At 52.5% G+C, this 57,671-nt stretch carries 44 protein-coding genes and 4 pseudogenes (1 of these 48 running past the window's edge); 12 read left to right on the top strand and 36 right to left on the bottom strand.

The window, feature by feature from the left end; genetic code table 11:
* Together GE107_RS14285 and GE107_RS14280 are read right to left on the bottom strand one after the other, a co-directional pair.
* Positions 1-273 carry the 5' end (the start) of a cache domain-containing sensor histidine kinase gene (locus GE107_RS14285; RefSeq protein WP_219640655.1) on the bottom strand. The gene continues 1,530 nt to the left of window position 1, outside the view, so 273 of the gene's 1,803 nt are visible here — the first part of the coding sequence; it begins with the start codon at positions 271-273; the stop codon falls past the left edge of the window.
* Positions 270-1,877, bottom strand: a complete 1,608-nt coding sequence (locus GE107_RS14280; RefSeq protein ID WP_219640654.1) for a response regulator — start codon at positions 1,875-1,877, stop codon at positions 270-272. The genes GE107_RS14285 and GE107_RS14280 overlap by 4 nt, the downstream gene beginning before the upstream one ends.
* A gap of 212 nt (positions 1,878-2,089) precedes the next feature.
* Here GE107_RS14280 and GE107_RS14275 point away from each other — a divergent pair, with 212 nt between their 5' ends.
* The 4 genes from GE107_RS14275 to GE107_RS14260 all read left to right on the top strand — a co-directional run bounded on the left by GE107_RS14275 (position 2,090) and on the right by GE107_RS14260 (position 7,781).
* Positions 2,090-3,004, top strand: coding sequence for an ABC transporter permease (locus tag GE107_RS14275; RefSeq protein ID WP_219640653.1), 915 nt, complete (start codon positions 2,090-2,092; stop codon positions 3,002-3,004).
* A gap of 12 nt (positions 3,005-3,016) precedes the next feature.
* Positions 3,017-3,898, top strand: coding sequence for a carbohydrate ABC transporter permease (locus tag GE107_RS14270; protein WP_219640652.1), 882 nt, complete (start codon positions 3,017-3,019; stop codon positions 3,896-3,898).
* 50 nt (positions 3,899-3,948) lie between these two features.
* A complete protein-coding gene (locus GE107_RS14265; protein WP_219640651.1) occupies positions 3,949-5,568 on the top strand; it encodes an ABC transporter substrate-binding protein in 1,620 nt (539 codons plus the stop codon).
* A gap of 140 nt (positions 5,569-5,708) precedes the next feature.
* Entirely contained in the window at positions 5,709-7,781 is a 2,073-nt protein-coding gene (locus GE107_RS14260) for a beta-galactosidase (RefSeq protein ID WP_219640650.1), read from the top strand.
* 44 nt (positions 7,782-7,825) lie between these two features.
* Here the strand turns inward: GE107_RS14260 and GE107_RS14255 are convergent, their stop codons facing one another.
* The 5 genes from GE107_RS14255 to GE107_RS14240 form a co-directional block, all read right to left on the bottom strand.
* Entirely contained in the window at positions 7,826-8,155 is a 330-nt protein-coding gene (locus tag GE107_RS14255; RefSeq protein ID WP_219640649.1) for a DUF4870 domain-containing protein, read from the bottom strand.
* A gap of 79 nt (positions 8,156-8,234) precedes the next feature.
* Positions 8,235-8,393, bottom strand: coding sequence for a hypothetical protein (locus tag GE107_RS14250; protein WP_219640648.1), 159 nt, complete (start codon positions 8,391-8,393; stop codon positions 8,235-8,237).
* On the bottom strand, positions 8,380-9,246 hold the full coding sequence (locus tag GE107_RS14245; protein ID WP_219640647.1) for a VOC family protein: 867 nt from the start codon (positions 9,244-9,246) through the stop codon (positions 8,380-8,382). The genes GE107_RS14250 and GE107_RS14245 overlap by 14 nt, the downstream gene beginning before the upstream one ends.
* Positions 9,247-9,294: 48 nt before the next feature.
* A complete protein-coding gene (locus tag GE107_RS26600) occupies positions 9,295-9,426 on the bottom strand; it encodes a hypothetical protein (RefSeq protein ID WP_255570486.1) in 132 nt (43 codons plus the stop codon).
* A gap of 328 nt (positions 9,427-9,754) precedes the next feature.
* Positions 9,755-10,291, bottom strand: a complete 537-nt coding sequence (locus GE107_RS14240; protein ID WP_219640646.1) for a helix-turn-helix domain-containing protein — start codon at positions 10,289-10,291, stop codon at positions 9,755-9,757.
* Between the two features lie 65 nt (positions 10,292-10,356).
* Here GE107_RS14240 and lspA point away from each other — a divergent pair, with 65 nt between their 5' ends.
* A complete protein-coding gene (lspA, locus tag GE107_RS14235) occupies positions 10,357-10,854 on the top strand; it encodes a signal peptidase II (RefSeq protein WP_219640645.1) in 498 nt (165 codons plus the stop codon).
* 996 nt (positions 10,855-11,850) lie between these two features.
* Here the strand turns inward: lspA and GE107_RS14230 are convergent.
* From GE107_RS14230 to GE107_RS14220, 3 genes are all read right to left on the bottom strand, one after another.
* Complete coding sequence (locus GE107_RS14230; protein WP_219640644.1) at positions 11,851-12,663, bottom strand: discoidin domain-containing protein; 813 nt, start codon at positions 12,661-12,663, stop codon at positions 11,851-11,853.
* A gap of 696 nt (positions 12,664-13,359) precedes the next feature.
* Positions 13,360-13,689: a tyrosine-type recombinase/integrase gene (locus GE107_RS14225; protein ID WP_255570485.1), complete on the bottom strand. Its 330-nt coding sequence runs from the start codon at positions 13,687-13,689 to the stop codon at positions 13,360-13,362.
* 884 nt (positions 13,690-14,573) lie between these two features.
* Positions 14,574-15,125, bottom strand: a complete 552-nt coding sequence (locus GE107_RS14220; protein ID WP_219640643.1) for a glycoside hydrolase N-terminal domain-containing protein — start codon at positions 15,123-15,125, stop codon at positions 14,574-14,576.
* Positions 15,126-15,228: 103 nt separating this feature from the next.
* Between GE107_RS14220 and GE107_RS14215 the strand changes: the two genes are divergently transcribed.
* Positions 15,229-16,347, top strand: coding sequence for a glycoside hydrolase family 88 protein (locus GE107_RS14215; RefSeq protein ID WP_219640642.1), 1,119 nt, complete (start codon positions 15,229-15,231; stop codon positions 16,345-16,347).
* A gap of 15 nt (positions 16,348-16,362) precedes the next feature.
* Positions 16,363-16,560 (top strand): hypothetical protein, encoded by a 198-nt coding sequence (locus GE107_RS14210; protein ID WP_219640641.1) that lies wholly within the window; start codon positions 16,363-16,365, stop codon positions 16,558-16,560.
* Positions 16,561-16,688: 128 nt separating this feature from the next.
* Here the strand turns inward: GE107_RS14210 and GE107_RS14205 are convergent, their stop codons facing one another.
* From GE107_RS14205 to GE107_RS14195, 3 genes are all read right to left on the bottom strand, one after another.
* On the bottom strand, positions 16,689-19,646 hold the full coding sequence (locus tag GE107_RS14205; RefSeq protein WP_370636422.1) for a glycoside hydrolase family 9 protein: 2,958 nt from the start codon (positions 19,644-19,646) through the stop codon (positions 16,689-16,691).
* Positions 19,647-19,866: 220 nt separating this feature from the next.
* Complete coding sequence (locus tag GE107_RS14200) at positions 19,867-20,718, bottom strand: AraC family transcriptional regulator (protein WP_219640640.1); 852 nt, start codon at positions 20,716-20,718, stop codon at positions 19,867-19,869.
* A 1,132-nt stretch (positions 20,719-21,850) separates the two neighbouring features.
* Positions 21,851-22,093, bottom strand: a complete 243-nt coding sequence (locus GE107_RS14195) for a 3-dehydroquinate dehydratase (protein WP_219640639.1) — start codon at positions 22,091-22,093, stop codon at positions 21,851-21,853.
* 709 nt (positions 22,094-22,802) lie between these two features.
* Between GE107_RS14195 and GE107_RS14190 the strand changes: the two genes are divergently transcribed.
* Positions 22,803-23,483 carry a haloacid dehalogenase type II gene (locus GE107_RS14190; RefSeq protein ID WP_219640638.1) on the top strand — a complete coding sequence of 227 codons (681 nt, stop codon included), beginning with the start codon at positions 22,803-22,805 and terminating at the stop codon, positions 23,481-23,483.
* 1,003 nt (positions 23,484-24,486) lie between these two features.
* On the opposite strand, the gene GE107_RS14185 is transcribed toward GE107_RS14190, so the two are convergent.
* Entirely contained in the window at positions 24,487-25,395 is a 909-nt protein-coding gene (locus GE107_RS14185; RefSeq protein ID WP_219640637.1) for an ArsR/SmtB family transcription factor, read from the bottom strand.
* A 159-nt stretch (positions 25,396-25,554) separates the two neighbouring features.
* Here GE107_RS14185 and arfA point away from each other — a divergent pair, with 159 nt between their 5' ends.
* Positions 25,555-27,048 (top strand): arabinosylfuranosidase ArfA, encoded by a 1,494-nt coding sequence (arfA, locus tag GE107_RS14180; RefSeq protein WP_219640866.1) that lies wholly within the window; start codon positions 25,555-25,557, stop codon positions 27,046-27,048.
* 239 nt (positions 27,049-27,287) lie between these two features.
* On the opposite strand, the gene GE107_RS14175 is transcribed toward arfA, so the two are convergent.
* From GE107_RS14175 to GE107_RS27420, 8 genes and pseudogenes are all read right to left on the bottom strand, one after another.
* On the bottom strand, positions 27,288-28,343 hold the full coding sequence (locus tag GE107_RS14175) for an aminoglycoside phosphotransferase family protein (protein WP_219640636.1): 1,056 nt from the start codon (positions 28,341-28,343) through the stop codon (positions 27,288-27,290).
* Positions 28,243-29,076 (bottom strand): glycosyltransferase family 2 protein, encoded by an 834-nt coding sequence (locus tag GE107_RS14170; RefSeq protein ID WP_219640635.1) that lies wholly within the window; start codon positions 29,074-29,076, stop codon positions 28,243-28,245. The genes GE107_RS14175 and GE107_RS14170 overlap by 101 nt, the downstream gene beginning before the upstream one ends.
* Before the next feature lie 43 nt (positions 29,077-29,119).
* Positions 29,120-29,716, bottom strand: coding sequence for a hypothetical protein (locus GE107_RS14165; RefSeq protein ID WP_219640634.1), 597 nt, complete (start codon positions 29,714-29,716; stop codon positions 29,120-29,122).
* 243 nt (positions 29,717-29,959) lie between these two features.
* Entirely contained in the window at positions 29,960-30,412 is a 453-nt protein-coding gene (locus GE107_RS14160) for a VOC family protein (protein WP_219640633.1), read from the bottom strand.
* Between the two features lie 496 nt (positions 30,413-30,908).
* Complete coding sequence (locus tag GE107_RS14155) at positions 30,909-31,766, bottom strand: TrmH family RNA methyltransferase (RefSeq protein WP_219640632.1); 858 nt, start codon at positions 31,764-31,766, stop codon at positions 30,909-30,911.
* Positions 31,753-32,418, bottom strand: coding sequence for a potassium channel family protein (locus GE107_RS14150; RefSeq protein WP_219640631.1), 666 nt, complete (start codon positions 32,416-32,418; stop codon positions 31,753-31,755). The genes GE107_RS14155 and GE107_RS14150 overlap by 14 nt, the downstream gene beginning before the upstream one ends.
* A 35-nt stretch (positions 32,419-32,453) precedes the next feature.
* Complete coding sequence (locus tag GE107_RS14145; protein ID WP_219640630.1) at positions 32,454-34,040, bottom strand: peptide chain release factor 3; 1,587 nt, start codon at positions 34,038-34,040, stop codon at positions 32,454-32,456.
* A 262-nt stretch (positions 34,041-34,302) separates the two neighbouring features.
* Positions 34,303-34,983 (bottom strand): annotated as a pseudogene (locus tag GE107_RS27420) (Fic family protein); the annotation flags it as partial.
* An 82-nt stretch (positions 34,984-35,065) separates the two neighbouring features.
* On the opposite strand from GE107_RS27420, the pseudogene GE107_RS14135 reads away from it, so the two are divergent.
* Positions 35,066-35,158: pseudogene (locus GE107_RS14135) on the top strand (IS1595 family transposase); the annotation flags it as partial.
* 214 nt (positions 35,159-35,372) lie between these two features.
* On the opposite strand, the gene GE107_RS14130 reads toward GE107_RS14135, so the two are convergent.
* On the bottom strand, positions 35,373-37,919 hold the full coding sequence (locus GE107_RS14130) for a cellulase family glycosylhydrolase (RefSeq protein ID WP_219640628.1): 2,547 nt from the start codon (positions 37,917-37,919) through the stop codon (positions 35,373-35,375).
* Positions 37,920-38,264: 345 nt separating this feature from the next.
* Between GE107_RS14130 and GE107_RS14125 the strand changes: the two are divergent.
* Positions 38,265-38,762 (top strand): annotated as a pseudogene (locus GE107_RS14125) (IS1595 family transposase); the annotation flags it as partial.
* A gap of 254 nt (positions 38,763-39,016) precedes the next feature.
* Here GE107_RS14125 and GE107_RS14120 read toward each other — a convergent pair.
* The 6 genes from GE107_RS14120 to GE107_RS14095 form a co-directional block, all read right to left on the bottom strand.
* Entirely contained in the window at positions 39,017-41,041 is a 2,025-nt protein-coding gene (locus GE107_RS14120; RefSeq protein ID WP_219640627.1) for a glycoside hydrolase family 3 protein, read from the bottom strand.
* A complete protein-coding gene (locus GE107_RS14115) occupies positions 41,028-41,474 on the bottom strand; it encodes a family 43 glycosylhydrolase (RefSeq protein ID WP_219640626.1) in 447 nt (148 codons plus the stop codon). The genes GE107_RS14120 and GE107_RS14115 overlap by 14 nt, the downstream gene beginning before the upstream one ends.
* Before the next feature lie 110 nt (positions 41,475-41,584).
* Positions 41,585-43,576, bottom strand: coding sequence for a beta-galactosidase (locus tag GE107_RS14110; protein ID WP_219640865.1), 1,992 nt, complete (start codon positions 43,574-43,576; stop codon positions 41,585-41,587).
* A gap of 170 nt (positions 43,577-43,746) precedes the next feature.
* Positions 43,747-45,450 carry an ABC transporter substrate-binding protein gene (locus GE107_RS14105; protein ID WP_219640625.1) on the bottom strand — a complete coding sequence of 568 codons (1,704 nt, stop codon included), beginning with the start codon at positions 45,448-45,450 and terminating at the stop codon, positions 43,747-43,749.
* Between the two features lie 64 nt (positions 45,451-45,514).
* Positions 45,515-46,411 carry a carbohydrate ABC transporter permease gene (locus tag GE107_RS14100; protein ID WP_219640624.1) on the bottom strand — a complete coding sequence of 299 codons (897 nt, stop codon included), beginning with the start codon at positions 46,409-46,411 and terminating at the stop codon, positions 45,515-45,517.
* 11 nt (positions 46,412-46,422) lie between these two features.
* Positions 46,423-47,385 carry an ABC transporter permease gene (locus GE107_RS14095; protein WP_219640623.1) on the bottom strand — a complete coding sequence of 321 codons (963 nt, stop codon included), beginning with the start codon at positions 47,383-47,385 and terminating at the stop codon, positions 46,423-46,425.
* Between the two features lie 253 nt (positions 47,386-47,638).
* Here GE107_RS14095 and GE107_RS27155 point away from each other — a divergent pair, with 253 nt between their 5' ends.
* On the top strand, positions 47,639-47,935 hold the full coding sequence (locus tag GE107_RS27155) for a helix-turn-helix domain-containing protein (protein WP_370636421.1): 297 nt from the start codon (positions 47,639-47,641) through the stop codon (positions 47,933-47,935).
* A gap of 90 nt (positions 47,936-48,025) precedes the next feature.
* Here the strand turns inward: GE107_RS27155 and GE107_RS14085 are convergent, their stop codons facing one another.
* From GE107_RS14085 to GE107_RS14050, 7 genes and pseudogenes are all read right to left on the bottom strand, one after another.
* Complete coding sequence (locus tag GE107_RS14085; RefSeq protein WP_219640621.1) at positions 48,026-49,621, bottom strand: response regulator; 1,596 nt, start codon at positions 49,619-49,621, stop codon at positions 48,026-48,028.
* Positions 49,622-49,623: 2 nt separating this feature from the next.
* Positions 49,624-51,408: a cache domain-containing sensor histidine kinase gene (locus tag GE107_RS14080; RefSeq protein ID WP_219640620.1), complete on the bottom strand. Its 1,785-nt coding sequence runs from the start codon at positions 51,406-51,408 to the stop codon at positions 49,624-49,626.
* A 109-nt stretch (positions 51,409-51,517) separates the two neighbouring features.
* Positions 51,518-53,203 carry a type 2 periplasmic-binding domain-containing protein gene (locus GE107_RS14075; RefSeq protein ID WP_219640619.1) on the bottom strand — a complete coding sequence of 562 codons (1,686 nt, stop codon included), beginning with the start codon at positions 53,201-53,203 and terminating at the stop codon, positions 51,518-51,520.
* A 342-nt stretch (positions 53,204-53,545) separates the two neighbouring features.
* A pseudogene (locus tag GE107_RS14070) lies at positions 53,546-54,229 on the bottom strand (ExeA family protein).
* A gap of 113 nt (positions 54,230-54,342) precedes the next feature.
* Entirely contained in the window at positions 54,343-54,720 is a 378-nt protein-coding gene (locus GE107_RS14060; RefSeq protein ID WP_219640616.1) for a Mu transposase C-terminal domain-containing protein, read from the bottom strand.
* 70 nt (positions 54,721-54,790) lie between these two features.
* Positions 54,791-55,975, bottom strand: a complete 1,185-nt coding sequence (locus GE107_RS14055) for an MGDG synthase family glycosyltransferase (protein ID WP_219640615.1) — start codon at positions 55,973-55,975, stop codon at positions 54,791-54,793.
* Positions 55,976-56,084: 109 nt separating this feature from the next.
* On the bottom strand, positions 56,085-56,771 hold the full coding sequence (locus GE107_RS14050; protein ID WP_219640614.1) for a DedA family protein: 687 nt from the start codon (positions 56,769-56,771) through the stop codon (positions 56,085-56,087).
* Positions 56,772-57,671 lie beyond the last annotated feature (900 nt).

The raw sequence follows: 57,671 nt of genomic DNA, 5'->3' as shown, positions 1-57,671 counted from the left end.
GGATTCCGGCCGGGACAGGTAGTCGTTCAGATTGCCGTCGAGCGCGATCGCGTCGGAAACGTCGATGATTTTGCTCAGCTTGTAGCTGAGGAAATTGTCGGTCTGGGCGAACACCTGCTTGGTCGAATACAGAATCTCGGAATTGAGCGTCTTGGCGCTTTCCCGGTAAGAGATGTAAGCCAGCGTTCCCAGCGTGACCAAGATGAGCAGGGAATTGAAAATGAGCAGCTTGTGCTTCAGCTTCAGATTCCGGTAAGCGCCGGTAAAAGTCATGAAAACTTCTCCTTATATTCCGAAGGGGTCATGCCGGTCACTTTTTTGAACGTCTTGGCGAAATAATTGGCGTCCTGGAACCCGACGAGCGAAGCGACTTCGTACAGCTTGTACCTTCGGTCCTTCAGCAGCTCCTGGGCGCGTTCGATGCGGGATTCGGTCAAGAACTGGTTGATCGTCAGCCCCGTTTCCTTCTTGAACTGAAGACTCAAATAGTTGGGGGTCAAGTAAAGGGCGTCGGCGATCGTCTTGATCGAAAGCTCGGAATCCTGTAAATGTTTAAGGACGATTTTCCGGATATGATAAGCGATGGAGCCTTCGTTCTCCTTGAGCTTCAGCTGCTCGGAGAAAAGGGCGAGCTTGTCCAGCGCGTACGTCTCGAGCTCGTCCAGGATATGGAATCGAAAAATGACGTTCCATAAAAAATCGTCGTCTCTTCGTTCCTCGTTCAGCGGAACGTTCTGCTGATCGGCGGCGCGGAACAGGGCGAGCAGAAGCTGGAAAAAGAAGTTTTTGGCGTTGCCCACGAGAACGTCCTGGCTTCCTCGAAGCCGTTCGACCAACCGGCGGACGAAATGGGCGGCATCGTCCATCCGCCCTTCGGCCAGAAGGGAAGCGAAGGCTGCGATGGTCGATTCGTCCATGGTCAGAGGCCGAAAGTCCGATTCTCCGAGTTCGCGGTAAACGAGTATCCGGTTGTAACCGGCGAAAAACTGCCTCTGCACCGCCACGACGGCCGCCCGGTAGGAATCGAGGATCCGTTCCGCGCCTTGCACCCGGACACCGATGCCGGTAAAGGCGCGTACCGGCCTGCCCAGCATGGAGCCGAGCCGATCCCGGACAAGCCCCGCCGGTCCAACGAGCTTGTCCGGATCGGGGTGCTTGCCGGCCGGGGAATAAGCATGTACGATCAAATGCTGCGTGTCTTTAAACCCGCATACGCAAGCAAGTCCGAAGCTGCCGAACGTCGTTTCGATTGTGGCGAGCGCTTCGTTCTTGCGGGCCTGCAGGCTTTGCAGGTCGGCGTCCGGCTCGCACAGCTTCATGACGGCGGTCACGAATCTCGCCCCGGAAGGAATGTCGATCCCTGCGCGCTCCATGTCCCTGCGGGCTTCCGCGGCGTCTTCCGGACCCCCGATCCATTGCAGCGCGATTTTTTCCTTCCAGAGCGTCCGGCTTTCGCTGACTACCTGTTCGAGCCGGTTTTCCCGGCTCCTCCGGTCGCGGCGCTCCAGGCAGACGGCGACCGCCCGGCGAAGATGGGCTTTCAGTTCCTCGAGATCGACCGGCTTCTCGATATAATCCAACGCATGCAGCTGGATGGCGGATTTCAAGTATGTTTTGTCCGCGTAGCTGCTCAGGAACAGGATGACGCAATCCGGCAGCGAATCCCGGAGCTTTCCGGCGAATTCGATCCCGTCCATCACCGGCATTTTCACGTCGGTCAGCACGATATCGGGCTTGTACGTATCGCAGGTCCGAATGGCCTGCAAGCCGTCCTCGGCGGAACGGACCATATCGATGCCGAGTTCCCTCCAAGGAATATGGTGAAGAAGACCTTCCCGGGTCATTTTTTCGTCATCGACAACGAGCAGCTTGATCATGCCGTGGTTCCTCCCGGATGCCGCATGAGGGTTCTTGCCTATCGGCAACTTCAATTATTGGCGTTACGGTGGGATTTATCAATAAGCAATGCTTGTAAGCGGCAACAAGAATGTTTCTTCCTCGTTTTTATAGTTTTGTGCGGTATATTGTCGGGACCGTTCTCTTATATCATGGGGGTAGACAAAGAGCAACAGGAGAAGGAGACTCGCTTATGACCTCATTTTTGAAGGAGCTGAAACGGAACCGAATCAAGTTCCTGATGATTTCGCCGGCCGTCCTGTTTTACCTCGTGCTGGCCTACCTGCCGATGGGCGGAATTGTCATCGCTTTCAAGCAGTTCAACTACAATGACGGCATTTTCGGAAGCCCGTGGGTCGGCTTCGAGAACTTCCGCTATTTCTGGGAGTCCGGCCAGCTGTTTCAAGTCACGATCAACACGATTTTGTACAACGCCGCGTTCATGATCATCAATAACGGTCTGGAGATCGTCATCGCGATCATCCTGGCGGAAATGGCGGGGAAATACCTCCGCAGGTTTCTTCAATCCGCGATCTTTTTGCCTTACTTCATCTCCTGGGTTGTCGTCGGAGCTTTCGTCTACAACCTGTTCAACTTCGAGTTCGGTTCGGTCAATACGCTGTTGAAATCGCTCGGGGCTGACCCCATTGACGTCTATTCCAACTCGTCCGCCTGGATCTGGATCATCTTATTCTTCAGCGCCTGGAAATCGGTCGGGTACGGCACCGTCTTCTATTTGGCGGCGATCATGAACATCGACAACGAAACGTACGAGGCGGCGGAAATCGACGGGGCGAACGTGTTCCAGCGAATCCGGCACATTACGCTTCCCGCTCTCGTACCGACGATCATCATTCTGATTCTGTTGTCCGTCGGAAATATCGTCCGCGGCGACTTCCAGATGTTCTACCAGATCGTCGGCGACAACGGGCTCGTCTTCGACAAGACCGACGTCATCGACACGTTCGTCGTCCGCTCGCTGCTGACGATCCAGGAATTCGGAATGTCCGCCGCAGCCGGCGTTTACCAGTCCGTTCTCTCCTTCGTCATCATCATTACCGTCAACTACTTCGTGCGCCGGGTCGAAAAAGACTACGCGCTGTTCTAGGGGGAGATTCGCATGCGACTGCGTTATGACCGCTTCCTGTTCAACCTGCTCGGCTATTCGTTCGTCGGCCTGTTCGCCGTCCTTTGCCTGATTCCTTTCTACATGGTCATCATCGGATCGCTGACCTCGCAGGAATCGATCGTCTCCGACGGCTACCGGCTGTGGCCGGGCCAATTCTCGGGAGCCGCCTATCAATTGCTGGGCGAGTCGGCCGGCGCTCTATTGCGGGCATACGGCGTCACCATTATCGTCACGGTCGTCGGGACGGCCGCGGGTCTGTTCATCACGGCGATGACCGCCTACGTACTGAACGCCAAGGACTTCAAATACCGCAACTACTTCGCGTTCTATTTCTACTTTACGACGCTGTTCAGCGGAGGACTCGTTCCTTGGTACATCATGATCGTGAAGTATCTGCACCTGAAGAACAACCTACTGGCGCTGATTGTCCCGCTGCTCCTGAACGTATTCTACATCCTTATCATGCGCAGCTTCATGAGCGCCATACCGGAAGCGATCAAGGAATCGGCTCGCATCGACGGCGCGGGAGACTTCACCATCTTCGTCCGGCTCATGCTGCCGCTTCTCAAGTCGGCGCTCGCCACCATCGGGCTCTTCATCGCGCTGAATTACTGGAACGATTGGTTCAACACGATGCTGTTCATTGATAGAGAGAACTTATACAATCTCCAATACTATCTGTTCCAGATCTTGAGCAAACTGGAGTTCGTGAACGCCGCGATGATGCAAGCGGGAATCGCGATGCCGACGATGCCGTCGGACGCCTACAAGATGGCGATGACGCTCGTCGCGACGGGACCGATCGTGTTCCTGTACCCGTTCGTCCAGCGATATTTCGTCCAGGGCGTCACGATCGGCGCGGTCAAAGGGTAAGCCCGGGAAATCCGGTTTATCATAAACGCACATACGAGAGGGGTACCCGAATGAAAAAGCGTTTGAAATGGCAAGGCCTGTTTGCAATCGTCATGCTTCTTACGTTCGTACTGGCCGGTTGCGGCAACAGCAAGAACGAGGCATCGTCCAGCCCGTCTACCTCGGCGTCTCCTTCCGCTTCGGCATCGGCCGAACCGTCCGCATCCGGATCGGCCAACCCGGCCGGCGCGGACACCTCCAAAGAAGTGAAGCTCAAGATGTATTTGCTCGGCGATAAGCCGAAAGACTTCGACCTCGTCTATGCCGAAGTCAACAAGCTGCTGAAGCAGGACATCAACGCAACGGTGGAAGTCAGCTTCCTGTCCTGGGGCGATTGGCAGCAGAAGTATCCGCTGCTGTTCGCTTCCGGCGAAGATTTCGATCTCATCTACACGGCCAACTGGGCTCAGTACAATACCCAGGCGACCAAAGGCGGCTTCCTCGAGATCACGAAGGACATGCTGGAGAAATACGCGCCGAAAACGGCCGCGAGCATGTATCCGGAAGCTTGGGAATCGGCCAAAATCGACGGCAAAGTCTACATGCTCCCGATGAACTACAAAGAAATCCAAGGCTCCATTTCCTTGCTGCGCGGCGATCTGGTGGAGAAATACGGCCTGGATCCGAAAGAGCTGGCCGCCAAGCCGGAAAATCTCGCCAAATATTACGATGCCATCGTGAAAAACGAAAAAGGCCTGATCCCGGTTAACGCCGCCGGGCTCGGATGGGACGGCGTCCCGCTGTTCGTTCCGTGGGACAAGATGAAAGGCTGGTTCGATCTCCAAGGCACCGGCAACCTGAAGATGTACTATGATTCCAACGACCCGAAAGCCAAAGTGATTCCGTTCTACCAAACCGACCTGTTCGTCGAAGGCGTGAAGAAAGCGAAAGAATGGGCGGACGCCGGCTACTGGTCGAAAAGCGCCATGGTCAGCAAAACGGCGGACAACGAAGCGTTCAAAACCGGCAAAGCCGCCATCTTCGGACAAAACCTGTCCACGATCAACTCGCTGTACACGACCGTCAATACGGAGCATCCGGAATGGAAGGCCATGGCGATCGACACGAACTTCGGCCGTCCGGTCGATCTGAAGCCGTATATCCAGAACGGCGTAGGCATCAACAAAAACTCCAAAAACCCGGAACGCGCTCTCATGATGCTCGACCTGTTCCGTAACGATCCGCGTTACTTCGATCTGACGTTCTACGGCATCAAAGGCAAGCATTACGACATCGGAGCCGACGGCAAGAGCATCAAGCTGCTGGCCGACAGCCCGAACTACCCGCCGGAAGGCGCTTGCCCGTGGGGCTGGCGCGACGACAAGCTCGTTCGTCCGATCGAAGGCGGACTTCCGAATTACGATGACCTGCGCAATAACATGCTGAGCACGGCCGTCAACAATCCGGTGCTTCAAGCGTTCAACTTCGACGACAGCAGCGTGAAGAACGAGCTGGCCGCCGTCGGCAACGTGCTGACCCAATACGTCAAGCCGCTGTCCTTCGGCGTCGTGAAAGGCTCGGTGGACGATGCGATCGCCGATGCCCGCAAGCGTCTGGAGAAAGCCGGCGCCCAGAAAATCGTCGACGAATATCAACGTCAAGTCGACGCGTTCCTCGCGTCCAAGAAATAACGGAACCCTGTAACGCTTGACAGACAGGCGCGGCGAGCTTTGTCCGCGGACGAAGAGGAAATCGTCCGCGGGCATCGAACGCCGCGCTTCTCTGTGCCATGATGATAACGAACGCCAAACGGCAAAGGATGATGCAAACCATGACCGATCGCGCGAAGCACGGCCCGGACGCGTACTTTTCGTCTCTATTGCACGGCGCCGATTACAATCCCGAACAATGGCTCGCCTATCCCGAGGTGCTGGAGGAAGACATCCGGCTCATGAAGCTGGCGAAGTGCAACGTCATGTCGGTCGGCATCTTCTCCTGGGCGAAGCTCGAACCGGAAGAAGGACGATTCACGTTCGAATGGCTGGACCAAGTGCTGGACCGGTTCGCCGCCAGCGGGATTTACGCGTTTCTTGCCACGCCGAGCGGGGCTCGTCCCGCCTGGATGTCCGCCAAGTATCCCGAAGTGCTGCGCGTCGCGGCGAACCGGGTTCGCAACCTGCACGGGTTCCGTCACAACCATTGCTACACTTCCCCCGTTTACAGGGAGAAAACGGGGATCATGAACCGCAAGCTGGCCGAGCGCTACGGGCGCCATCCCGCCGTCATCGGCTGGCACATTTCCAACGAATTGGGCGGGGATTGCCATTGCGATGATTGCCAGGAAGCGTTCCGCGAATGGCTGATGCGCAAGTACGGATCGCTCGCGGAACTGAACGCCGCCTGGTGGACGACGTTCTGGAGCCATACCTATACGGATTGGAGTCAAATCGAATCCCCCGCTCCGCATGGAGAGACGCAGGTTCATGCGATGAACCTCGATTGGAAACGGTTCGTCACGGACCAGACGCTCGATTTCTTCCGTCACGAGATCGCTCCCCTGCGGGAAAGCAACCCATCATTGCCGGTCATAACGAATTTCATGTACTACTATGAGGGGCTCAATTACCACAAATTCGCGGACGTGCTGGATATCGCGTCCTGGGACAACTATCCGACCTGGCACGACGCGGAAGACAACGTCGAGCAAGCCGCCCGCGTGGCGATGATGCACGATATCGTGCGCTCCGTCAAAGGCAAGCCGTGGCTGCTCATGGAAAGCACGCCGAGCCTGACCAACTGGCAAGGCGTCAGCAAGAACAAACGCCCCGGCATGCACCTGCTGTCGTCGCTCCAGGCGGTGGCGCACGGCTCCGACTCCGTTCAGTATTTCCAGTGGCGCAAGAGCCGCGGGTCCAGCGAGAAGCTGCACGGCGCGGTCGTCGATCACGTCGGCCATGAGTTTACCCGCGTTTTCGGGGACGTGAAAGAAGTGGGTGAAACGCTCGAACGGATGAAGGATATCGCCGGTACGAACGTTCATGCGGAAACCGCGATCATTTTCGATTGGGAGAACCGTTGGGCGGTGAATGATTCTCAAGGTCCCCGCAACTATGGCATCAAATACGAAGAAACCGTCCGGAGCCTGTACCGCCCCTTCTGGGAGAAAGGCATTGCCGTCGATCTCATCGATATGGACCGGGATTTCTCGAAATACAAGCTGCTCGTCGCTCCGATGCTGTACATGGTCCGCCCGGGCGTCGGGGAGCGGATCGAACGGTTCGTCGAGAACGGCGGTATGTTCGTCGCCACGTACTGGTCGGGCATCGTGAACGAGAACGATCTTTGCTTCCTGGGCGGATTCCCGGGCCCGCTGCGGCGGACGCTCGGCATCTGGTCCGAAGAAATCGACGCTCTGCACGACCGGGACTCGAACGGCATCGAGATGGCGCCAGGCAACGAGTTGGGCTTGTCGGGCTCCTACGAAGCACATGAGCTATGCGACCTTATCCATTTGGAAACCGCCGAAGCGCTCGCCGCCTACCGAACCGACTTTTACGCGGGACGGCCCGCTTTGACCGTCAACCGGCTGGGCAAGGGCAAGGCCTATTACATCGCCTCCCGGAACAAGGAGCCTTTCCATTCCGAATTCCTGGGCAAAGTGGCGGAGCAGGCGGGAATCCGAAGAGCGCTGCACGCGGACCTGCCTTACGGAGTCAGCGCGCAAGTCCGTTCGGACGGGGCGAGCGAATACGTGTTTCTTCTGAATTTCTCGGAGAACGAGAAGCTCGTGAAGCTCGATGGAGATTTGCAGGATGTTCTCGGGGGCGAAAACGTCGGTTCGGAGCTCGCGTTGCCGCGATACGGGGTTCGAATCCTGAAGCGGGCAGCCGGGACTTCGGCGTGATAAATCGCAAGCTCCGTCTTCTTCCGGGAGACGGAGCTTGGTTCTTACTTCATCAGCGTATATTTGCCGATGACGGGAAGCGGCTTTGCACCGCCATGAGCCGCGCTGACGATACCGATGACGGCGAGCAGCAAGCACGCCAGGTTGGCGAACGGAAGCAGCAACCAGCCGAGAATCGGGATGAATCCGAGTACAATGTTGAACGCGAGGCAGGTCAAGAACAGCGTCAGTCCTTGGTTCGCATGGTACTTCGCGAACGGTGAATTGGGCGCCGCGATCAGCGGGACGAAAAACAGGATGTAAGCGACGATCGCCATCCCTTTGTTGGTTTGAACGTCTGATGGATCGAACGAGTGAACGGGTTCTCCTTGCATGAACAACACCTCACTTTGAATGTATTCCATAAGAAAGATTATAGACCACCCCTGCTTTGACAAGAAGGGTGAACTTCTATCACCCCTGTCCATGCATGTTCGGACCGTCGACGCAAACGTACGGATCAGGCTGCCCAGGGAGATTCTCGGCGACGAGCGCCGTGCCGAACTCGACCGTGACGGCATCGACGTCTTGCCACTTTCTGCGGTCAACCGGAACGCCGCTATTCGCTCGCAATGATCCTCATCAAGATGCCCGAAGGATCTTTCGCGTACCATTGGCCCTCCTTGTCCGCAACCTCGACTCCCCCGGCACGCAGCCTTCCGACGGTTTGCGCAAGAGCATCCTTTGTCGGCATGACAACCGTGAAGGATGCCAAACCCGTGCCATTCTCGGGAGCGGCCGGAGCGCCTACCCCTGCCCATATGTTCAAACCGATATGGTGATGGTAGCCGCCCGCGGAAATAAATAGAGCTCCCATTTGCCTGCTTGCATCTACGATCATATCCAAACCTAGAATGTCGCAGTAAAACTCCCTCGATTTATCCAAGTCTGCAACGTGAAAATGGACATGGCCGATCGTCGTTCCCGCCGGCAGCGCTGTCCACGGCTCATCCTCCGCTTCCTTCAGCAAGCCGTCCCAGTCGATCGGCTCGGAAGCCATGAGGACGTTTCCATTCTCATCCCGCTTCCAACGATCGCGAGGACGGTCCCAATAAATTTCGATGCCGTTATTGTCGGGATCGTAAATATAGAGCGCTTCGCTGACAAGGTGATCCGCCTGGCCGATAGGAATGCCGGACGCGACGAGGTTGCGCAGCGACTTGCCCAAATCCTTGCGCGTCGGCAGAAGAAGCGCAAAATGATAAAGCCCGCTGACCGCTCTCCGCGGCACAACCACCGCGTCCGGAATTTGTTCGACAGCTGCCAATACGGTTGAACCGTCAGCCGTGAACTCCGCGGTTCTCGGCGTTCGGCTCAATACCTTCAAACCGACTACCTGCTCGTAAAAGCGGATAGACCGATCCAAATCGCTGACTTTCAACTTTACGACGCCAAGCTTCATTTCCGGATGCATACGGGTTGTCAATTGGATGTCCTCCTTTATTTTCCAAATACATCGATACCACGGCGATTCCTACATGGTCCCGCCGTTACGACGAATGGCCGGCGGGATGACCTCCGGACCCTGATTGATGAATCGATAGATGAAGGTCCCGATTTGCCGCTCATCGATTGCCGCGAGTTCCATCGTTTTCGTCCAGGCCATGACGGTGACTGCCTTGTCCTACGGCACATCGTCATGGGGAACGGCCAAAATACCGGATGCCGCGTGCAATCCATGACTTCGGACCCATCGGTATTTTTTTTAGAGCCGCTTTTTGTTTAACTGCTCTACGGTTCATGATGCATGTTCATATCCATATTTATTTCCCCAGTCAATATAATATTTATTTAATCTAAGTTTACGTAGTCGACACCACTTTATCAATGTTTTATTTGTGAAATTAAATATTATTTAGTATTATAAATACAAATCTCGCAAAAAAAACCGTACTCCTTATTGGGCGTACAGTCTGGAATCGATACCGTTCGGATCATTTTCGATAATGCTCATTGTACACGACCATTAACAGAACCGCCTGTTCCTCTCCAACATTGCGGACCCAGTGCGGAACGGAAGCATACCACGAAAAGGAATCGCCTTCTTCGACAACGAATTCATCCTCTCCTTGGCCTACCGCAAGTCTGCCCTTGATCACATAATGAGTCTCAAGGCCTTCATGTTGATTGGTGACTCTCTCTTCGTTAAACCCAGGAGGGATTTCGGAAATCGACATCCGCAAACCGCCGATTTCAGCCAAATGCTCGATCTTATTCGAACCCCTATATATACTGTGAGTACGGTCCGCTTTGCGCACAACGCTCATCCGTTCATCTTGTTTGAGCAGCAGATAAGCCATCGGCACTTGGAAAAAATCGGCTATCGTCTCCAACGTCGTGAGCGACGGAGTCGTTTTATTATTTTCCAGAAGGCTTACGAACCCCTGTGAAAGGCCGGTTCCTTCGCAGAGCTTTTCCATCGTAATCCCGCGTTTATGCCGAATGGCCCGAATATTCGTTCCAACTTCCATTTGCCGCAATCTCCTGCAACGATTTTAGACTTATCTTAACAAATTCATGGAGCAAAAGTAACCGTATGGGAAGGTCGGTGATTCGTTTGTTTTATTGGATTGTTCTCCTGATGACCGCAGCGGATCAAATCTCGAAGTTGTTCATTCGGTCGATGATGGACGCAGGAGATACTTATACCGTCTGGAGCGGGATCCTGGAATTTCAGTATTACCAAAATTCCGGAGCTGCCCGAAGTTTATTTCAAGGATACGGAAGGTTTTTCGGAATCGTTGCCTTGATTTTCATGCTTGGGGTCTTCTATTACCGGAAAAACAAATTTCCCCTTCCGCGCTTGCTCGATATTGGACTCGCTTTTCTGGTTGCGGGTGCGGCCGGAAACGGCATCGAGAGACTATGGTATGGCAAAGTCACCGATTTCCTTGTATTTGGTGAAGGACAAGGAATCCTGAATATCGCGGACCTCTCCATAAACGTGGGTGTTCTTCTCGTCATCGTCGATCAATTGTTTCTTTCAAGAAGCAACAAGAAAAGAGACCGAATGCCTCCTAGTTTGATGACTTGAATGCGCTTGTCATTTCCGTGGTTCACCGACCCGCCCCCATCTTCCACTCCTCATTCTCCGAATGCAGAATGGACTAAGAGCCAAAATACATCTATTTCCTTCAAAAACATGGATTTTGAAGACTCTAAAAACCCTAATACAGTTCGTAAAACCGAAATTGTTGAAATCATCAGGAAAAAAAGAAAGAGAATAAATGTATTTTTGCCGTTAGGAAACGAAAATTGAGGGTGTCGTTAGCAAATAAATGTATTATTGCTATTAGTGATGAAAACTGTTCCTGCCCTCCTTCCAGAGCCTCCGAGACCCTATCGTGGCCGCGGGTTCCGCCGGGCCGGAAACGAATACGATACTTGACCGTTTTCTCGCCATTGGTTGCCGCGGCTACGCGACCTACCAAAAGCTGCACGGTCAGGATCCGATCAGCGTCGAACACCGCGGCGCCCGCTTGGCTATGTCAAAAACTCGGACCTACCCGCCGTCGATGGCTTGAACCTTGATGCGACGTTGCGAGAGCTGGCCGTCCTTGGCTTGATAGATGATCTCGACGACACGTCCGCATATTTCTCGGGCATGCTGTTCGCCTCCATTATGAACGTTTGTTCCTGTACTATGAAACCGAACGATCGTTCCCGTCAATGTGAATAATAAAAGCAGCGCGGAATCAACCGCTCTGCTCTTTTGTGTTACATAGCAATTAGTTCTTGTTCATATTCGGAAAAATCCTTTGCTTCTTTTTCAACTTTAAGACAAAGTGACGATAGACCTCGGCCTATTACTTCCTAATTACATGAACAGGCTTATTCATGCCACTTGTATTGTCACCAAGGTGTTTTAGAAAAACATCAACTTTGATGCGCGCAAACAATCCTCCCCCTCCCTCTTAGCCAATAAAATCATTCTTTTGACAAAAAGGAAAGTACCTATGCGGTTTATAAGTTACTATTTTCCATACCGAAACCAAAAAAATCCCGAGAGCCGAAGCCCCCGGGCTGATTCTTATGGTGTAATCGGATTATACTCATCCACATTGAACGTGAGAATCTTATCGAATATTACATATTCAGTGCGAGCTTTGAACGGGCCTTTATTCCATGTCTTCGTGAATGCGTACTTAGCCGGACCGGTACCTGCGGCTTTGGCATCATACCAAGCAATAAATGAATTTACCTCATCCATGGAAAGGTCGTACTCTTTCTCAAGTCCGTTTACCATCGTAATCGTTATTATCGCTCTACCCGACGGCACCTTCGACATCATTTCTACTTCGCCAACTACTAAAACACCGCTACCAGGTCCAGTAATGGCTGTAATGTATAAGCGATACTTACTATAGGCTTTCGTATTGGCAAAGGTAAATTCTCTTTTTGTCCCTGCTGGCCAATCCGGTTGATTAGAACGGCTATCAAGGGTAACCCATGTTGAAGTGGTGTCATCAAAGGCTTGGAAGTCCCAGGTCTTTGGCATGTATGCTCCCGGAATTTCGTTTGGATATTCTGCTTTAAGCGTATATTTCGAAATTGTCTTTGGTGTGTCAAAATCGTATTCCAGCCATTGCGGCGACGAAAACCCGTTCGCAACCCATCCGTAGCTTTCACTCGCTGCATCGTTGAATGCTCTATATGCCTGATAAGTGGTCGAGTATTCCGAACTTGCACTAGCCCTGCCACTCGGAGTTGAGTTGCTCGTCATTGTGGGAATCAGATCATTTGTATAAACATCTGCAGCAGATGCTTTTCCATAGTGAAGCGTTACGATTGAAACGCTCAGTAAAATAGAAAAAGTTGTTAAGAGGATTTTCTTGAGATTCATTCGATCATGCTCCTTATTCTTTTTTCCATATATTAACCTGTCATTCGACATTAGAGTAGACTGTTTTTCCACCTTTTTCTACATTAAACTATTAAGTTACTCGTTATTCTTTCCGACCCTTAGTGAAACGGCCACGCTACGCCAAAACTCCAGCGTGCCGACCGTGTTATTAATCTTGGTAACCGCGTCCGGACCGAACTCCTTCACAAACCAAACCGGCGCAGGGATCTCTCGTGTTAATGCCTCCACCATTTTCCGTAACGCCGCGACGTCCTCATGTCGTTGGTCGAACTATTGTTTTTTCCTCTGGTCATCGGTTGATTATTCTCTCCCGCGGCAAGCTCAGCCCTGACCCATGTTCTTGAATGCCGTCCAGCCTGTCCACCGGCAGCCGTTGTACATCAACCGCGGGCGAATCTTGCGCTTGTCACCTTCGAATATTTCCACGAAGCGCAGCGGCAGGCATTCGGCATTCTTGGGATTGTTCGCGTGTAGAGAGAAAGCAGCCGTCCACAGGTTGTTGAATGGTTGTTCGTAGCCGACGGCAAGTCGTTCTCCAACATGGCAACACGGGCCATGTTGGTGTAATCGACGATAACAGTTACGTTCGGCACGATGATGCTCCTTTCACCAATAAGAAATAGCTCCGCGTCTGCGGAGCCCTCTTGTTATTGAACGAAGTGCTTTTTATGCTGTTCACGCTTCCGCTCGGCGGAAATCGTCGCATTGCGAAGTGGCCGAATTCTCGTGCCCGAGTAACTCCTGTACGGCTACCAGGTCAGCCCCGTTGTTCAGCTTCAGCGTTGCGAAAGTGTGGCGGAGCGTATGAGGGCTTACTTTCTTCTGAATCACGGCTTGACAGGCAATTACCCCGATCTCCCCCTGGGTTCCTCTCCTGGCCAATCGGCAATATGGTTGACGCTCTGTGACGACGAGCGCCGGCTTTTGGTCTGTTCGGAAAAATAGGTATTTCTTGAAATGGGACAGCGCCTTAAACGAAAAGAAAACTTCTCGCTGCCCTTCCAATCACCTGGCAACTCTGCGTGCTGAAATCGATGTCAGACCGATTCAGGCTATGTCGTCGCGTACAAAACTTCGGATTAGTGTTCGCTGCCTGACGTTCTGGAACGCCTCCCTGAGCATCTCCAACTCCTCGGTCGACAAGGACTTCGGCAGTCTCTTTCTTTCTTCGGAGGCTTAATCTTCGTCGTCGGGTCCCGCGCCGGATAGGATTGACACCTATGATCGCTCGATACACGTTGTGGCGACTGTCAACGTCTCAGGTCGAAAATCGCTGCTCCGCAACTCGCTCCCTCACCTCCAGCCCAAACAATCCGATCCGGTTCATCGTTTGCAGCGGTGAGTCCGGAATCGGCCGGCGGGATGGCGGTACGCAAACAATCAGGTAAGACTGGAAGAGTTAGGCGGATCCGTCCAAAGCACCCAACCGGGCGGCCAACCAATCATACGCCACAACGGCCGCCGATCTTGTGCACGCTCGGGAACACGTCGTATGCGAACGCTTCGGCCGCCTCTTCTTCGGCGTACTGCTTCTGCAACTGTCCGAGCGCTTCCCGGGCGGAATCGAACGGGAAGCGCTCGGCGGATTCGACGAACAGAGCTCTCGGCGCGAGGAGGCCGATCCACTCCGGCAGCTCCGCACGGCCGCAGCAAACCCGGCGTGAAATTGTCCACGCAATGGGACACGGCCATGATCGTCCTCTTGAACGTGCCGGGAAATCCGGTCAGAACCGCGGCCCGGATCCGTTCGTCCAACGCCGTGCATACGAACGAGAGCAGAGCCCCGCCCGAGAACCCCATCTCGCCGATCCGCTACGGATCGAGCTCATCCCCGGCCGGCCAAATGGTCTATCGCTACGAATCCGAGCTCCCCATATCCGCTCAACCTCTTAGTTTACGCGATACGTCCGGCCCGCCCGCACCGCGAATCCGAGCACGTCCGGTTCCGGGCGCTCCGCGACCGCGGGCTGTCCATCCTCGAGAACCGTCCGGATGCCCGCGCAGCGAACCCGGCAGTATCGCCTCTCGCGATCGACCCCGCCGAACAGCATGCCACCGAGAAACCCATTGCCTACCGGCAGCGCTTCTTCCCATCGATCGGCCGGGCGATCGAACCTAATCGTTTGAACTCCCGTGGCTTTCCCTCCCAACTCTACCAGCTTAGCATAGGAGCTAGGCGGCCCGACAGGGACGATCTTAAGCTGGAATCGTGCATTCTTAACCTGTTTCTCGCTTCCCCCCTCCCCGACATTCAGGCAAGTCTGGATCTGCTTCAACAGCTCGGCGCGGATTTCGTTCAGGCCAAGCTTCACCCTATCCGCGTTGCCTTCTGGCGCATACGATTTCCTGTCCTTCTGTAACCCGACGTTCAGGATCTGCGTCATTTCTGCGAATTGACTAGCCTCCCAGCCCGCCCGCTTGAAGCGCCTTGAAACGTCCATGCTCCGAATGACAATATATCAACATTTTTCCCGATCGTTCCGACACTTTTTCAGCCTCCCCGGCGCTATACTCCAGATATAAACCCTTGGGGAGGAATAAACGATGGTTACCGCGCAAACCGCCTGGAGCACCGACGTGCTGAAACGCCTTGAACCGAAAGTGGACCGCATGATGGCGCAGCTGCAAGGCAAAATCCCACACGACACGGGCAATAACGGCATTTATGCGAGCAAAACCTCGGACTACTGGACGACGGGCTTCTGGCCCGGAATCCTCTGGATCATGCACGAAATGACGGGCAAGGAATCGTATAAGAACGCCGCATGGCCCTGGGACGAGGAATTGGAGCAATGGTTCGTCAAACCGTCGGAAGAGCTGCACCATGACGTCGGGTTTCAGTTCCTATCGACGGCCGTCATCAAATACAAGCTGACGGGCGACGCCGACGCGCGACGCAGAGGCATCGAAGCCGCGAACTTCCTCGCAGCCCGCTTCAACCCGGTCGGCAATTACATTCGCGCCTGGAACGCCGATCTCGCCGGCTGGGCGATCATCGACTGCATGCTCAACATTTCGATCCTGTTCTGGGCCAGCGAAGAAACGGGCGATCCGAGGTACAAGCACATTGCCGTCAAACACGCCGAAACGACGATGAAGCACGGCGTTCGGGAAGACGGCTCCACGAACCACATCATTTCCTTCAACCCGGAAACGGGGGAATTCATCGAATCGATCGGCGGTCAGGGCTTGTCCCCAACGTCGACCTGGAGCCGCGGCAACGCTTGGGCGCTGTACGGCTTCATCAACACGTACCGCTATACCGGGGACGGGCGCTTCCTGACCGTCGCCAAACGGGTCGCTCACTATTTCATCGCCGCGCTCCCGGACGATTACGTGCCTTATTGGGATTTCCGCCTTGAGCCTGGCGAGGAGAGACAGTACCGGGACAGCTCCGCCGCGTCCATCGCCGCCTCCGGCTTGCTGGAAATTGCCGACAGCGTACCGCTCGGAGAGAAACAACTCTATGCGCGCGCAGCCGAACGTATCTTGAAATCGCTGACGGAGAATTACGCCACATGGAACGAACCGGAGCACGAAGCGATCCTCAAACGCGCGACCGGCAGCGGCAACAGCTTCATCGAGACTTCGCTGATCTTCGGCGACTATTACTACGTGGAAGCGATCGCCAAGCTGAACGGCTGGAAGAGCCGCATCTACTAAGGAGGCCGATCGTTCATGACCCGGCTTGCGGGTATTGCGCCCGTTCGGAACGGCCGGACCTTCACCTTCGTGCTGGATCGGCCGCGGCTGCTCGCCATCGAGGTGAACGGCGACCGGTTCCGCAACCTGCATCTGTTCGCGAACGAAATCGAGACCGCTCCGCCCCAGCCCGAAGATCCGGACGTAAGGCAGAAAGTCCCTCAACTCGGCTGAAATTGCAAATGTTCGGCGGAATGCTTGAAGTAGGAAGCGAAACAACAAAAGAACCCCGAAACCCGGCGACCGATCGCCGTTGATCCGAGGTTCTTTCTTTTTTTCGCCAAGACGGCGCCGACCCGAGCTTACTTCGTGCCGGATTGGTCGTGAGGCACCGTTACGGTTGCTGTTGTTACCGCAACATTGCCCGCACGATCCGCAGCCTTGTACTTGATCGTATAGACAAGGGGCTCCTTGCCTTTGCTTTTATGGGCCAGCAGCTTGAATTCCTTATCCAGGGTGACGAACTCGGCCTCTTGAACCATGGAAGCGTAATCGCCGACGACTACGTTCGGCGTAATGGACTCCAGAACGACGGACTCCACCTGGGACAGACCGTCCGATGCTTCCACCCGTGCCGTCACCCGGACAAAACGGTTGTTGGCCGGCCACAAAGTTGCAGGGTCAAGGGTAACGGTCAGGGTCGGCGCAACCGTATCGATGGTCAAGCTTCTGTAAGCCCACTCCGACCAGGCGCCCAGGGAATCCTTCGCTCGGACCCTGATCGACCAATGCCCGTCTTCCAATGTCCCCATTGAATAGGAAGCGTCTGCACCCGCCAGCTCGCCGCTGTCCTCTCCGACCGTGGCCCAATTGTCATTGGAGGCTTGAACCTGATAGGCGGTTTGCGTATCCGCGATATCGGTATCCTGGTACGTCCAGGTAATCAACGGACGGTTCAGACGAATCGGCTGGCCGTCCTGATACGAGGTAATCGAGACGGACGGAGCCGCATTCGCATGGGACAGCATCGCGGTAAGGTAGATCATGGGCGAATTGTAATTCAAAGCCTGCTCGTTCGTTTCCCAGTCGATGGAAGAAGAGTTGTAAGCTTTCGCGTCGAAGGTATACCGTCCGTTGTTATTCGGTCCACCGGGCATATAGCCGTTCGGCATCTCGAGAATAAAGTCCTTGTTGTAAATATCATGGATGGTGGTCGTCACCCGGCGCTCTCCGTATCCGGTAATAAAGCTCAATTGCAGCGGGTTGATCCCGAGCAGATAATTCAGATCGCCGGCCGCTACCTTCAGGTTGTTCTCATCGAACAGGCCGAGAATGCGGCTGCCGATGGCCAGGCTGACCGGAACGCTGGCCACATTGGAGTTGGCCCCCCAATAAAAAGCCGTATTCGTGGAATTTCGCCATACGGCGAGATCCGTACTGGTATGGATGACCTCGCTTCGCCATGCTTTGAATTTCTCGGCAAACCATGCCTTGACGGCGGCATCCGGCGCCATCCCGCTCAAATAGTGGTAGAAACCGATCTTCTCCATGCCGCCGATCCCATGGGAAACGTCGGCGGAATCGAACGCGGAGCCGAAATCCTTGTAATGGGAGACGACGTAATCGCCATAGGCTTTCTCACCGGTTGCCCGGTACAGCGCGGCTGCTGCATAAAAGCGGTCGTTCGCGTCGTCATTATCATTGTACGGACCGTCCGGCTGGGCGATGAATGCCGGATGGTTCGCGAGGAAGTTCCATCCGCGGATGGCGGCGGTCTTCAACGTTTCGGCATAATCCTTCAACGGAGGGATATCCTTCATGACGATATACGCATGAGCCAGCGCTCCGACGGTGTCGGCGGTTTGGGCCGTCGGGATGATGCTGACGCTTCCCTTGCCGTCCATGACAAAGCGGTTGGGCGCCGGATCCCGGTTGACATACGCGTAAAATCCGCCGGTCGACTCGTCCTGCATTTTGAGGAAGAAATCGGTTTCCACCTTGATCTCGTCCAGCAGGTCCGGGACGCCGTTCCCGCTCTCCGGGATGTTCAACTGATTGTCCGAGAATTCGCCCGGATAGCTCTCATACGCCCAGAGGAGATCGGATACGGCTGTCGCTCCTGCCGTGACGTATTTGCCCAAGTCTCCCGCATCCCACCACCCGCCGGAGACGTCCCTCTTGATCTGCGGATTGGACTCCAGAGGCAGGTTGGCGTCATCCTTGTTTCTGCCGATCCTGGCGAAGATGCCTGCATGGTCGGCGGTCAGATCCACATTGGCCCGCTGGTAGTAAAAGAACTTCTGTACGTCCTTGGCGAGCGAATGATAAACATCGTCGCCGATCCGAAACGGTACGGATGAATCGCCGATCCCATCAACCGTCAACCTATATTCGCCCTCATCGGTCAAGCCGGAGAAGTCCGCCTTCAACACCTTCTCCCCGGAGGACGGATCGTACGCCTTGACCAAGGACAGCGTGCCGGAGTAGGCGATGCTGCCGTCGGATGCTTTTCTCACCTGGAAAGGAGTGCCGGGCATCGCGCCGAGCTCGTTATAATAGCCGCTCACCAGAGCGTACTTCTCTCCGCTCGTCAGGTAACCAACCTGATTCACCTTAATCGGGGCATAGCTCGCCGACTTGTCCGGCGATTGGATCACGATGTTCGCGATCCAGAAGGTCACCGGGGTGTCATTGCCGGTTAGCTTCAGAAGCTGCACTCTGGATCGCTCGAAAATGCCGTTGGGGTCGACGATATCCTTCAGGGGGATGGAAAAATGCTTCCATTCGGTCGTAATGCCCGTCACGGGGGTCAAGGCATCGACGGAGGTTTCCGCCGGATTATCGTCGGCATCCGTGTAAAATTCGCCGTTAACCTGACGTTCCGTTACGACGTCCCGGAAGCCGATCGAGAAGGTTTCTCCGCCTGCCGCCCCGACCGCATCGAATTCCAACGTACCGTTCGCGTAATACGGGCTCAAGTCGAACGTTTGCCAGCCGTTCATGACGTATTGGGCAGCCCACCAGCCGTTGGTTTCAATCTTTTTGGCGGCCTTCTCCTGATAGGTGTCATCGGTTACCGTATCGCCGTAGCCCCATCCGTAATCCTTGATCGGGAGATCCTTCAGCTTGTTCCAGTTTGCTCCTCCCGGAGGCAGATAAGGATCGGTTACGCTGTCTGCGATCAAGGTGTCCGGCCTTGAAGTTACGGTGCCTCCGTCAGCCGCTGATACGGAAAACGCATACATCGGCAAAAGCGACACGGCCATGCACAAGGAAACGATTCGTTTCGTGAAGCGATCGTGCTTCTTTCTGACTTTCAAATCATTCAACTCCTTCTGGATCGAGTAAAATTAAAGCGCATACATAATTATCGATGGAACGAAGGCCATAAAACACCTCATAGATTAGCGCTTTTTTCATCGCATAATTTGACTTTGCTTGCCTCGCCAGATAGCCGAAATTGCGAGCGCCCGGGGCAGCGTGCAAGAAAAAGTGACAGGAGCCCGACGGCATCGCCGTCAGGCTCCACGTTTGCACCCCTCAATTTCGGTTACGGTATTTCAGCGGCGTCGTGCCGACGACCTTCTTGAACACTTGAATGAAGTACGACACGTTCGGCATGCCGACTTCGGCTCCGATCCGGTCGACCGGCAGCGAGGTCGTCTGAAGCAGGCGGCACGCTTGCTTGATCCTCCTCGCCGTCAGGTAGTCGGTCAGGCTGCTTCCCGTCTCCTGCCGGAACACCCGCGAGAGGTAAAATTTCGACAAGTGCGTTTGTTCGGCGATCCGCTCCAGGGTAACGTCTTCCCGATAATGGCTTTCCAACCACTGCATGATCGTTTCCGAATAGCGGGAGGGCCGGGGCGGCACCGGCGTATGGCCGTCAGCGGGCCGCATGAAATCCAGCAGCTTCAGCAGCAGAAGAGCAGCCTCTTCCCGCCGCCCCTCGCCCCCCCCTTGCCCCATCCCGCGCACGAACTGATCGAGCGTATGCTCCAGGAAATCGCCCTCTCCCTCCAAATCGAACGCCTGCTGCACCGACTGGCCGTCCAGCAGCTCCCGGAACCGCCCATGTCTCGCGGGAAACAACCGAAGCTCCTCGCTCAGCATGGCGGCGTCGAAATGCAGGATCGACCGGACGTAAGGCGTTTCGGGACTGACCTCCGCGTACACCTTGTGAAGCTGGTACGGCTGGAACAGGTACAGCATCCCTCGCCGGATTTCGTAGGTCCGCTGGTTGACGATAACGCTTCCCTTGCCTTCGTGCACGAAGAGCATTTCGCTGCATTGATGCCAATGATAGTACCCGGGAAAACGGTCCGTCGTCCTCGCCAGGTGGGTCCACGCCAGCGGCCTTCCCTCGAACTTCACCGGGTCGAACAACAAGTTCACGCAGCCGAGCCTCCTCTCCCCTTAATCATGCAACGAAGGAGAGGGATTCGGCAAGTCATGCGCCGGACCGGTTCCCGGCGCTCTCAGCAGCCGTACGCTTTCCAAGACTCGATGCCGCTTCCGGCGCTCTCAGCAGCCGTACGCTTTCCAAGACTCGATGCCCGCTCCCGTCGCTCTCAGTAACCGTACACCCTCCAGGACTCGATGCCGGTGGAATAACCCGCTTTCGCCGTGATGTTCAGGCGGACTCGATGTTCTATTTCGATGACAACGAGCTGTCGCTAGGTGAGCGTGGTCTGCCGGCTCCTTTCTCCGCGCGGTCAATTGCCATGCGTGGCACACACAAGCAAAACGCCTGAAGGTATACTGACCGTTATCCGTATAAAGGGTTCCGAAACACGTTCCGCCAAATCATGAATTCCCTTTAGGTCTTAACAACGGGACTCCTTTGTTGGGAGTCCGTGCGGAATTGACAGTTTCTCGAAACCGCATGCCGGTTTCACCCAGCCGGTCAACTTTAGAGGGAAAACCTCCCTCTAATTCCGTTCATTTCGAGGATTTGGGGTATTTAGAGGGAAAACATCCCGCTAATATCGGTGAAAAACTGCAGTTGAGGGTATATAGCTGGAATTAGAGGGAGGTTTTCCTTCTAATCACGCGCGGGAGTCCATTACGCAAAAAATAGAGGGTAGTTTTCCCTTTAATCCCCTTGACTGCGCGACAGCCGAGCCACCTGAGGCACCCCGATCGATCGGAGTCCTGCCGAAATCAGGTACACGTATGATGCTCATGGGTCGTCTTATTTGGGTCTCGCGTGAATGCAATTCGAATATGTCGAATACGAACCGAAATCCTGACTAGGGACGCCCATAACACTCGGGCAGCGTCTTGATTCCGCCTGCGCTAACGAAGCCGCGATGCAATCGCGGCGGAACAGCGTGATGCCGCTTCCAGCAAACCACGGGCTTGAATGCAAAATAAAACATTCTTCAAAACGTGATTGCATCATTTTTCAAATCGTCGGATCATGAAACCTTAACGCACGCCCGAAACATACAAATGCAGAATGATTGAAAATAGCCCGCAATTCTCGAGGAATTGCGGGCCGTGCGGCCAATTGGCCAAGGGTATCTCAATACAGCGACAGTGCAAGCGTTCCCCGCTCCCGTTTCGAATAGAGAATCGCTTCCGAGCCTTCGATTTCGACGCTGTCCAAGTGGCTCAGAAAACGCTGGACAAGCTGCCTTCCGGTTTTCCATTTCCGTTCCAGAACTTCCTTCAGGGCGTCGATCGTCCCTCGTCTGTCGTCCATGCAATAAACGGGAATGACATTGTCGTGGAATTCGATGATTACCTTCTTCACGGGTTTATCCATGCCGGTCACCTCGTAAAATGGAGATATCGGTACATCCGTCCGACGGTAGACTCAGCTTACCATCGTTAGTTAAAAGCAAGCTTAAGAAATTGTGAACAAAAAAAGAAAACCTTTGAAAACTTATACGAGCCTCGTCTACAAAGGTTTCGCGCTTCGGTTGGTTAATCCTTCTTCAACGATTGCCGGATGAGCAGGTTGCCGTGTCAGCGCCTTATCGCAAGGCCGGTCCGGCTCCTTTAGACTGGCGAACAGCATCCCCACGGCCCTGCGGCCCAACATTTCCTTCGGCACATGGATCGTGGTCAGCTCCGGCCCCTCCTTGAAAAGGATACCGCCCGGTGTCCCCGCAATATGTTTAGCTTGGTAAAGCTGGTGAAGGCTACGAAAATCTCGTCGGAAACGGACCGATCCCGGACCCCGATCTCCTGGACTTGTATGGTGCCGATTGAAGCTGGTTCTGTACGCAGGACAAAGAGTTCCTGATCGACGGCGTGAAGAACAACCTGGTTTGCAACCACGAGTGGGTACTCACGCTCGACGAACTCTCCGATCTGGGTATTCACGGATGATTTCCAGTTCTGCATTGCGTTTCGTGGTTATAACAGGCAAGCCGTTCATCTATTTATTAGGAGAAGCATAGGAAGTCCGTCATTCCGAGAGGATCGTGTCAGCCGTTGTTTCGGATCGGTTTTTCGGGGAGGGGAGGAACATGAACTCGATTAAGGCAATCGTATTCGATGCATATGGCACCCTGTTCGACGTGCATTCCGTCATCCCGAAGATCGAAAGTTTTTTTCCCGGTCAAGGAAAAAAAATCAGCGAAATTTGGAGGCGGAAGCAGCTCGAGTATACCTGGCAACGGTCCTTGATGGGACGTTACAGGGATTTCGGGAAGGTGACGGACGATGCCTTGGCGTTTACGCTCAAATCGTTGGGATTGCGCGCCGATGCCGAAATCCGATATGTGCTCGTTAATGAATACTTAGTTTTAAAGCCTTTTCCCGAAGCTGCGCGCACGTTGCACGATCTGCGGCGGCATAAGACGCTGGCCATTCTTTCCAACGGTACTCCCTTCATGCTGCAAGGATTAGTGAATCATGCGGGATTCCGACCTTTTTTTTCGGCTTTGATAAGCGTCGACACCATAAAAATATACAAACCTTATATGGGAATTTATCAGTTGGCTCCCTCGATTCTCGGAGTCGGAAGGGAAGAAATTCTGTTTGTGTCGGCCAATTCCTGGGATGCGGCAGGCGGAAAAACGTTTGGCTTTCCGACCTGTTGGGTCAATCGGTTTCATGGGACCTTCGATGAGCTCGATGTGACCCCAGACCTGATCGTCAGCAGCCTGGATGAACTGATCACTTTTCTTCCTCAAGTCGATTTGTGAACGCTATCCCTTTCGCTCAGTTCGATCTGTGAACGCTATCCCTTACGCTCAGTTCGATCTGTGAACGCTATCCCTTTCGATCGAACTGTGAACGCTATCCCTTTCGCTCAGATCGATCTGTGAACGCTATCCCTTTCGCTCAGTTCGATCTGTGAACGCTATCCCTTTCGCTCAGATCGATCTGTGAGGGCTCTCACACTCAGTTCGATGTTCCCGTGCGAAATTCTTCGCCCATTGCTGCTTCCCATCCGACAAAATGTCAACAGGTCCTCCCTTCGCCCGTCGCTGCTTTCCGTCCACAAAATCGCATCTACCCCTTTCGCCCTCGCCACTCCCTACAACCCTAGGAACAATAGACGAGCAACTAAGAGCCGAAATACAGTTATTCTTCAAAATTTCCTCCTCTTTTCGAAGACTAAAGCCAAAAATACAGTTAGCAACCTTCCAATCGGACCATTTTTGGTGTTCTTTCGAAAAATAACGGTATTTGCGCTCTTACTCCCTACAAACGTCCACTTTTATTAAGAATAACTGTATTTTTGCTCTTAGATCAGGTTTCAGTGCGACAGTTGGTTGGCGGTTGGTTGACGGTTGGTTGGTGGTTGGTTGGCGCTTGGTCGGTGGTTGTTTGACGGTTGGTTGGTGGTTGGTTGGCGGTTGGTTGGCGGTTGGTTGGCGCTTGGTTGGCGGTTGGTTGGCGGTTGGTTGGCGGTTGGTTGGCGGTTGGTTGGCGGTTGGTTGGCGGTTGGTTGGCGGTTGGTTGGCGGTTGGTTGGCGGTTGGTTGGTGGTTGGTTGGCGGTTAGTTGGCGGTTGGTTGGTCCTTATTTGGGCGGGTTTCGGGGGCTTGAGGATGTAAGTTGTCGCAGGGATAAACAGACCCGCTGCCCCTGCCGGTCACGCGCGAACCGACGGAAACGCAGAAAAGTCCTGACTCTTTCCGCGAAAGAGCCAGGACTTCTTCATGAGTGGAGGGAATTTGCGATCTCTTCGCAAAGCGAAACGTCAATGAGAATCATAATAAATCCTGAACAAAAGATCCTGATCGTAGTTGCCGAACCCTCTGCCGAACAAGGTGAGTCCGCCCCGCCCCCGTGCGGTATCCTCCGCCGACAACCGGAAAGACCACGAACCGGCGCTCCAATCCAAATCGTGGATTTTCACGTCGGATATGCGCTGTCCGTCAATGAACGTACCGTTCGCATTGATCCTAAGCACCTTCAGAAGCCCGTGCTGGTTGACGTCCGGCGCCCACCATTCCGGCGTCAGCCTCCCCCTTCGCTTCCCGAAGTCCCCCGGACTTGTCCACTTCCCCAAATAAACGCCGTTCATGGAGAAACGGATGTCGGAAGGCCATTGCTCCTGAATATGGGGCGCTTCCGATCCGATTTCCATCGAAACCTCGATTTCGATCGGCCTCTGATTCTGATAGAGGTAGTTGGGTACCTTATATTCCACATGCCCCAGGGAGAACCAGAGGATGCCGGCCTGAATGCGTTCCGGATCCATGAAATACCGGGGATCGTCGTATTGCCCGATCAATTTCTCCACGGATGCGAGCCCGCACGTGGGCATCGCTTGAATATCCGTATAATGGCCAACCGGTATGGAGATTTCGACCAGCTTTCGGGTTGAACTTCTTTCCGGGGACAGGTTGATTTGCAGATGAAACGCGGAAAGCGAACAAAATTTATACGTTCCGCCTCCGATTCTCCGGTTTCTGGCGCTGACGATCCCCGCTTTCTGCAGCTTGCTGACATGGACGCTTACGATCGCGTTGCTGAGGCCGAGCGCTTCCGCCAAATCCTTGATGCTCTTCTCCTCATGATGCAGAAGCTCGATGATCCGAAGCCGGACCTCGTTTGCCAGCGCTTCAAGTACCAATAAGGATTCCGAATCGGTCGACAAATGCATGTGGAATAGCCTCCTGAAAACACGTGCTTTCTGTTTTTAAATTTAGCATATTGATTATTTCTTGGCCATGTGATTATTATATTGTAGCTCATAACCATTTTAGATTTCGCTTTTCAATTAATTCAACTGGAGGGAAATCCATTGACACTGCAAGCATCCATGGTCGTCGACAAGGACTTCATGATCGCGGAGACGGATCCCCGAATTTTCGGTTCCTTCATCGAGCATTTGGGACGGGCGGTTTACGGGGGCATTTATGAGCCGGGCCATCCCACGGCCGATGAGAACGGCTTTCGGCGTGACGTATTGGAAACGATCCGGAAGCTGCGGGTTCCGATTATTCGCTATCCCGGCGGAAATTTCGTATCCGGCTACAATTGGGAGGATGGCGTCGGCCCGAAAGCGGACCGCAAGCGCAAGCTGGAGCTCGCGTGGTGGACGACGGAAACGAACGAGGTCGGCACGAATGAATTCGCCGATTGGGCGAAGCTGGTCGGTGCCGAGGTCATGATGGCGGTCAATCTGGGAACCCGGGGCGTCGATGCGGCAAGGAATTTGGTCGAATATTGCAACCATCCATCCGGTTCTTACTACAGCGACCTTAGAATCTCCCACGGCTACAAAGAGCCCCATCGCTTCAAAACCTGGTGCCTGGGCAACGAGATGGACGGCCCCTGGCAAATCGGCGCCAAAACCGCCGTCGAATACGGCCGGCTGGCCAACGAGACCGCCAAAGTCATGAAATGGGTCGACCCGACGCTGGAGTTGGTTGCCTGCGGCAGCTCGACCAGCGGAATGTCAACCTTTGCCGAATGGGAAGCGACCGTATTGGATCTGACGTATGACCAGGTCGATTATCTGTCTCTGCATACTTATTACAACAACAATGAGAAAGATTCGATGAACTTCCTCGCGCACTCCATGGACATGGATCAATTCATCGGAAGCGTCGCTTCCATCTGCGACTATATCAAAGCGAAAAAGAGAAGCAAGAAGAAGCTCTACCTGTCCATGGATGAATGGAACGTGTGGAATACGATCGGCTCCAGCCGGGCATCCGAACGCTGGCAGGTAGCGCCTCCGGAGTTCGAGGACACTTATACGATGGAGGACGCCCTTGTCGTCGGATGCTGCCTGATTACCTTGCTTAAGCACGCCGATCGGGTAAAGATTGCCTGTCTGGCACAGCTCGTTAACGTCATCGCCCCCATTATGACGGAGAATGGCGGACCGATGTGGCTTCAAACCACTTTTTACCCTTATCTGCATGCCTCTCTGTACGGCAGAGGAACCGTCCTGCAGCCTGTCATCCGTTCGCCCAAATACGACTCCAAAGACTTTACCGACGTCCCTTACCTGGAAGCCATTAGCGTGTATAACGAAGAAGCCGGAGAGATCACCTTATTTGCCGTCAACCGGCATTTGAGCGAAACCTTGGACTTGGATGTCAATTTCGGCAGCTTCGGGAATGTGCGGCTGGTCGAGCATATCGTCCTTGAGCATGAGAACATCAAAGCCGCCAACACGAAAAGCCGCCCGCAAGAGGTTCTTCCCCATGCAAACGGCATGACGCGAATCGATGGCGGCAAAGTCGAGTCCCGATTGTCCAAGGCTTCATGGAACGTCATCCGGTTGGCTGTCTTACCGGAATAAGTGTCGAGTTATGTCTATGCCATTCCCGCCAACTGGTGGGATTTTTTTTATGAAGCTGCGTAATTTGCGGCGATGATCGAATGGTTGCACCGCTTCGGGAGTCAGGCCAGGAAAGGATGCGTATGGTTCGCGATCTCATGTCCTTCCGCGTGGACCGCCTCGGCCGTTTCCGGGTTCGGGCCGTCGTCGAACGTGAAGGCGACGGCCCGCTCCTCTCTTCTTCGTCCGATAGCCTCGTCTCAGGTTGCAATTACCTCAAGACAATCCCGGATAATTTGGATAACCTCATCCTTCTCGACTAGCAAGGTTTCTTTGTCAAAGCGGTTATTTTCCAGATCGGAAACGACCAAGCCCAGGATCCCAACCGAGTAAACCATGGAATACAGATGGTAGCCGTAAACAAACTCGCGGATCGTGAGGGGGATGCTCCCCGATCTCTGTCTGTAGTAGGCATCCAGAACATCGAGCCGGGTTCGTCGATCGATTAGAATCCGGTAGCGCGGCGTTGCCATATCCAGCAGGGTATAGAAATCCCAATAGATCGAATTCAGCTGGATGAACTCCCAGTCTAATATCGCAAGATCGCCGCTGGAGCGGAGCAAATTCAGGCAGTGGAAATCCCCGTGGCAAACAACCTTTTCACAAGGAAAAACGCCGTTCAAGTTTTCGATCCGCTCAAAGAAGGCGGCAACCTTCTCCGGGTTCATTCCGATATCGAGCAACAGCTTCTCGTAGTAAGCCCTTCGTGCCATAACCTCGCTCATGGCATCGTCAATGTAAGGCATGAAGCTCTTAAACGCCGAAGGAACCGCGGATGCGGGCAGTGTATGCCACGCCGCCATTTTTCTTGCCGCGGCAATTCTTGTATCCCGGTCGAAAGAGGGAGGGGCGCTGCCCATATCTTCATAAATCATCCAGTAGATTTGCCGTTCCTCGTCGATGCGATGAGCAAGCAACCCGGGCGTCCGCACATCCGTCAGGTGCGGTTTGATGCGCTCTTGAAACCAAATCTCAAATTCAATCGGTTCCTTCTCCGGAGCGGGTTTGAAAATATAACTTCGAACGGCGTCTTGTTCCTGGACCCACAACCTTTGCAGGCTGAGTCTGCCGACGTTTTTCTGAGCGCTTATCTCTTCCGTTTGGAGAAGCAGGGCCGCATTCAATTCACCGTTTGGTAAAACCAAACCTCCGACATCACCCATTTTGGATTGCACCGTCCCCATCGCGTACCCATCGGGAAATAATAGGCTTACCATCCCACACGATTCGGCTGGAAGCCTCTCTCTTTTTGACATCCGGTTCCTCGAGAAGGAGGAGGAAATTTTTGGTCGGCAGCTTGCCGAGGTTATGTTTCCGAGACAATTTATCCAGGAACGGCTCCATGTTGGAAAGAGAGCCGGATAAATTGTCCCCTTCCGAAGCAAAAGCGTAAAGTACCCCGGCAATGGGGACCCGTTTTACTTGATGATCCGCGGCTACTCGCAAGAAAAAATCCCAATCCCAATAATGGTACACGTCCTCATCGAATATGCCGATACGGTCATGGATTTCTTTCCGATAGAGGCAGCCGGAGGGCACGAAAGTCGAGAACTTCCTCATCCCTTCGATGCTGAATTCATAAGCGAATAAGGTTCTCTTGACCGGCAGCCTCACGAGGCCATCGTTCACGAATTCCACGATCTCGACGTCCGAATAAACAAGATCATGCCCCTCGATTTCATGCAGCATACATTCGATATGGGTTGGCATCAGCAAATCATCATCGTCGCACAGCAGAATATTATCGCCGGCAGCCATCCTTAATCCTTCGTTTCTTGCGGCTACATGCTTCACGTTGGATTCCATCTGGAGAATCTTGATGTCCAGCTCAGGATAAAGAGATAAGATGAGATCCACGGAAGCCCCATTATCGTTAATAATGATGACTTCGATATTCGAATAGGTTTGACGAGCAAGACATTCCATCAACTCGCATAAGGGTCCGAACCGGTTGTAGGTAGGTATGATGACCGAAACCAAAGGATTCATCAGGCGCTCCATCCCTTTTATCCAGTATGCTTCAAAAAAGAGTCTACGGTATCAAATGAAAAATCTTAATCTGAGCAACAACCCCATTTTCTACCTCAAACAACAAATGGTTGTACTTCTCCTCGTTTACGAATTCATACGCACAGTTAGATGGATCGGTTCTTCCATCAGCCGCAATCTTGACGCCGGGATATGCGTCAGTAATTTGATTCAAGGTACTGCCGATTTGTATTCCTTTTGTAGTCTGATAATTGCGTTTAGATATAACCATTGTCATAATCCAAAAAATATTTTCATTTTCCTTGGGGGAAAATAGTTCCATCTCAAGTCCATCATACGTAATTTTTTTCAACAACGAACCTGTAAACCCATCACCTTGCAGGGTCTGAACACTTTCGGCAATGGGTTTGCCAAGTAATCCTTCTAAGTCAACTTGGCTATTCAATTCTCTCAGTGAAATTTCTTTCCCTTTGACGATTATGGCAAAGTCATTCGGGTTCGTTTCAGAACTGTTCTTCACCATCGATGCGGAATTTGTAGGTGGGTTTGAATGGTTTTCTTCTTTTGCGGCTTCATTTGTACTTGTACAACTTACTAATAATATAGTGGAGAGAAGAATAATGACCCTATATCCCTTCATGATTCTCCCTTCCCTTCTTAATATGTTCTTAGTTCTCCGTCTTTGCGGAATAACCTTCTTCACGCGATGGCCCATTCTCCAGCAACATCGTACACGAGAGATTTCATTTTATCGTTATACGAATCAACATGCCTTATAACTTTTACTATCGACAATGTTAAATCCTGATGATGATTTTTACGATAAGAAAACGCCTCGTTGAAGAGGCGGCTTATTTCAGTTAAGTCTTCTTTTAAACGTTACTTACTTATTACCGAGCTGTTCCGCCAAACCGATTAGAAGTCCTTCAATTCCACGAATGTAGCAGAGCCGATACGAGTCCTCGTACTGAACCACTTCGCCAACGAGCCGAGCACCATACTTAATGAGTCTGGATACCATTTCGTCAATGTCTTCAACGGTGAACATGACGCGGAGATAACCGAGGGCATTTACAGGAGCAGTTCGGTGATCTGATATAACAGGTGGGGTGAGAAATCGCGAAAGTTCAAGTCGGCTGTGGCCATCTGGTGTAACCATCATCGCAATCTCTACACTCTGTGAACCCAGCCCGGTTACGCGACCAGCCCATTCACCTTCAACCGTAGCTCGCCCTTCGAGCTTCAAGCCAATCTCCTCGAAGAAAGAGATTGCGTCATCAAGGGATTCTACAACGATGCCAACATTGTCCATTCTAAGTAATTTGTTTTTTGCCATCGTTTTATCTCCTTATGTGTACAAATTTAATACCTAATCATCTTTATATTTCTTCCAAACGATTAACATCTTGTCACAGTTAATGATAACAAAGATAAGTCTCAGTATAGTAAAATGTGAAATTTAGCTGGCAAATATGCCGATCAATTAGGCTGGATTACGGCTTGGAAAAATTTTGGTGATCGAAAGTGCGGGATCCTGCTGGAGGCTGAAGTGAAGGTGTGAATAAGGCTGGAGATTTCAAGGGTGATTTCCCGTGTAATATCCAGCCTATAGTGGGTTCATCAAAACGTGGAAGATTATTTAGGGGACGTGCCGCGAGCTGTCCATCTGGGTTTCGACTTGCTTGCGAGACACCCGATTCAAATTCGTTATGAAGAACGTGACCAACCCGAATTTTGTTTATCGTAGGTTACAATGGTGGTGTCAAGGCCTGCAATCAGGGTAAAACTTGATCGACTGGGCGAGCCGGAAATGTTGGAAGTCTGTTTTCCCACTAATTACCTGGAATGCCTGCTATGCCTGCGCGCAACCGCTGACGCTGCACTTCGAACAGCAGAACGGTCGCGGCCATCGCGACGTTCAGCGATTCGGCCCGCCCCGTCATCGGGATGATGACGTTATCGTGTACGTGCTCGCTCACCGCAGTGGACAACCCGCTGCCTTCGCTGCCGAACACGAGCCACACGCCGCGGCGGAAGTCGTACTCGTAGCAGGAGTGCGCGGCTTGCAGGCTCGTCCCGACCACACGCATCCCCCGTTCCCGGGCCGCCGGCAGCAGCTCCGTCAAGTCCCCCTCCACGACGGGAACGTGAAACAGAGCGCCCATCGACGCGCGGAGCGTCTTGGCGTTGTACAGGTCGGCCGTGCCCCGGCCCAGCACCACGGCCGTCGCTCCGGAAGCCGCGGCGCCGCGCACGATCGTGCCCACGTTGCCGGGATCCTGCACGCCGTCGAGCACCGCGACGAGTCCCGCATCCGCATCGAAGAGCTTGTCCGCGGCCAGCCGGCGTTTCTCCGCCACCGCGAACACCGGCTGCGGCGTCTCGGCCTGGCTGCACCTCGCGATCACTTCCGGCGACACGGGGACCCAGGAGGGGCCGGCCGTTACGCCGCCTACTGCCGTCCCGAAACCGTCCTCCGCCCATGGCGCCAACTCGTCCGGTATCCCGGCCCCGGCGTCGTACGCCACGTGCAAGAGTGGCCACTCCGCCTGCAAGGCTTCCTTGACCAAATGGATGCCCTCGAGCAGGAACTTGCCTTCCCGCTCCCGGTATTTGCGCTCGGTCAGCTTCGACCATTCTTTCACGCGGGGATTGGCGACGGAGCTGATGTAGGCTTCATGCTTCGGCATAGGCCTGCTCCAGCTTCGTCAATTGGTCGTTGCGCCCGACGATGACCAGGATGTCTCCCGGCTCCAACGACTCGTCCGCCCGCGGGGTAATGTTCATCTGCTCATTCCTCTTGACCGCCAATACGTTGCAATTGTACCGGGCCCGGATGTCCAGCTGCTTCAGGTTTCTGCCGATCATTTCGGACGGAATCTTCATTTCCACGATGCTGTATTCGGGAGACAGCTCGATATGCTCGAGGATATTGGGAGAGATGAGATGGTGGGCGACGCGCAGTCCCATGTCCCGCTCCGGGAAGACGACCTTGTCCGCCCCGATCTTGTTCAGCACCTTGCCGTGCAGCTCGTTCTGTGCTTTGACGATGATATTCGGAACGCCCAGATCCTTCAGGATGAGCGTCGTCAGGATGCTCGACTGGATGTCCTGCCCGATGGCGACGACGACGACGTCGAAATTGCGGATCCCCAGCGCCTTGAGCGCTTCCTCGTCCGTCGAGTCCGCCGACACGGCATGGGTCACTTGATGGGCGATATCCTGCACCCGCTCCTCGCTCTCGTCCACGGCAAGCACTTCATAGCCCATTTTCGCCAAGTAGGTTGCCACGCTGGAGCCGAACCGCCCCAGCCCGATGACCGCGTACTGCTTTCTGACCATCTTCGTCTCTCCTTTCGCCGCGACAATCCGTCCCTTTAAGGAGCCGTCTCCAGGAATTTCACGTCCGGCATCCGCTCCATCGCGGTGCGCATCGCGTATTCGTTCTCGAACAGCGCCACGTCGCCCCCGTTCTTGTCCTTGACCAGGGTGGAGTTGATCCGGAACTTGGAGGCGTCGACCTTATCCGCGACGATCCAACGCGCGAACTGGAACGGCGTGCGGTTCAAGATGATGTCGACGCCGTATTCGTTCTTCATCCGGTACTCGAACACCTCGAACTGCAGCTGGCCGACGACTCCGAGGTACGTGTCCTCGAACGGCCCGGTCGACCGGAACACCTGCACCATGCCTTCTTCCGTCAGCTGGTCGAGCCCTTTCAGATACTGCTTCTGCTTGAGGGCGTTCTTGATCGAGACTTTGGCGAAAATTTCGGGAGAGAACGTCGGCAGCTCGTCGAACACGATGCTGCTTCCTTCGCTGAGCGAGTCTCCGATCCGGAAAATGCCGGGATCGAATAAACCGATGATATCGCCGGGGTACGCGACGTCCACGATATCGCGGTCCTGCGCCAGGAACTGCTGCGGCTGCGACAGCTTGATTTCCTTGCCGGCCCGCACGTGGCGTACGGACATGCCCCGCTGGAACTTGCCCGAGCAGATGCGCAGGAAAGCGAGCCGGTCGCGGTGCGCCGGATTCATGTTCGCCTGGATTTTGAAAATATATCCCGAAAACTTCTCGTTCTCCGGCGCCACCGCTCCGTCCGTGCTCTTGCGCGGCGTCGGCGCGGGCGCGAGCTGCAGGAAGTTCTCGAGGAACGTCTGCACGCCGAAGTTGTTGACCGCGCTGCCGAAGAAGACGGGCGTCAGTTCGCCGGCGCTGACTTTGTCATAGTCGAAAGGATCGCCGGCGACGTCGAGCAGCTCCAGCTCCTCGATCAGCTTGTCGGCGAGGTAATCGCCCGCCATTTCGCGGATAACCGGATCGCGGTAACCTTCGACCTTGCGCACTTCGATCGTGGAATGGTCGTTGCCCTGGAACAGCTCGACCTGGTTCTTCATCCGGTCGTAGACGCCGCACAGCTCGCGGCCCATGCCGATCGGCCAGTTCATCGGAACGGAACGGATGCCGAGCACCCGCTCGATCTCTTCGAGCAGATCGAACGGATTCTGGCCTTCGCGGTCCAACTTATTAATGAAAGTAAAAATCGGGATTCCCCGTTTGCTGCATACCTGGAACAGCTTGATCGTCTGCGCCTCGACGCCTTTGGCGACGTCGATCAGCATCACCGCGCTGTCCGCGGCGGTCAGCGTGCGGTACGTGTCTTCGCTGAAGTCCTGGTGACCGGGGGTATCCAAAATGTTCACTTGCTTGCCGGCATATTGGAACTGCATGACGGAAGAGGTAACGGAAATGCCCCTCTGCTTCTCGATTTCCATCCAGTCGCTCGTCGCGTGCCGGGCGGCTTTGCGCGCTTTGACGGAGCCGGCGATATGGATGGCGCCTCCGTACAGCAGCAGCTTCTCGGTTAACGTGGTTTTCCCCGCGTCGGGGTGGGAGATGATCGCGAACGTGCGGCGCTTGGCAACCTCTTGCGCCAGCTCTTCGCGAAGCGTTGTGCTCATGGGCGGATTTCCCTTCTCAATAAAAATGACCGCCAATATTATATCACATTTGCGGTCATCTGTTCGGAAAAGGGAGCAATCGAGGAAATTCGCCCATTTCGGTCTTTATTAAGCTTTCGCGTACACCGGTTCCGCGGCCTCTTCCCATACCGGGTATTCCGCGTTTATAACACAGCATAACTAAAGAGAGTCAACGAAGGCTCATCTCCCCGTTGGTCCCCTTACTTCTTCAGGGACCGGGGTGATGCGGAACCTATCTGCATCATTTTAGGAAATAGGCGAATTTATCGCGCATTCCGAATGTCTTGTACCAACTTCTCGTATTCCGCTGATAATTTGATCGAACGTACCCTTTTGGCGTCATGATCGCGCGGCTCAATGAATCCTTCTTCTCTCCAATGACTTACCTTTTCCCTTATGGAACAATCTTACAAATGAAGCACTTCTCTCATTTCGCTTGTCGTTAGGGTGTCTTGTTTAAAAGTCAATTGAGCGAAAACCATTCGTTGCTGTGGGTCAAGCTTTCGAATCAAATCGGGTTCGATTTTCGTCATTTGGGCAGATTTTTCCGTTACAATGGCAGCGGCTTCTTGAAAAACCTCCGCCAACCCATCAATAAAGAATTCCAGCCAAGGCGTCAAGTCAGCCGCATTCCGACCAAAATAATAATTGTGATGAAGTCCCAACTGGAGTCGGCGATAATATTCTGCTAAGTTGCGGTCGTAGAAATTCTCTAGTACGAATAAACCCTTTAAGCCTCCGGCGAGTTCACCCAGGCCACCAAATCCTCCATTAATACTGGGACATCATTCCATTCAGGCGGCAAATAAAAACCGGAAGCATTGCGGCTGCCAACTTGATTTTGTTCCTCGCGATATTCGCTGATACGTGGTCTTCGTCCATGTGATAAGCGAATAATAGCATGCAGCTTTTTAATTAATTTGAATATCAAGTTGCCTCAGCAAAGTCTTTCACAGCGAACATTTGTTTGGAGCAATTAAAACAAATGTTCGGGAGTGATCGATATGGCTCAGCAAGAAATCATGACATTGAAGAAATTCCAAGACAAGTTCAATTCGGAACAGGCGTGTCATGATCATTTATTCCAGATGCGCTGGTTTATTGGCGGTACGTTTCACGGATTGTTGTTTAATCGTCTTTTATCCGCCTGTGTTTCAACAGACACCATTACTTACCAAGAACTTACAGCCTGATGAGAAGCGGAGCTAACTTGATATTCAAATGAAAAGACTTCATACAATATATATATTGTATGAAGTCTTTTTTAGCTGAATAATTTGAACTAGACCTTATTTTCTTATGCTTAATATCCTATTGACCTGTAGCTTGGGACAACAAGTATTGAGCATCCCGGATCAGTATATCAGCAGCTTCCGCCGAAATATGCTTACCGCTTTGCGCCTTCACTTCATTCACCAAGGCAGTCAGAGCATTCGAATTCAACTTGCTTTGCAAGCTGTTTGCGATACCTGCATTATCAATCCATCCGGCATTCTTAAAGCTTGTTACCATGTCCTTCAGGGATTGAATACTGGTAGTAATCTGGAATACGATTTCTTTAGTGCTAATATTTCCTGCCAGATCACTTGCTGTTACGGTAAAGGTATGTGAACCGAGCGGCAGCGTATAAAGCTGTATAGCAACTCCTTGTTGCACAGCTTTCCCATCCAGCGTAACTGTAGTCTTGCTGGCGTCAACCCCGGAGAACTTATCATCCAGAGTAATAACAGGTGTAATATCCGAAGAATCGTTGTATGTGCCATTCACTACATCAGTAGCCGTAATCGTCGGGCCAGTCAAATCCAGTTTGAAGCTAATGGATTGCACTGTTTCTACATTTCCCGAGATGTCCGTCGAACGGTAGCTAACTGAATACAGGCCATCTGTATTCAATGTGAATGGTGCCGTGTAGGTTTGCCATGTACTTCCATCCAGACTATACTCCGTCTTTGCTACAGATGATGAATTATCATTTGTAGTTAAGCTGACTGTCACACCCGATGTATACCAGCCTTCATTGCCGTTTGGTGTTGCCGGATTTATTGCAATTGTAGTTACAGGAGCAGTATTTGGTGCTTCTCCTGTTACATTAGATCCGGACTTAGTTAAGATGTAATTAACTGTTTGCCCATCATAGAATTCAAAATAGAACTTAATTTTTCCATTTTCCTGCATATTATGCGCATATTGAAAGAAGTTAGAATTGATATTAATTGTATTATTATTATAGTCTGCAACGACCTCACTCCATCGACCATATTTTAACCATGGCCACCAGGCGGAGAGTTCACCTACTCTTGAGCCGTCAGTGCCATCAGCATTTACATTTACTGAATAAGCACGTCTTAATTTTGCTCCATTAAAGTCAACCGGAATTTTAACTCCAGATGTTGTTCCAGTACTTGATTTGAGCACAGGGCTTGAGTATTTTATTAAATATTGATGCCAATCAGCACCTGCTGAGAATTTAAAAACCAGATCGGATATGTTGCCGTAATTGCCAACTCCCAATGCATTGAATTTACTATTTACATAAGCCTTTGATAGAGTAACAGTGGCGGTTGCTGCATTATAAGTATAATCTGTTCCTGCAGTTAAGCCGTTAATGCCGGTAAATGTATTGCCATTTAGAGTAAGAGGAATCTGTACGTCATTATCAACTGGCTTTGAAAGATATATTTCATTTAAACCTGTTGAATAAGATGAACGTTCTCCTTTATTAGCTGCATCCAACACTGCTCCAACTCCAGGAAGAGTTGTCTTCCAAGTAAAATCAACTCTGTTAAGAATGTCGACATCCCACAACATCGGAGCTGCTTTGTATTGCGCTGCCTTGGCGTTCACATCCTCAAAATATTTAAGTTGCTCCCCCTCTTGCATATCATAAGACATCAAGGCATATTCTCCGATTATAACTCCGACACCCTTAGAAATTAAGTTATTGTTTATTTCATCAAAAAATACTTGATCTCCTACTCTAGGCGTATAACCGGGCCTATCGCTAAAAAGTTCTTCATCAAAGCCAGTCTTACCAATTTGTGCGGCAAATACCCAGTCACTATACCAATGTACCGTAGCAATAAGGTTTGGATCATTCTTAGCAGAAATCCAAGAATATGTCGCTGCAGTCTTAGTATAATTTGTCCACATGGCAGGGATTACAATCATTCTTGTTGCATTGTTTCCACCTGAGTTACGAATAATATCATATGCTGCTTGATTTGTCATATCCAATTTATCTTGTGCGCTAATAGTAACTTTTCCAGCCGAATCCTTTTCATCTTTGAAGCTAGGCTCATTACTTGTCTCAAAGCACACTTGATTTGGTTCGTCTTTAAAGGTATCCGCAAGCTGTTTCCAAAAATCTTCAAACATTAGAAATGGCGCTTTCGTCATATCTCCATCAAAATAATCATCACTAAGAAAATTCCAAATATCATGAATAGGATCAAGCTGAACATAAAGGCCTGCAGCAACAGCCCAATCAACGACTTGTTTGTATCTTGCAAGTCTTGTTTGACTGATTACGTAGTGCCCGCTGCTATCCTTTATACTTCCTGGAGTTGAAGAAAATGGTATACGGACGCTATCGAAGCCTTTGGCTTTAAGTGTTGTAAAAAGTTCCGCAGTTACCACTGGCTGTCCCCAGGTTGTCTCGCTAGAGTTAGCCGCATCACCCCAAGCAATGGCTTCAAGGGTATTACCCAAGTTCCAGCCTTTCCCCATTGCATCAATGTATTGTTGAGATGCTGTTTCGGTGTTTACTGTTTCTGCTTTAGCTGGTATATGACCGAACAAAGTTGTTAGTGCTACTGTACTCGCCATAGCCAGTGAGAGTAGCTTTTTGGTTTTTTTCATTACTAAGATCCTCCTTTAATTTTATTAAGTAATCTGAACAATCAGAAACGGTCATTGTAAGTCCTTCTTAGATTAGATAGGAATCTTAATCATAAAATCATCCTCCTTCATTCTGCCGAACTTCGTTTAATTGAATTACAAAGCCTTTGCGTGAATACTGTAGCATCCGCGAAGACGTTTTCACAGATAACGATTTTCATTTTTCTATAACAAATTAAATATGTTTACTTTATTCCCATAAGCTATTATTAATTAATTTGAATATCAAGTTGCCTCAGTGAGCACTATTAATACGAACAAGCGTTTGGCATAATGAATGCAAACGAATGTTCGGGAGTGATAGGTGTGGCACAGCAAGAAATCATGACGCTTAAGAAATTCCAAGAAAAGTTTGAGTCCGATCAAGCTTGTCGTGATCATCTGTATCAAATCCGTTGACCAGATGGTTTTAGCTGCCCGAAATGTCAGAATGCCTCGTACTATTTTCTGGAGACGCGAAAGCTTTAACAATGTACGGCGTGTAAGCATCAAGCTTCCGTTACGGCGGGAACGATCATGCACAAATCGCACACGACGCTGCTGACATGGTTTTGGGCAATCGTTTTGGTCGTCCACGACAAGCGAGGCGTATCCGCGACCTACATCGCCCGCGAGCTCGAATTGACCTATCCGACAGCATGGCTGCTGCTTCACAAAATCAGAAAAGCCATGGGCGATCGTGACGCCAACTATCAACTGACCGGTTTGGTTGAACTAGACGATGCCTTCTTCTGAGCGTCGACTGAAGGCGGCAAGCGTGGTCGCGGCACCGATCAAACTCCTGTCCTTGTAGGCGTTTCGCTTCGTTTCGGGTTTTAGCGGTCGACCAGCTCGTACATCGAAGAAATCGCCTGATCGTAAGTCATTTCATAGGCACTGTCCGCGTTTAGAAAAAACCGATCCGGAAACCATTCGATCAAATACTGCTTGGACCTTGCGCGGAAACGTCGATGGAAAGGCAGTCCGGCATAAGGTCGGCAGAGTCATTCTGCCAGAATCGGATTGATATACGTTCCCTTGATCGCCTTTCACTTGAATGTCAAGGATTCTCGCTCCAGTTAACCAGCCATCATTCGGAACCAACCGAGTGACACCGGCCCATCCAAGATCAGGTACACGTCGCGCCGACCGGAGACGCCTGTCAGCCCGAAGGAAAGGCTCCGCCATTCCTGTTCTCCGCCTGCCGGAATCTTGCACTTGCCTGCGACCGGACCGTCTGGTCCGTCCAACCGAACTTCAACCTCCGCATTCTCCACGGCGGCGGCCCGCAACTCGATCGCGGAGATGCCTGTACCGAGTTCCGCGTCATGGAACGCAAGCCAGCCCCTTTCGCCGTTAGCGACGGCGGCGCTTCCGCCCTCGACGCAATCGCCGAGATGAACGCACTGGTACGCATCGTAGTTCGCGGCCCTGGTCACTTTCGTGAGGTCGCGCGGCGGAATCGTCTCACCGGAGACCATGAGACGGCCTTGAAGCCGTAGATCGCAGGAGGAAGTGCCGAGCATGACCGTGTATGCTCCACCTTCAACGCAGAATCGGTCGCGCGTCACGTCCCAGATGGCCAGCGAGTCAAGCTGCAGACGGAACGTCACCTCCGCCGACTCTCCCGAAGCCAGAGCAATCCGCTGGAAGTCCGCCAGTTGAAGGCGCGGGCGCTTAACCCTGGAGGACTCTGCACGTACATAAAGCTGCACGACCTCTTCACCCTTACGGTCGCTTATGTTCGTCACGCGGCAGGCAACCAAGACTTCCGTATCTGTCCCAGCCTGAACGTGATCCGACGACAAGTGCAGTGCTTCGTAGCGGAATTCGCTGTACGAGAGGCCGTGTCCGAACGGATATAGCGGCTCGCCCTCGAAATACTGATACGTTCGGCCGCCACGAATGATGTCGTAGTCCATGAAGGGCGGCAGTTGATCGACGGACTTGTACCACGTCATGTTCACGCGGCCTGCAGGATTAGTATCGCCGAACAGAACGTCCGCAACGGCACGGCCGAGCTCCTGGCCCGCATGCGACGTGTACACAATCGCCGGCGCCTTCTCTTGTAGAGCGTTCAGGGCGAACGGATAGCTTCCGACGACCACTACGATCGTATTCGGGTTCGCCTCAATTACCGCAAGCGCCAGCTTTTCCTGCGATTCCGCCAGCGTGATGTCGGGCCTGTCCATCGTCTCCTTGCCGTTGATCAGGGGATGATTGCCGACAAACACAATCGCCGCATCGGCGCTGCGAGCCGCTTCGACAGCCGCATCAATGCCGCTCAACACACGTTCAATCTCGAACGTGTCGGCCTGCAATCCAGCACCCGAACCGCCGATCTCCGCTGCGCCTCCGACGTTGATCTCGTTCGCGGTCTCGGCCGCACGGCCGTCACCGACGAGCAGCTTGCCCATCTCTTCGTCGACCGTTACGGGCATGCCATTCCAGGTAGAGATGGTAAAGAGCGAACTCCCCGGATCTACGGGTTTTACCTGAAACACTTCCTTCGTAAACCATCCCCAAATGAGATGTGCCGACGCTTGCAATGTCTTGTCATCCGTCGTCAGATAGCGACCGTTACGTTGTGCAATTAACGTGTGGCTGCCTGAGCCCCAATCCGTTATCTCGAACACGTCGCCTTCTTCCGCCCTCGCCGCGTCGGCTGAGAGCGTATTCTTCTCGTCGTCGCCGAGCCGGACATACTGTCCGCTGCGGACAGCCTTTATGCGCACGAGATCAGTGCCAAAGGAGCAAGTCATCTCGGCGCCTGTTTTCACCGCCATCCTCTCGCGGATTCCCTGCAGCGGCGTAATCGCATAAGGTAGCGTGCCGCTGTACCCGTCGCGATAAACGATATCGGCAAGCGGGCCGATGACGGCAACATTGCTCAGCTTGTCAGCCTGCAGCGGCAGCGTCCGCACATCGTTCTTGAGCAGTACGACGGCTTTCTGCACCGCCTCCCGAGCCAGCTCCGCATGCTCCGCCCGGAGGATCGCCGATTCGTCGATCTCAGCATATGGATTCCGTTCCGCCGGGTCAAACTCCCCAAGCCGGAACCGGACGCGAAATGTGTTCCGAAGAGCGGCATCAAGATCCGTCATTGGAAAGCTTGGTCATATTACCGCCGCCGGTATGCAAATACCGGTTGCCTTCTTGGTCGGCCACGTGCCCCGGATCGATCGCTTCCAAGCCTAACGGGACAGGCTCGCTCCATGGCCCTTCGGGTGCCGGCGCAGTTAGCGCCACGATTTTCCCGTCCACGGGCACATAGATATAATACAAGCCCTCATGAGCAATGAAATCCGGTGCCCGGACATCCCCGATATAGCGATCCAGCGCCTTGCCAACCGGACGCCAGTTGACCAAATCCTTCGAATGCCAAATCAAGAGCCCGGGGGCGAACGTAAAGCTGGAATGCGTCATGTAATAGTCGTCGCCTACTCGCAAAACGGAAGGATCGGCATAGTCCCCGGCTAACACCGGATTCCGATAGGTACCATCCCCCAAGTCCCCTTTTCTAATATCCTTGGTCATCTCGTCTTTCCTCCTATTTCAGCATTTCAACATGATTTCATGCTCAACATCTTCAAATTCTTTATAGGCATGAAAGAGCAGGATTTCACAGCCGCTGCTCTTCTTCTAATTTACTTGATCTGGAATCCGGTTTCGGCAAGCTCGACAATTTCAACGGCGTATGGCTCCATGTCCAGCTTTGGACCGATCCGCGTCTCGTTGAGAAGACTTGGATAAGCTTGACCGAGCGTTACCGTTTGCCGTTTCCGCGAAAGATTCAATAGGAACAAATATCGCTTCTCGCTCTTATTGCGAACCGAGATCTGAACACCCTCCGGCAGATCGGGGAACAGGCTTGCGCCCGCTTCCACAGCGGCCTCACGGAAAAGGTCCATATAAAAGCTTTCCTCGGCGACCGTCCCCAAATAATACACCTTGCCGCTTCCTAAAGAATGAACCGCAGCGGCCGGTTTGCCGGCGAAGAAATCGTCTTCGTACCATGCGATCGGTTCCGCGCCGGAGAGCTCCAAAATATCGCACCATTGCGTGCATGTGTAGGTCTTCCCATTCTTTGCCCGAATGGTGTGGACGTCTTTGCCGATCGGGTCGTATTCCGAGACGGTCACTCCGGCCGCTTCTGCCAGCGGTCCGGGCAGCGGCTCCATCCGGCAAACGTTGTTCATGTTTTTAACGCCGGTGCGATTCGTTACAATCAAGGTAGCCCCGCTCCGGACGCAATCCTTCAAATGGTCTGCCACCCGTTCATCGAGTAAATAGAGAGAAGGGGCGACGATTAGCCGGTATCCGCTTAAATCGGCTGTCGTATTCAACACATCGGTATGAACGCCCAGCTTGGTCAATGCGCGGTGATACAGCTTCAAATTGTCGAAATAATCCATACCTTCCGCCTGCGGCTGAATCTGAAGCGCATTGTATTGATCGTGCGAATGGAGAATGGCCGCTTCGCCATGCACCTCCGATCCGGTCAGCAGCGGAGAGAGGCGGTTCACTTCCCCGCACAGCTTGCCGTACTCCTCGAACCGGCGGCCCGGAACATTGCTGTGGTCGATCAAGCCATGCCAGAATTGCTCGGCGCCGACCGGAGCGCTTCTCCAGCGGAAATGTACGAGTGTGTCGGCACCGCGCGCTATGCACTGCCAGGCGAACGCCCGAATAAACCCCGGCTGCGGCGTTCGCCACATCGGGAACCAGCAGCCGGGCGGACCGCTGATCGTTTCCATAATCCAGAAGTTGCCCCGCTTAATCCCCCGGGTCAAGTCCAGCGTCAGTGCCCCGCCGTATCCGCTCGTATCCGACTTTTCCGGACTTGTGTTAGGATAATAGTCAAGGGAGGCAAAGTCGAGCGATTCGCAGAGCTTGTAGTAATCAAGGGACATCGGGTAGCTCCAAATATTATGGGTCACGAAATGATCCGGACACCGCTTCCGAAGAAGATTCACTTGCAGCTGCTGGAACTCGGCGACGGAATCCGTTTCGAACCTTTTCCAGTCCAGCAAATAAGACGGGTTTTTGAAGGCGACGCCGCCCAGCGGGGGCTTGATTTGTGACCAGCTGCTGTACTCCCCGCTCCAGACGACGGTGCCCCAAGCGCGGTTAAGAGCCTCCACAGATCCGTACTTGTCCGACAGCCATTCTCGGAACCGCTCGCTGCAATTGTCGCAATGACACTCGTTCAGAGCAAATTCGTTATCGATCTGCCATCCGGTAACAGCCGGATGCTTCGAATAATGCGAGGCAAGCTTATCCACAATTTTCTCCGAGTAAAGGCGCATGGAGGGACTGTTATAGCAACGGTGTCCGCGTATCCCGGGATATCGGGGGTGCAGCAAGGCATCAACGGGAAGCACATCGGGATACCGATCCACAAGCCAATTCGGCGGCGTATTGGTCGGAGTTCCGATCACGACCTCGATGCCGCGTTGATGGAAAACGTCGATCGCGTCGTCCAACCATGCGAAATCGTACCTTCCTTCCTCCGGCTCCAGACGAGACCAGGAAAATTCAGCCAAGCGAACCAGACGGACTCCCGTCTGCTGCATCAGATCCGCATCCTGATCCCACATGCCGCGCTCCCAATGCTCAGGATAATAATCCACACCCATTTTCAACCTAATCAGCCTCCACTGTTTTCTATGCTAAACACTGTTTCATTGCAAACCGTTTTTTCCCGATTTCCACACAAAATTTTCCCCGAATCAATTCGGCTTTTACGAAGCAGTTCGAAAGAAACCAAGAAAGAGCCCATTGAAATAGGCTCTTTCCTGCTTTATCCTTACTCGTTCCAAAGCTTGATTCTGTCTTTAACCAATTGCGTATAGGCCTGATTTAATTTCTGGACACCTGCTTTATCCAGATCCTTCATGAAAGCATCCCAGATCGCATCGAATTGGTCCGGCTTCGCCAGAATCGCTTCCGGGACGCGCTTCTTCATGATGTCTAAGCACTTCGTCTTGATGACATCCGCTTCAGAGCCAGTTTCGAGATTAATTGTCCAAGCTGCACCCCAAGGCTTAACAGGGAACTCTTCTTTTTTCGGCCACAAATCTAAATAAGTTGAAGCTTTGTAAGCCGCGAGCGTTTCTTTATCAGCTTTGCTGTACTTAGCCTGAATTAGTTCGGGGAAGGTGGTTGTGTAATAGTTGCCGCTTGGATCCTTCACGCCATCGCCGTAACTGGCAGAGAGCAAAGTGTAGTTGCCTATTCCCGTTGATTTCTTAAAGTTATTGGCGTCGTTATTTTTCTTCTCGAGAACGTCGGCCGGAATGACACGTTTGCCATTCTCCACTTTATAGTGAACGCCTTCTATCCCCCAGTTAATCAGAACCTGACCTTCATCCGAAGCCAAGTAATCCAGGAACTTGATGAGACGGACGGGGTCCTTCGCGCTCTTCGTAATGCTTATACCAGGGCCCGCCATATAACCTGTGTCTTGGAAGCTGTGGTCTTTATACGTATCATTCAAAGTAACTGGAAAATGCGCGTAAGTCTGATCGAACTTCCCTTCTTTTTTAAGCGTATTTAACGCTTCGCCATAATCCCATTCTTGATCGATCATACCCAGAACGCGACCTGTAGCAATTTTCGCTTTATATTGGTCGTATTTTTGTGTAAAGCTTTCAGGATCCAGCAAGCCGATGTCGTTCATATGATTCAACCAACGGAAGTATTCCTTCTCTTCTGGACGAAGGTAATGAAGCTTCGCTTCATACGTTTTCGGATCGATGAAGAATTCTCCATCATCCGGAGCTCCAGTAGTAAAAAAGGCAGGATTTGTTACGGATATTACGATCTGCCACTCGCCTGCGTTGAGAGACATTCCAATAGTCGGTTTCCCGTCCGCAGTGGTCGGATGCTTATCCTTGTATGCTTTAAGGGCTGCCTCATAGTCCTTCACGGTTTTGATTTGCGGATAGCCAAGCTCTTTCAACACTTGATGCTGAATTTCGAAGCCGCCGCCGGCGTCGAAAGTCGTACCGTTTACACCGGGCCACGGAAGTGCGTAGATCGCATGGTCGGTATTGCTCCAGCGCAGGCGCTTCATGTAATCGCCGTACACTTTTTTGATATTCGGGCCGTATTTATCAATCAGCGGCGCCAGATCGAGTACCGCTCCCGCATTAACCAGCTGGCTTACGCCACCGCTAACTAAATCCGGATATTCATTGCTCGCAACCATGAGCGAGTAATATTTTTGCGGGTCGCCGCCCTCTACGGAAAACTCCTTTTTGAGTGTAATCCCGGTTTTTTCTTTGATGACTTTACCTACGTCGCTCTGCATTTCGTCCCAGTACGGATCGAAGGGCCCCCCTGTTCCCAATCTTACTGTCATGGGAGTAAGATCAGGTTTAGGATCAGCTGTAGCCGTTGATGCATCACTTGTTGTCGGTTTTGTTTGCGACGAATTGGTGCAGCCCGTTGTCGCCAACAAAGCGCTTACAATCAGTACGCTGGATATTTTTGCAACTTTCCCTTTCATCTTTTGTTGCCTCCCTTTATTTTCATATCATGATATGTAAACAGGTTTCCCTGTAAATACCTAATTAACTCTTGACTGCGCCGAGCGTTATGCCTTTAACGAAATACTTCTGCAAGAAAGGGTATACGAGCAAAATCGGCGTGGTAACGACCATGGTAATCGCCATCTTGATCGAATCCGGAGATACGGCGGCCATCGATTGTTGATTGTTGCTGTTAAACCGATAATCGGTAGCGGACTGCGTCGATTGAAGCACCTTAATCAGTTCGTATTGAAGTGTCGTATTTTGCGGTTTCTGTGCATTATACAGGTACGTATCGAACCAAGAATTCCAATGTCCGACTGCGACAAACAGAGCAATGGTCGCCAAAACCGGCTGGCAAAGCGGCAGGATAATCCTCCAGAAGATCGTAAAATCATTGGCTCCGTCGATTTTAGCCGATTCTTGAAGTGCATTCGGAAGTCCGTCAATATAAGAGCGGATGACGAATACGTTAAATACGCCCAGAATGCTCGGAATGATGTAGACCCAAAATGTACCTATCAAGCCAAGATTTCGAATCAGCAAATACCCGGGAATCAACCCGCCTGAGAAGTATAAGGTCAGTGCGAAAAGCACGGAAAACAATCGTCTCGCCTGAAATTCACGCCGGCTTAAAGTATAAGCCACCATGGAGGCTGTCAATACTCCGATGATCGCGCCCAACACAGTTCGGATAACCGAGTTGCGGAAGCCGATCACCAAACCTTCAAATTTGAATATCGTTTCGTAGTTTTTCAACGTAAATTGTCTCGGCCAAATTGTCAACCCTCCCTTAACGGTGTCCATAGAATCGTTTAACGAAATGGCCAACACATTCAGGAATGGATAAAGCGTTACGATTAATACGATCGTCATGACCACATATAAGCAGGTATCGAAAATCCGGTCGGAAATATTCTTTTGTACCAAGCCTTGCATCGAACTCACTCCTAAATGATCGTTTCTTTCGTTACTCGTTTGTAAATGCCGTTAGCTGTAAAGACAAGAATGATACTGATTACCGAATTGAAAATCCCGATTGCCGTTCCGTATGAATAGCGGGATAATCCGATACCATAGTTTAAGGCGTATAAATCTATAACTTCCGAGTAATCCGAAACTAGAGGGTTGCCTAGCAGAAATTGTTTCTCGAACCCGATGCTGATCAGGTTCCCGATGGACAAAATGAACAACACCATGAAAGTAGGACGAATGCCCGGCAAAGTAATATGCCACATGCGTCGAAACCTTCCTGCCCCATCCACGGTTGCGGCTTCGTATTGCTCCGGATCGATTCCAGCCATAGCCGCTATATAAATAATGGAGGACCAACCTGTCTCTTTCCACATGTCGGATATCGTGACAATTCCCCAAAACCATTCGCCTTTCGCCATAAACTGAATCGGTTTATCGATAAGATGCAATGACATAAGCAGTTGGTTGACAGCTCCACCATCCACGGATAACATCTTCGTTATCAGTCCGGCTACAACAACCCATGAAACGAAGTGAGGCAAGTACGAGATCGTCTGAATCGATCTTTTGAACCATCGCCCCCGAAGTTCATTGAGCAGCAAAGCAAATATAATAGGAACGGTAAATCCGACGATCAGACCCATCACGCTCATGGCTAACGTGTTGCGCAGCACATGATAAAATCTTTCATCGGAAAATAATTCAATGAATGATTTTAGACCGATCCATTTTTGATCAAAAATCGATTTCCCCGGCTTGTAATTTTGAAAAGCAACCAGCCATCCCCATATTGGTACATAGCTGAAAATGATGAGCCAAATGACGAACGGGACTGACATTAAATATAAGTAGCGCTGCTGAAGCATGGTATACCAAAAGCGATGCTTACGCTTTTTACCCTCCGCTGGTCGAGTAATCTCTGTTGTAAGCGATTCCATTTGTGTCCTCCTATTTCATTTCTCTCATGTGTCTATCCTAATCGAAACGACTTTTACCGACCCGATCGCAAAGTCCTTGAACGCGATTTGGATGCCCGCCATCGGAACATAATTGAACAGAAAAAGCGACAAAACTGCCGGCAAAATCATGAGGTACTGCCAGCGATATTTATACACCCTTGCGTCTTCATTTTACGAATGGACCAGACTAGAAGGTAGCTAACAACGATTAGATTTCTATCAATTTGATAAGATGTTTGCCGGCTTTCACTCTTGTTCCGTTATATTCAACCTTCTTAATGACTTGACTTTTCGTTCCGCCGCCGGCATGAGCCCGTATCAGTTTTTGATTCATTTTCGCTTTCAGAAAGCAAAAGAACTACTGATCAATAAAGAAAGCCTCACTGTGAAGGCAATCGCCTCTCAGGTCGGCTTTCTGGATTCCAGTCACTTCGTATCTACATTTCGAAGGCTGGTAGTGATTACTCCCGTGAAGTATCTCAATCAATCGAGCCCCACCAGCGCCATTTCCTCCGTCGCGGCCTTGTAGATCGGCTTCAGGTCAGCTGTTACTTTCTTGAGATCCTTATAAGAAACGTAGCGCGTGGAATTATACGATCAGGATTGGGCTAAAAAAATATCATCTGTAATATCGGTCCCGATATTCCTGAGGTGTGTAGCCTTCGCTTTTTTTAAATTGATAGGTGAAGTAAGCGGGAGTCTGAAAGCCGACTCGATCAGCTACCTCGTAAATCTTGATCGTCGGGTCTTGAAGCAATTCCTTCGCTTTTTTCATTTTCAAGCCCTTTACGTAGTCGGAAATCGTCTGCCCCGTTTCCTTCTTGAACAAAACGCTTAAATACCCTGCGCTAAAATGAAACGTGTCTGCCAGCTGCTTGACCGTCACGCTGATCGGCAGCTGATCTTCAATGTAAGAGGCGATGCGATGGATGAGGTGATGCTGCTGTACCGTTCGCTCTTTCCGCGCAATCACGAAAGCCGAGTCGATCGTTTCGAGAACGATGTCCTTCAGCGAACCGACCGCTTTGCATTCCAATAGCCGATGCAAAGCGCGGTTGCTTAGATAGGTGACCGCTTCCATGTCATTCCATAGCTTGCGGGACAGCTCGCCAAGCAAGCTTATACTGAAAGACTGAATATAAGCGAACGATTGGGATTTGGCGTCCATTTCCTCAAATGCCCGTCCGACCTCTTCGAGCAGCCGATCCGGCTCATCGCTTTCCGCGAGTGTGAGCAAGCCGGGAAGCAGGTTTTCGCGCAGCCTAAAGTCCTCGTAAGCCTTCCGCTCCATTCTTCCGACATGAACAAGCAGACCGTTCCCACCCTGACGGGCATCGGCGACCGTATGTTTGATCTCCCGGTAAAGCTGCCCTACCTCCGTCCAAACACGACCTTCCCGACTGACGCCGACCGTAACCGACACTTGGCAGGTATTCCGCATATAGTCCTGGACGAAAATCATTTGTTTGTCGATAGAGCTCCTCTTGTCGGGCGTCGGATTTACCAAAATGGCTGCAACCCCGTCGGGCCTAAGCCTCGAAACCAGGACGACACCCATTTCTTGCAGGGCAACGGAAACCGATTGCAGAAGAGCCGAATTCAGCACCAGCCGGCTCTTGGCGTCACTGCCGGAAGCGGTGTAGTCATCTAGCGCCACTACAATGAGCTGAATTCCGTCCTTCAATTCGGGGAGATTTAGAAGCCTGCACCAAGAGGCCAGCATGTCATCCTCCATTGGCTCTTCTTCCAGCAAATCAAAAATGAAAGACTCCTTGAGCAGCTCCTGCTTGTCCGACACCATCGCTTTGAGCCGTAACGTTTGTTCGTTGATTTGTTTGATGTTCTCCGAGGTTTGCCGGAATGCGGTCAGCTTGCGCTCGATTTCCCCCAGTTTAAGAGGCTTCAGCACGTACCCTTGCGCCCCCACTTCGATGGCTTCCTGCGCAAATTCGAATTCATTGTAGCCGCTGATGATCAGAATCTGAATTTCCGGATGTATGGATTTAGCCACGGCAGCGAGCTCGATACCGTTCATGCCGGGCATGCATACATCGGTGATCAGCACATCGATCTTATTGCCTTGAAGAAGAGGGATTGCCGATTCGCCGCTTTCCGCGGCAAGTGGAACGGTGAAACCGAGACTCGCCCAAGGGATATGCCGGATAAGCCCCTGAACATGGGGTAGCTCGTCATCCACAATGAGTGCTTGCAGCAAGATTATCCCTCCTGTTGAATGTGCGGCTTGTCCGTACAGACAGGCATCTCGATCGTGACTACCGTCCCTGCATCTAGCGCACTATCGATCTTCAGTTTACCGGCGTTGCCAAAATATAAATGCAGTCGTTCACTTATGTTCGCTAGCCCGAAACCGTTGCCCGTTCCCGCTTTTTCGCCGTTCCGAATGAGCGTAAGCGTGGATGGATCCATGCCAATCCCATTGTCTCTGACTTGAAAGCGGACCTCGTTATCGAATAGCTTGATACAGATGGCAATACAGGCATCGGGACGCGTAAAGATTTGCCCGTGAATATAGGCATTCTCAACGATCGGCTGCAAGATCAGCTTGATCGAATACAAGTCCAACACTTCTTCATCCACCTCCCAGTCAACGCGAACGCGTCCCGGATAGCGGAGCCGCTGAATGTCCAGATAGGCCCGCACATGCTCGAGCTCATCCTTGATTAACGCAACGTTAGATTTGTTATTCAGTGCGAATCGGTAAAAGGTCGTCAAGGCTTCGATGGTCTCCACCTGGATCTGATCCCCTTGATCAAGAGCCCGCCAATGAAGCAGACTAAGCGAATTATAGATAAAATGCGGATTGATCTGCGCTTGAAGGGCTTGAAACGACGACTCTTTCTCTTTTAATCTGGCCCCGCTGAGCATGTCAACCAAGTTCCCGAGTCGGCCGGCCATCCGATTAAACATCATTTCCAGGTCCCCGACCTCGTCCCGGCTCCAGCTTCGCACGGATACGTCGAAATCGCCTTTGGAGATATCGCTCATCCGATCACCTAATTTCCGAATGCGATGAACGACATTCTTCAGTACGATCAAGACAAGGAACGTAGAGAGGAAAAGGAAGAACACCGTGATGGCCACGATGCTGTACACGGTCATGGCGGATTGCTTCTCCAATTGCCGCATCTGGATAAGCGCGGCGACTTTCCAACCTCCGTTTATGAACCGTACCGTAAAATACTTGTCATCGTCCGTGATGCTCTCGGTGCTATCAACACTCGCCCAGAGCTTGGACAGCGCGGTAGCCGTAACCGGCTCGCCGAGTATGGATCGATCCGAGGCTGCGATAATTCGATCGTGCTCGTCCAAGAGATACAAGCTTCCCGAGCCGTTAAAGGGTCTATCCATCAACTCGCCGAATACGCTGTCATAATTCAGGAGCATATAGATGGCGCCAAGGACGTCCCCGCCCGCGTTCATGATTTTTCGCGAGACGATCAGTTGGGCGCCCGCCCCCTGTACGGCGGACCATTGCAATACGAACGGCGAGTTCATGACGCTGCGGTACCAGGATGTCTCGTCCACGCCCGCCAACGCTCTGTCGGCCGGCTTCCATAGCAGCCCTCCGTCTTCAACGAAGGTAGGGTTGGCATGATAAATCCGAAAATTTATGATCCCTGGCAAATACTGGCTCATGAGCGTGAACGAACGGTCGACGTAATTAACGGAATCAAGCTGGTCGGACATATTCCCATACGTCCGGGCCAGCCTGGAAATGAGTTCGCCGTCCGAACCCGTCCGGGTAACAAGAAGATCATAGCTTTGTTTCCGGAACTCGACGCTCTGCGCCGTTTGCCTTACTGCTTCATTGATCGTGAGCATATAGTTGTCCCGGACGTTTTGAAGCGCCAGATACCCGGTGCCGACCCCCAAAATAACGGTAGGAATGAATACGACCAGGCCATAAAACACGACAATTTTGCCGCGAAGCTTCATGGTACGGGTCAAACGAATGATGTGTCTCTCAATCCAATGTCGCATTAGTCATTCTCCCATTCTTCCGACCGTCGGTCGCACAGCCGTGAAACTGGAAAGGGAGCATCCCCATACGCAGGGCTGCTCCATTAAAAGCGAAAGCGTTCAGTTCTTCTTACTTGGTCTCTTGGTACAATTTGTTCCACTCTTGCTTGAGCTCGCTCCAATGTGCGCGTATCTCGAGTGCTGAATTGAAATCCTTCCAAGCCTGCTCGAATTGCGCATCGTCCTTGGCCATCATCAGCTTGGCCCGATACTCTTTATATACATTCCCAAGCTCCGGTAAATATTTTTCCCAAGCGCCTCCAGCTTTGGCCTTCACCATGTCGGACTTCTCCGCAACCCGGGTTGTGCCCATCTGACCGATCTGTTTCGTAAACTCAGCGGTTTTGGCAAATCCCGCATGATCGCCCTCTGCATAGTTCCACCAAGGAGTAAACTTGTTACTGTAGGTCGACGCCGGCCAAAGATCCGTTTGAGCTTGCGCTTTCTTGGCTGGATCGCCGGAGTTACGCAACTCTTTGTATTTTGGATCAATGAATTTCCATTTACCGAGAGGCTGGTCTACCCAACTCCAATATTTCCCGACTGGTCCTTCACCGACAATCATGCTTTGCTCCGGCTTCGGCGTTAATGTCCAATCAAAAAACTTCAAAATTGCATCGAGGTTCTTCGTATTTTTGCTGATATACGTATCGTAGGCCGGATACGGATTGACGATTTGTGTGATACCAAGCTTGCTGACGCCATCGACTTGAGGATACGGAATCGGTTTATAAAACCAGCCTGCCGAAGTCGGACCGTCCAACTGCTCCCATAAATACTGATTGAAGTTCCAGAAGCTCCCGATATTCATCGCATAGCGGCCGCTCTTGTTCTTTTCTTTAAACCTTTCACTTTTATCGGTTATAGACTCGGGATCGATAAGCCCTTTGCGATACATGCTGTTCATCCACTTATAAGCGGCTTTGAAACCTGGATTGTCATACTCAAAGATAAAGTTGCTGCCGTCTTTTTGTACCGGAGTAACGCCTCCCACCGAAGCAACCGTCACGCCGAAAGCAGCCAATACCGTATTCTCGTCGTATGCATCCGTTAGAATACCAAGCGGCAGGAGCGGCTTGCCCGATGCATCTTTCAGCTGAGCCGCCTTTTCCAAATAGGCCTCCACTCCCTTAAGCGTCTTAAGGTCGTTCTCCGTCATGCCGACTTTCTCAAGGATATCCGTTCGGATAAACCATGCGCTCGAGGACCAGCCCGGCCATGGATCGGACGGATTTGTATCGAAATAGGAGGGAATCGACCAAATATGTCCGTCGGCATCCTTCATCTGATCCAGATAGGCCTTCGGAATGGCGGCCAAATTCGGATACTTCTCAGGCATGGTAAAGAACTTCTCGAGCGGTTGAATGAGATTGGAATGCTTCATGGCATCATTGACAACCTGATTCCTCCCGAAGATAGCCGCGTCATCAAAGCCGCCCGTACTCAGCTTGAGATTAAGCGCAGTGACGACATCCCCCTGCGTGGCTTCAACTTGAACATCAAGACCCGGTTTCTCTGTTCTCCAAAGTTGTTGAATCAAGCTGTCGTTGTTAACCGTTGCCGACCAGCCCATCCAAAGCTTAAAGCCGCGGGAGCCCGCAGCATCTGCTGAGCTTTTCGTGCTGTCCGAACTCTTTTGGGTATCCCCAGTTCCTGTATTACCGTTGCTGTTGTTTGAGCAGCCGGCGGCCAGAGCCAACAGGACTGCCGCGGTTAGTGCGATTGTACTTTTCCTTACACCTGTTTTGAACTTCATGTTCCACCTCCCCTTTCTGTCATCAGCCACTTTAATTGTCGGTTAAATCGGAACCGCCAATGACGGTGGTTTTTTGTTTTCGTCGCCGACATAGCCATGGCGTTCAAGAGTCGCCTACCGACATGGTCGCATAAAGAAAACCTGCTCGCAAGAGCAGGTCAGTTCAGTACTAGCACATTGTATTTTGTCTTGGTATGGAGCCGGAACTTTGTGCCGCCGAATGCAACGTACCAGAGGATCGCCGCAATGCAGGGGGGTATAAGACTTTCATTCCGTCATAGATGCGCCAGCGGCGGGTTTCGCCGTGAAACCGCAGTTCATACATCGAGGCCATCTCCTTCACTAATCCTTAAACTCGCTCAAGATGCGTGTGACGTGAATCGCATCAATGAGCTTGTCTTTGCGTAGCACAGCGTCAAGAAGCGCGGCGGTGAAGACGTTGTTTATCTCCCGGCTAATGCCCCGGGTGTGAGCGTAGATCGCATCCATGGCCTCGGTCGTAAAGACCGGATGGGTACTGCCGGCCACCTCCAATTGGTGTGAAATATAGTCACGACATTCCTGCAGGGACAGGCCCTCCAAATGAAATCGCACGTTCATCCGCTGCGTAATCGGCTTAAAAACGCGCAGTTGCAACGTAGCTTGCAGTTCCGGCTGTCCAATCAGCAAAAGGGCCAGCGGCGAAACAGAGTCCATCTGAAAGTTAGTCAAAAAGCGAATCTCCTGAAGCATGTCACCGGAAAGCAAGTGGGCTTCATCCACCACAATAACGGCTATCTTTTGCTGGTTCCCATATAGATCCCACACCAGATGCTGAAACTGCCTCTTGGCTTCACTGCGCAGAAATTTGGGCGGCAGACCGAAGTAGTGAAGCTACTCGCGGTAAAAATCCCTCGGTTTCAGATTGGCATCCGAGACGTACATAAACCGGTATTTATTCGCGTCGAGCTGGTCCTTCAGACAGCGGATGGCCGTAGATTTGCCAGTGCCAATCTCTCCGGTGACGCAGCCAATCGACCTGGTCATCACCATATACTGCAGCCTCGCTACGCATTCTTCGAAGCGCTTGGAGCGGTGAAGGTGCCGAATTTCAATCTCCCTCGTAAACGGGGTTCGCTCCCACCCGAAAAAACTACGGATCATGGCTGCTTCACCTCTTTCATGGCGAGGGAAAGCTTCGCCGCCTGTGCTTCACGGATTTGCCGGTTTTGTTCCTCGGCCAGCAATTCTACATAGTTTAATCCTGTTTTCGGAGGTTTCTGTTCCGTCTGTTGTTCGGTTTTCTTTGTCTTCTGCCTGGGGTCGCGGAGTTTCAGCGGCTTCGCATCCTGAAAGCGGACGCTGTCTTTCCATACTTGGATTAAGGTCAGATCGTGCGGATCAAATCGCACCTGAATCTGCGAACCAGCAAGCTTCGTCTCTACCTCGTACGAACAGCCGAGGAGTGAGATGCATCCCGTTTTGTCGAAAACGCCGAGGATTCCCGAAATTTCGGTTTTTCTCGGCGCTTTTGACATTATATCACATTTGCGGTCATCTGTTCGGAAAAGGGATCATTCGGGGAGATTCGCCTCTTTGCCGGCCGTATTAAGCTTTCGCGCACACCGGTTCGGAGGCCTCCTCCCATACCGGGAATCCCGCGTGTTTGGCTTCTAGGATCGCGCGCACGGCGTCCGGCGAAGGAGAGTTCGGCCGGAACAGGGCCGCCTGCCGCTTCATCCCGTCGAGCCGCTCGCGCTCCGTAAGCAAGCCCGTCAGGATCCGCGCGAGTTCCGCCGCGCTTCCGGCTTCTACCGCGGCGCCGATTCCGGCGAGATACGCCGCGTTGTCCTTCTCCTGCCCGGGAAGCGGCTTGAAGAGGAGCATCGGCAGCTCGAGCGACAGCGCTTCGGACGTGGTCAAGCCGCCGGGCTTGGTCACGATCAGGTCGGAGAGCGCCATCAGCTCATGAACGTGCTCCACATAGCCTAACACGTGCACGCGGCCCGCCGCATGGGTGAGCTTCTCTTCGAGCTGCTCCCGCAGCTTGACGTTGCGCCCGCATACGACGATGAACTGCGCGTCGCCGGCGAATTGGCCCGACTTGAGCAATCCGACGAAATCTTTGTCGATCATGCCGAGTCCCCCGCCCATTACGAGCACCGTCGGCCGCGTGCGGTCGAATCCGTGCCGCCTCCGCAACTGGACGCGATCATACGATCGGTGATAGGGGAGACGGACGGGAATGCCTGTCGCCGAAATACGATCAGCAGGAACCCCCTTGCGCAACAGCGCCTTGCGGACGGGATCGGAGCCGACGATATATCGGTCCGTGTGCGGATGAATCCAGAAGCTATGGTCCGTATGATCGGTGATTACCGTGACGGCCGGCAGGCCGGTCAGGCCTTGGGCTTTGAACGCAGACATCGCCGCGGCGGCAAGCGGGAACGTGCTGACGACGACGGAAGGCTGTTTCTCCATCAATAGCTGCTGCATCCGCTCCAAGCTGTAAGTTTTAGCCCGTTTCACCAAGCTTGAGAAGAGGTTGTCGCCGCGCGTTCTCTGAAACAGGTAGCCGTATAAGGACGGAAGCTTCTTCATCCATTGCTCGTAGAAGAATTTGCCCGCCACGTGCAGGCGGGGATGCGTCCATTCCATGTAGTCGACTTCCTCGACTTCCATCCCCGGATGGTCGGCCAAGGCCGCTTCCCGGATCGCCCGCGCCGCCTGCTTGTGCCCGTCCCCGAGGGCGCCGGAGAGGATCAGGATTTTGGGCTTCGTCGTCGGTTTCATTTCGGATCACCTCGTTTGTTCGTTCTTCCCGGATATCTGGTGAAGCTGGTGGATCTGGTGCGGCGTCTTATCCCACACCTCTAACCCTCCTTCACAGCCTAACCGTGCTTTATGGCAAATGGGCCGAGAGCACGAACATCCCCGCCGCGGAGCCCAACGCTCCGATGAACAGCCAGCTCCATCTTGGCGGGTCGCCGCCGTTCCTCTTCCGAAGCATCCGGTTCGCCGGATCGTGGATGGCGCTGCGGTACGAATAAATGAGCCAGGCGAGCACCGCCGCATATAGCAGCACATCCCCGCCGTAGCGGGACGCGATCTCGTGGATCTGTTCCCATTGAGATCCGAGCAGGCGGCCCCCGACGATGAAGACAACGGTCCAGAGCAGGGCTCCGCTATACGTATAGAGCGCGTACTTCCGGAAAGGAACGTTCAGCATGCCCGCCAAATAACCGGTAAAATGCCGCACGCCCGGGACGAAGAACGATAAGAACAGCAGCTTGCTTCCGTATTTCTCGAAGCTGCCCGTCGCTCTCGCCAGCTTCTTCGGACCTAGAAACAGCTTAGGGCCGTGTTTGGCGAGGAACGGATGCCCAAGCCTGCGCCCGGCGAAGTACGTGACGGTCGTGCCGATCGAGGTTCCGAGCCACGCGAGCGATACGGCAAGCAGCAGATGAAGCCGTCCTTCGTAAACCAGGTAGCCGAATACCCCATAACCAGCTCGCCGGGAAACGGGAGAGCGATGTATTCGAGCATCAAGCCGAAGAACAAGGCCATATACCCGAATTGCTCCATCCATATCTCAATCGTGTTCATGCTTCATAACCTGCCATTCTTGAATCTGGCGATATTTTCATTCTAGCGGCCGTTTTCTCCGTATGGCACCAACCGGAGTTCGGTTCCCACCACGGACTTAAGTCTGGGGGCGGACTGGACAGGGAGACGGGAGTCGGACGGAGGTGTGCGGTAGCCTGCGGCTTGGGGGGACTTATCTGGCGTGTTTGAGTTGTTTCGTGCGTATCCGCCGCGTCAAGGTTGGGAGAGCAAGAATACCTTGTCGTATCATTCGAATACGTTAAGGAGCTGTTCCGATGAGCTGATTTCCGAATGTCGTGATCATCGTCAGGAGCAAATCCAATTTCGCGAACATCGGCAAATTCAAGATCCTCGGCAGCGCCCCCTGCAGAAGGTTTATCCGAGCGGGAGCCCCGGTAAGGGACGCCGTGTTATGTCTTCTCCAGAACGGGTTCACGGCGAGCGAGCAAGGGGATGTCGGCGTCTTCTACCGCCCCCGGAAGTAAGATGCGGAAGACTACCCAAATTGTTCGCGATGGGCATGGTTACCGGTCAAGCGCTGCCCGCCAACAGCTAACAACCGAAATGCAGTTATTTCTCGGAAATACCCGTCATTTTCGATGCCTAAAAGCCAAAATACAACTAGCTGCGGCATTTGAGCCGAAATCAAGGTATGTACGGGCAAACTAACTGTATTCTGGCTCTTAGTCCATCAAAAAGCAGGGGTTCTGAGAAAATTAATTGTATTTCAGCTCTTAGTTCGCATAATAAGGAGAACGGTTTGCGGTTTGCGGTTTGCGGTTTGCGGTTTGCGGTTTGCGGTTTGCGGTTTGCGGTTTGCGGTTTGCGGTTTGCGGTTTGCGGTTTGCGGTTTGCGGTTTGCGGTTTGCGGTTTGCGGTTTGC

The sequence above is a fragment of the Cohnella sp. CFH 77786 genome, assembly GCF_019400745.1.
Taxonomy (GTDB): domain Bacteria; phylum Bacillota; class Bacilli; order Paenibacillales; family Paenibacillaceae; genus Cohnella.
This window is presented reverse-complemented; position numbering and strand designations above follow the sequence as displayed.

What these genes read in the sequence shown, in the direction of transcription:
- GE107_RS14260 (WP_219640650.1), top strand. Translation starts at nt 5,709, where the DNA reads ATGACCGATCGCGCGAAGCACGGCCCGGACGCGTACTTTTCGTCTCTA.
- GE107_RS14110 (WP_219640865.1), bottom strand. Translation starts at nt 43,576, where the DNA reads ATGGGTGTGGATTATTATCCTGAGCATTGGGAGCGCGGCATGTGGGAT.
- GE107_RS14240 (WP_219640646.1), bottom strand. Translation starts at nt 10,291, where the DNA reads ATGGAAGTTGGAACGAATATTCGGGCCATTCGGCATAAACGCGGGATT.
- GE107_RS14150 (WP_219640631.1), bottom strand. Translation starts at nt 32,418, where the DNA reads ATGGTCAGAAAGCAGTACGCGGTCATCGGGCTGGGGCGGTTCGGCTCC.
- GE107_RS14195 (WP_219640639.1), bottom strand. Translation starts at nt 22,093, where the DNA reads ATGGATAAACCCGTGAAGAAGGTAATCATCGAATTCCACGACAATGTC.
- GE107_RS14280 (WP_219640654.1), bottom strand. Translation starts at nt 1,877, where the DNA reads ATGATCAAGCTGCTCGTTGTCGATGACGAAAAAATGACCCGGGAAGGT.
- GE107_RS14210 (WP_219640641.1), top strand. Translation starts at nt 16,363, where the DNA reads ATGACCCGGCTTGCGGGTATTGCGCCCGTTCGGAACGGCCGGACCTTC.
- GE107_RS14120 (WP_219640627.1), bottom strand. Translation starts at nt 41,041, where the DNA reads ATGACGGATCTTGATGCCGCTCTTCGGAACACATTTCGCGTCCGGTTC.
- GE107_RS14080 (WP_219640620.1), bottom strand. Translation starts at nt 51,408, where the DNA reads ATGCGACATTGGATTGAGAGACACATCATTCGTTTGACCCGTACCATG.
- GE107_RS14275 (WP_219640653.1), top strand. Translation starts at nt 2,090, where the DNA reads ATGACCTCATTTTTGAAGGAGCTGAAACGGAACCGAATCAAGTTCCTG.
- GE107_RS14095 (WP_219640623.1), bottom strand. Translation starts at nt 47,385, where the DNA reads ATGGAATCGCTTACAACAGAGATTACTCGACCAGCGGAGGGTAAAAAG.
- GE107_RS14190 (WP_219640638.1), top strand. Translation starts at nt 22,803, where the DNA reads ATGAACTCGATTAAGGCAATCGTATTCGATGCATATGGCACCCTGTTC.
- GE107_RS14270 (WP_219640652.1), top strand. Translation starts at nt 3,017, where the DNA reads ATGCGACTGCGTTATGACCGCTTCCTGTTCAACCTGCTCGGCTATTCG.
- arfA (WP_219640866.1), top strand. Translation starts at nt 25,555, where the DNA reads ATGGTCGTCGACAAGGACTTCATGATCGCGGAGACGGATCCCCGAATT.
- GE107_RS14220 (WP_219640643.1), bottom strand. Translation starts at nt 15,125, where the DNA reads ATGGACGTTTCAAGGCGCTTCAAGCGGGCGGGCTGGGAGGCTAGTCAA.
- GE107_RS14060 (WP_219640616.1), bottom strand. Translation starts at nt 54,720, where the DNA reads ATGTCAAAAGCGCCGAGAAAAACCGAAATTTCGGGAATCCTCGGCGTT.
- GE107_RS14100 (WP_219640624.1), bottom strand. Translation starts at nt 46,411, where the DNA reads ATGCAAGGCTTGGTACAAAAGAATATTTCCGACCGGATTTTCGATACC.
- GE107_RS14215 (WP_219640642.1), top strand. Translation starts at nt 15,229, where the DNA reads ATGGTTACCGCGCAAACCGCCTGGAGCACCGACGTGCTGAAACGCCTT.
- GE107_RS14050 (WP_219640614.1), bottom strand. Translation starts at nt 56,771, where the DNA reads ATGGATGGAGCAATTCGGGTATATGGCCTTGTTCTTCGGCTTGATGCT.
- GE107_RS14185 (WP_219640637.1), bottom strand. Translation starts at nt 25,395, where the DNA reads ATGCATTTGTCGACCGATTCGGAATCCTTATTGGTACTTGAAGCGCTG.
- GE107_RS14115 (WP_219640626.1), bottom strand. Translation starts at nt 41,474, where the DNA reads ATGACCAAGGATATTAGAAAAGGGGACTTGGGGGATGGTACCTATCGG.
- GE107_RS27155 (WP_370636421.1), top strand. Translation starts at nt 47,639, where the DNA reads ATGTTTGCCGGCTTTCACTCTTGTTCCGTTATATTCAACCTTCTTAAT.
- GE107_RS14230 (WP_219640644.1), bottom strand. Translation starts at nt 12,663, where the DNA reads ATGAATCTCAAGAAAATCCTCTTAACAACTTTTTCTATTTTACTGAGC.
- GE107_RS14055 (WP_219640615.1), bottom strand. Translation starts at nt 55,975, where the DNA reads ATGAAACCGACGACGAAGCCCAAAATCCTGATCCTCTCCGGCGCCCTC.
- GE107_RS14170 (WP_219640635.1), bottom strand. Translation starts at nt 29,076, where the DNA reads ATGAATCCTTTGGTTTCGGTCATCATACCTACCTACAACCGGTTCGGA.
- GE107_RS14145 (WP_219640630.1), bottom strand. Translation starts at nt 34,040, where the DNA reads ATGAGCACAACGCTTCGCGAAGAGCTGGCGCAAGAGGTTGCCAAGCGC.
- lspA (WP_219640645.1), top strand. Translation starts at nt 10,357, where the DNA reads ATGGGAAGGTCGGTGATTCGTTTGTTTTATTGGATTGTTCTCCTGATG.
- GE107_RS14130 (WP_219640628.1), bottom strand. Translation starts at nt 37,919, where the DNA reads ATGAAAAAAACCAAAAAGCTACTCTCACTGGCTATGGCGAGTACAGTA.
- GE107_RS14105 (WP_219640625.1), bottom strand. Translation starts at nt 45,450, where the DNA reads ATGAAAGGGAAAGTTGCAAAAATATCCAGCGTACTGATTGTAAGCGCT.
- GE107_RS14160 (WP_219640633.1), bottom strand. Translation starts at nt 30,412, where the DNA reads ATGGCAAAAAACAAATTACTTAGAATGGACAATGTTGGCATCGTTGTA.
- GE107_RS14255 (WP_219640649.1), bottom strand. Translation starts at nt 8,155, where the DNA reads ATGCAAGGAGAACCCGTTCACTCGTTCGATCCATCAGACGTTCAAACC.
- GE107_RS14155 (WP_219640632.1), bottom strand. Translation starts at nt 31,766, where the DNA reads ATGCCGAAGCATGAAGCCTACATCAGCTCCGTCGCCAATCCCCGCGTG.
- GE107_RS14265 (WP_219640651.1), top strand. Translation starts at nt 3,949, where the DNA reads ATGAAAAAGCGTTTGAAATGGCAAGGCCTGTTTGCAATCGTCATGCTT.
- GE107_RS14175 (WP_219640636.1), bottom strand. Translation starts at nt 28,343, where the DNA reads ATGTCAAAAAGAGAGAGGCTTCCAGCCGAATCGTGTGGGATGGTAAGC.
- GE107_RS14075 (WP_219640619.1), bottom strand. Translation starts at nt 53,203, where the DNA reads ATGAAGTTCAAAACAGGTGTAAGGAAAAGTACAATCGCACTAACCGCG.
- GE107_RS26600 (WP_255570486.1), bottom strand. Translation starts at nt 9,426, where the DNA reads ATGGCCTGGACGAAAACGATGGAACTCGCGGCAATCGATGAGCGGCAA.
- GE107_RS14165 (WP_219640634.1), bottom strand. Translation starts at nt 29,716, where the DNA reads ATGAAGGGATATAGGGTCATTATTCTTCTCTCCACTATATTATTAGTA.